General features: G+C 64.7%; 46 protein-coding genes (1 of these 46 running past the window's edge). 24 read left to right on the plus strand and 22 right to left on the minus strand.

Annotated features, from left to right (window positions below):
* Positions 1-203: 203 nt before the first annotated feature.
* Positions 204-758 carry a DUF4142 domain-containing protein gene (locus L5014_RS22205; RefSeq protein ID WP_238465895.1) on the minus strand — a complete coding sequence of 185 codons (555 nt, stop codon included), beginning with the start codon at positions 756-758 and terminating at the stop codon, positions 204-206.
* A 338-nt stretch (positions 759-1,096) separates the two neighbouring features.
* Here L5014_RS22205 and coxB point away from each other — a divergent pair, with 338 nt between their 5' ends.
* From coxB to L5014_RS22225, 4 genes are read left to right on the plus strand one after another with little or no spacing between them, the layout of a single operon-like run.
* Entirely contained in the window at positions 1,097-2,212 is a 1,116-nt protein-coding gene (coxB, locus tag L5014_RS22210; RefSeq protein ID WP_238465896.1) for a cytochrome c oxidase subunit II, read from the plus strand.
* Between the two features lie 10 nt (positions 2,213-2,222).
* Positions 2,223-4,856 (plus strand): cytochrome c oxidase subunit I, encoded by a 2,634-nt coding sequence (ctaD, locus tag L5014_RS22215; protein WP_238465897.1) that lies wholly within the window; start codon positions 2,223-2,225, stop codon positions 4,854-4,856.
* Entirely contained in the window at positions 4,853-5,275 is a 423-nt protein-coding gene (locus L5014_RS22220; RefSeq protein WP_238465898.1) for a cytochrome C oxidase subunit I, read from the plus strand. Before ctaD ends, L5014_RS22220 begins: the two co-directional genes overlap by 4 nt.
* A 15-nt stretch (positions 5,276-5,290) precedes the next feature.
* A complete protein-coding gene (locus L5014_RS22225) occupies positions 5,291-6,673 on the plus strand; it encodes a c-type cytochrome (RefSeq protein ID WP_420800115.1) in 1,383 nt (460 codons plus the stop codon).
* 690 nt (positions 6,674-7,363) lie between these two features.
* Here the strand turns inward: L5014_RS22225 and L5014_RS22230 are convergent.
* Complete coding sequence (locus tag L5014_RS22230) at positions 7,364-7,747, minus strand: hypothetical protein (protein WP_238465900.1); 384 nt, start codon at positions 7,745-7,747, stop codon at positions 7,364-7,366.
* A gap of 245 nt (positions 7,748-7,992) precedes the next feature.
* On the opposite strand from L5014_RS22230, the gene L5014_RS22235 reads away from it, so the two are divergent.
* Positions 7,993-8,712 (plus strand): MgtC/SapB family protein, encoded by a 720-nt coding sequence (locus L5014_RS22235; RefSeq protein WP_238465901.1) that lies wholly within the window; start codon positions 7,993-7,995, stop codon positions 8,710-8,712.
* A 191-nt stretch (positions 8,713-8,903) separates the two neighbouring features.
* On the opposite strand, the gene L5014_RS22240 is transcribed toward L5014_RS22235, so the two are convergent.
* Positions 8,904-10,700: a thiamine pyrophosphate-requiring protein gene (locus L5014_RS22240; RefSeq protein WP_238465902.1), complete on the minus strand. Its 1,797-nt coding sequence runs from the start codon at positions 10,698-10,700 to the stop codon at positions 8,904-8,906.
* A gap of 94 nt (positions 10,701-10,794) precedes the next feature.
* Positions 10,795-12,921: a catalase HPII gene (gene katE / locus L5014_RS22245; protein WP_238465903.1), complete on the minus strand. Its 2,127-nt coding sequence runs from the start codon at positions 12,919-12,921 to the stop codon at positions 10,795-10,797.
* A 917-nt stretch (positions 12,922-13,838) separates the two neighbouring features.
* Between katE and L5014_RS22250 the strand changes: the two genes are divergently transcribed.
* Together L5014_RS22250 and L5014_RS22255 are read left to right on the plus strand one after the other, a co-directional pair.
* Entirely contained in the window at positions 13,839-14,039 is a 201-nt protein-coding gene (locus L5014_RS22250; protein ID WP_238465904.1) for a hypothetical protein, read from the plus strand.
* 96 nt (positions 14,040-14,135) lie between these two features.
* On the plus strand, positions 14,136-15,125 hold the full coding sequence (locus L5014_RS22255; RefSeq protein WP_238465905.1) for a chemotaxis protein CheB: 990 nt from the start codon (positions 14,136-14,138) through the stop codon (positions 15,123-15,125).
* A 27-nt stretch (positions 15,126-15,152) separates the two neighbouring features.
* Here the strand turns inward: L5014_RS22255 and L5014_RS22260 are convergent, their stop codons facing one another.
* The 3 genes from L5014_RS22260 to ligD (L5014_RS22275) form a co-directional block, all read right to left on the minus strand.
* Complete coding sequence (locus L5014_RS22260; protein ID WP_238465906.1) at positions 15,153-15,416, minus strand: hypothetical protein; 264 nt, start codon at positions 15,414-15,416, stop codon at positions 15,153-15,155.
* A 327-nt stretch (positions 15,417-15,743) separates the two neighbouring features.
* Positions 15,744-16,553: a CHAD domain-containing protein gene (locus L5014_RS22265; RefSeq protein ID WP_238465907.1), complete on the minus strand. Its 810-nt coding sequence runs from the start codon at positions 16,551-16,553 to the stop codon at positions 15,744-15,746.
* 590 nt (positions 16,554-17,143) lie between these two features.
* The gene (gene ligD / locus L5014_RS22275) at positions 17,144-18,217 is read right to left on the minus strand and encodes a non-homologous end-joining DNA ligase (protein ID WP_420800113.1); all 1,074 of its coding nucleotides are present in this window, start codon (positions 18,215-18,217) and stop codon (positions 17,144-17,146) included.
* A 50-nt stretch (positions 18,218-18,267) separates the two neighbouring features.
* Here ligD (L5014_RS22275) and L5014_RS22280 point away from each other — a divergent pair, with 50 nt between their 5' ends.
* Positions 18,268-19,269 (plus strand): hypothetical protein, encoded by a 1,002-nt coding sequence (locus tag L5014_RS22280; protein ID WP_238465908.1) that lies wholly within the window; start codon positions 18,268-18,270, stop codon positions 19,267-19,269.
* Between the two features lies 1 nt (position 19,270).
* A complete protein-coding gene (locus tag L5014_RS22285) occupies positions 19,271-19,582 on the plus strand; it encodes a hypothetical protein (protein WP_238465909.1) in 312 nt (103 codons plus the stop codon).
* Here L5014_RS22285 and ligD (L5014_RS22290) read toward each other — a convergent pair.
* From ligD (L5014_RS22290) to L5014_RS22305, 4 genes are all read right to left on the minus strand, one after another.
* Positions 19,545-21,164 carry a non-homologous end-joining DNA ligase gene (ligD, locus tag L5014_RS22290; protein ID WP_238465910.1) on the minus strand — a complete coding sequence of 540 codons (1,620 nt, stop codon included), beginning with the start codon at positions 21,162-21,164 and terminating at the stop codon, positions 19,545-19,547. The two genes, L5014_RS22285 and ligD (L5014_RS22290), sit on opposite strands and share 38 nt — an antisense overlap.
* Positions 21,165-21,322: 158 nt before the next feature.
* A complete protein-coding gene (locus tag L5014_RS22295; protein ID WP_238465911.1) occupies positions 21,323-21,901 on the minus strand; it encodes a hypothetical protein in 579 nt (192 codons plus the stop codon).
* Positions 21,902-21,954: 53 nt separating this feature from the next.
* The gene (locus L5014_RS22300) at positions 21,955-22,230 is read right to left on the minus strand and encodes a DUF1488 family protein (RefSeq protein WP_238465912.1); all 276 of its coding nucleotides are present in this window, start codon (positions 22,228-22,230) and stop codon (positions 21,955-21,957) included.
* Between the two features lie 75 nt (positions 22,231-22,305).
* Positions 22,306-22,854 carry a type 1 glutamine amidotransferase domain-containing protein gene (locus L5014_RS22305; RefSeq protein ID WP_238465913.1) on the minus strand — a complete coding sequence of 183 codons (549 nt, stop codon included), beginning with the start codon at positions 22,852-22,854 and terminating at the stop codon, positions 22,306-22,308.
* 350 nt (positions 22,855-23,204) lie between these two features.
* Between L5014_RS22305 and tkt the strand changes: the two genes are divergently transcribed.
* Positions 23,205-25,238 (plus strand): transketolase, encoded by a 2,034-nt coding sequence (gene tkt / locus L5014_RS22310; RefSeq protein ID WP_238465996.1) that lies wholly within the window; start codon positions 23,205-23,207, stop codon positions 25,236-25,238.
* Positions 25,239-25,257: 19 nt separating this feature from the next.
* Here the strand turns inward: tkt and L5014_RS22315 are convergent, their stop codons facing one another.
* Positions 25,258-25,842, minus strand: a complete 585-nt coding sequence (locus L5014_RS22315; RefSeq protein ID WP_238465997.1) for a helix-turn-helix domain-containing protein — start codon at positions 25,840-25,842, stop codon at positions 25,258-25,260.
* Positions 25,843-25,903: 61 nt separating this feature from the next.
* Positions 25,904-27,826 (minus strand): PAS domain-containing protein, encoded by a 1,923-nt coding sequence (locus tag L5014_RS22320; protein ID WP_238465914.1) that lies wholly within the window; start codon positions 27,824-27,826, stop codon positions 25,904-25,906.
* Positions 27,827-27,951: 125 nt separating this feature from the next.
* Between L5014_RS22320 and L5014_RS22325 the strand changes: the two genes are divergently transcribed.
* A complete protein-coding gene (locus tag L5014_RS22325; RefSeq protein ID WP_238465915.1) occupies positions 27,952-29,736 on the plus strand; it encodes a histidine kinase in 1,785 nt (594 codons plus the stop codon).
* A 163-nt stretch (positions 29,737-29,899) separates the two neighbouring features.
* Here L5014_RS22325 and narL (L5014_RS22330) read toward each other — a convergent pair whose 3' ends face one another.
* The 5 genes from narL (L5014_RS22330) to L5014_RS22350 form a co-directional block, all read right to left on the minus strand.
* Positions 29,900-30,559 carry a two-component system response regulator NarL gene (narL, locus tag L5014_RS22330; RefSeq protein WP_238465916.1) on the minus strand — a complete coding sequence of 220 codons (660 nt, stop codon included), beginning with the start codon at positions 30,557-30,559 and terminating at the stop codon, positions 29,900-29,902.
* Positions 30,560-31,295: 736 nt separating this feature from the next.
* Positions 31,296-31,898, minus strand: a complete 603-nt coding sequence (locus tag L5014_RS22335; protein WP_238465917.1) for a dimethylamine monooxygenase subunit DmmA family protein — start codon at positions 31,896-31,898, stop codon at positions 31,296-31,298.
* 35 nt (positions 31,899-31,933) lie between these two features.
* The gene (locus tag L5014_RS22340) at positions 31,934-33,610 is read right to left on the minus strand and encodes an APC family permease (RefSeq protein WP_238465918.1); all 1,677 of its coding nucleotides are present in this window, start codon (positions 33,608-33,610) and stop codon (positions 31,934-31,936) included.
* A gap of 148 nt (positions 33,611-33,758) precedes the next feature.
* Positions 33,759-34,883, minus strand: a complete 1,125-nt coding sequence (locus tag L5014_RS22345; protein ID WP_238465919.1) for a heme-dependent oxidative N-demethylase family protein — start codon at positions 34,881-34,883, stop codon at positions 33,759-33,761.
* Between the two features lie 23 nt (positions 34,884-34,906).
* Positions 34,907-35,872 (minus strand): PDR/VanB family oxidoreductase, encoded by a 966-nt coding sequence (locus tag L5014_RS22350; RefSeq protein WP_238465920.1) that lies wholly within the window; start codon positions 35,870-35,872, stop codon positions 34,907-34,909.
* A 393-nt stretch (positions 35,873-36,265) separates the two neighbouring features.
* On the opposite strand from L5014_RS22350, the gene L5014_RS22355 reads away from it, so the two are divergent.
* From L5014_RS22355 to narL (L5014_RS22385), 7 genes are all read left to right on the plus strand, one after another.
* Positions 36,266-37,378, plus strand: a complete 1,113-nt coding sequence (locus L5014_RS22355; protein ID WP_238465921.1) for an aminomethyl transferase family protein — start codon at positions 36,266-36,268, stop codon at positions 37,376-37,378.
* A 51-nt stretch (positions 37,379-37,429) separates the two neighbouring features.
* Complete coding sequence (locus L5014_RS22360) at positions 37,430-39,622, plus strand: oxidoreductase (RefSeq protein ID WP_238465922.1); 2,193 nt, start codon at positions 37,430-37,432, stop codon at positions 39,620-39,622.
* Positions 39,623-39,789: 167 nt separating this feature from the next.
* Positions 39,790-42,027 (plus strand): heterodisulfide reductase-related iron-sulfur binding cluster, encoded by a 2,238-nt coding sequence (locus L5014_RS22365; RefSeq protein ID WP_238465923.1) that lies wholly within the window; start codon positions 39,790-39,792, stop codon positions 42,025-42,027.
* Between the two features lie 110 nt (positions 42,028-42,137).
* A complete protein-coding gene (locus L5014_RS22370) occupies positions 42,138-43,895 on the plus strand; it encodes a hypothetical protein (protein WP_238465924.1) in 1,758 nt (585 codons plus the stop codon).
* Positions 43,892-44,692: an electron transfer flavoprotein subunit beta/FixA family protein gene (locus L5014_RS22375; RefSeq protein ID WP_238465925.1), complete on the plus strand. Its 801-nt coding sequence runs from the start codon at positions 43,892-43,894 to the stop codon at positions 44,690-44,692. The genes L5014_RS22370 and L5014_RS22375 overlap by 4 nt, the downstream gene beginning before the upstream one ends.
* On the plus strand, positions 44,689-45,648 hold the full coding sequence (locus L5014_RS22380) for an electron transfer flavoprotein subunit alpha/FixB family protein (protein WP_238465926.1): 960 nt from the start codon (positions 44,689-44,691) through the stop codon (positions 45,646-45,648). Before L5014_RS22375 ends, L5014_RS22380 begins: the two co-directional genes overlap by 4 nt.
* Before the next feature lie 247 nt (positions 45,649-45,895).
* Complete coding sequence (gene narL, locus L5014_RS22385; RefSeq protein WP_238465927.1) at positions 45,896-46,540, plus strand: two-component system response regulator NarL; 645 nt, start codon at positions 45,896-45,898, stop codon at positions 46,538-46,540.
* A gap of 636 nt (positions 46,541-47,176) precedes the next feature.
* Here the strand turns inward: narL (L5014_RS22385) and L5014_RS22390 are convergent.
* Positions 47,177-47,386, minus strand: coding sequence for a hypothetical protein (locus L5014_RS22390; RefSeq protein ID WP_238465928.1), 210 nt, complete (start codon positions 47,384-47,386; stop codon positions 47,177-47,179).
* A gap of 33 nt (positions 47,387-47,419) precedes the next feature.
* On the opposite strand from L5014_RS22390, the gene L5014_RS22395 reads away from it, so the two are divergent.
* Positions 47,420-49,501 carry a sigma-54-dependent Fis family transcriptional regulator gene (locus tag L5014_RS22395; RefSeq protein WP_238465929.1) on the plus strand — a complete coding sequence of 694 codons (2,082 nt, stop codon included), beginning with the start codon at positions 47,420-47,422 and terminating at the stop codon, positions 49,499-49,501.
* A 631-nt stretch (positions 49,502-50,132) separates the two neighbouring features.
* Here the strand turns inward: L5014_RS22395 and L5014_RS22400 are convergent.
* Genes L5014_RS22400 through L5014_RS22410 form a run of 3 tightly spaced genes read right to left on the minus strand, consistent with a single transcriptional unit; the run spans position 50,133 to position 52,695 of the window.
* Entirely contained in the window at positions 50,133-50,708 is a 576-nt protein-coding gene (locus L5014_RS22400; protein ID WP_238465930.1) for an HAD-IA family hydrolase, read from the minus strand.
* 45 nt (positions 50,709-50,753) lie between these two features.
* Positions 50,754-51,626, minus strand: a complete 873-nt coding sequence (locus tag L5014_RS22405) for a phosphoribulokinase (RefSeq protein ID WP_238465931.1) — start codon at positions 51,624-51,626, stop codon at positions 50,754-50,756.
* Between the two features lie 10 nt (positions 51,627-51,636).
* Entirely contained in the window at positions 51,637-52,695 is a 1,059-nt protein-coding gene (locus tag L5014_RS22410; RefSeq protein ID WP_238465932.1) for an FIG domain-containing protein, read from the minus strand.
* A gap of 330 nt (positions 52,696-53,025) precedes the next feature.
* Here L5014_RS22410 and L5014_RS22415 point away from each other — a divergent pair, with 330 nt between their 5' ends.
* From L5014_RS22415 to mch, 5 genes are all read left to right on the plus strand, one after another.
* The gene (locus tag L5014_RS22415) at positions 53,026-53,991 is read left to right on the plus strand and encodes a LysR substrate-binding domain-containing protein (RefSeq protein WP_238465933.1); all 966 of its coding nucleotides are present in this window, start codon (positions 53,026-53,028) and stop codon (positions 53,989-53,991) included.
* A 187-nt stretch (positions 53,992-54,178) separates the two neighbouring features.
* Positions 54,179-55,228: a beta-ribofuranosylaminobenzene 5'-phosphate synthase family protein gene (locus L5014_RS22420; protein ID WP_238465934.1), complete on the plus strand. Its 1,050-nt coding sequence runs from the start codon at positions 54,179-54,181 to the stop codon at positions 55,226-55,228.
* Between the two features lie 37 nt (positions 55,229-55,265).
* Complete coding sequence (locus L5014_RS22425; protein WP_238465935.1) at positions 55,266-56,195, plus strand: NAD(P)-dependent methylenetetrahydromethanopterin dehydrogenase; 930 nt, start codon at positions 55,266-55,268, stop codon at positions 56,193-56,195.
* 94 nt (positions 56,196-56,289) lie between these two features.
* Positions 56,290-57,498 (plus strand): ATP-grasp domain-containing protein, encoded by a 1,209-nt coding sequence (locus L5014_RS22430; protein WP_238465936.1) that lies wholly within the window; start codon positions 56,290-56,292, stop codon positions 57,496-57,498.
* Positions 57,473-57,671: the beginning of a methenyltetrahydromethanopterin cyclohydrolase gene (gene mch, locus L5014_RS22435; RefSeq protein WP_238465937.1), read on the plus strand. 839 nt of this gene lie beyond the right edge of the window; the window shows 199 of its 1,038 coding nt (coding positions 1-199); the start codon lies at positions 57,473-57,475; the stop codon falls past the right edge of the window. The genes L5014_RS22430 and mch overlap by 26 nt, the downstream gene beginning before the upstream one ends.

The raw sequence follows: 57,671 nt of genomic DNA on the forward strand, positions 1-57,671 counted from the left end.
CCGCTCCGATCACGGGCAAGAGGTGGACGGCGTCACACTAGCGGTTTGAGCGGCTTTCTTTTGCCTACTTTTCTTTGCCGCTGCAAAGAAAAGTAGGTGCCGCCCCGCACAGGGGCAACGCTAATAGACCACCGCGAATACAAGGAAACGCGAAAAAGCAAAAACGAAAAATCAAAAGCAAAAAAGAAAACCCCTCTCGCCCCCTACCGCGCCGCAGCCATATCCTCCCCTACCTTCTGCGCCAGCGCCTGCGCCATCCTGTAATGCTGCTCGATCGTCGGCAGCGCCTTTTGCGCCGCCTTCTTCAGATTATCGTTCTGCCCATCGGCAGCTTCCTTATGAAAAGCCTGTAACGCGTCCTTATGGCCTTGCAGTCCCATCTTCTGCACATAAGCCTTATCGAACGCCGCTCCCTTGAGCGAACGAAGCGAATTGAGCACCGCCTCATCGGAATTCTTCACGGGCACCGCGACGCCCTGCGGCGCGGCGATTTTCAACTGCGCCGAGAGCTTCGTGTGATCGAGCGCCATATGGCGCGCGAAGGCATGCACGTCCTTGTTCTCCGTGTTGTGCATGGCGAGCTTCGCCGCATCGATTTCCGTCGACGACGACATCGACGCCGTCTGGACAAACGCCCGGTCCGTGGCCGGCAAGGGGTTGGCCGCCGTGGTCGATGCGGCTTCGGTCTGCTGCGCCTGTGCGCACAATGGCGTGCCGCACGCCAGGACGCAGGCGATGGCTGCAAGGGCGAATTTCATGGGCTGGCTCCTGTTAGGTCCTGTCAGGTAATCGCACGCCAACCCATGTGCAACCGGCGTGCCGTCCCATACCTTTCCACAGCCTTTCGCCCGCCCGCGCCGGGCACGCGCTCTGCTTGGCAAGCAAAGCCATTTTTCGCACCGCTGAGGAGAACGTCGATGTCTCTCGCACAGCCGGCACCGCCAGGGACACTGCCAGGCGCCGCCTCGGGCCGGCCAGCGGCTTCACGCGCATGCCTGATATCGGGGCAGTCATCAGGACAGCCATCGCGGCAGCCACCAGGACAGCCATCGGGGAAGCCATCGGGACAGCCATCAGGGCAGTCATCGGGGCAGCCATGAGCGCTGCCGGGCGGCTTGGTGGCGCACCGCTGCGCGCATGGGCTGCCAAGGCCTGCGTGCCCGGCTGCGCAATGGCGGCAAGCACCTGCCGCGCGGACACGCCGCTCGCGTATTTCCTGCACAGCGCCGGCCCGGCTTCCGCGCCCGTGCGGCTGCTGGGCTGGGGCCTGGCGGCGCTGTGCGTGGTCGTCTGCGTGGTGATCGCCGTGCTGCTCGTGATGGCGCTGCGCGCCACGCGCTCAGCCTGGGACGCAACCCAGCTCACAGACCAGGCCCGGGAACAAGCCCGGAACCCGGCCCCGGACCATGAAGCGCGAGCCCACGATGGAGCCGAACAGCAGGCCGAGCGAACCGCAAACCGCTTCGTGCTCATCGGCACCGCCATTTCAACGGTGCTCCTGCTCGGTGCGCTCGTGGGTATGCTGCGCGTGCTCGCCATGATCGCGGATCCGCCGCGCGCGAGCGCGCTCACCGTGCACGTCACGGCCTACGACTGGTGGTGGAAGGCGACCTATGCGACGCCCTCCGGCGCGACGTTCGCCACTGCCAACGAGATCCACATTCCCACCGGCGCACCGGTGCAGATCGACCTCGAAAGCGCCGACGTCGTGCACGCGTTCTGGGTGCCCGCGCTCGCCGGGAAAACCCAGGCGATCCCGGGTCAGGTCAACCGGCAATGGATCGAGGCCGATCAACCCGGCGTCTGGCGCGGCCAATGCACGCAATTCTGCGGGCCGCAGCATGCGCATATGGCACTGGAAGTGGTGGCGCAACCGCCCGATGCGTTCGAGCGCTGGGCGAGCGCCCAGGCGCGGCCCGCCGCAGCGCCAGGCAATCCCGCTACCCAGCGCGGCGCCAAGGCATTCGCGGAACGCTGTGCGGCCTGCCACGCCGTGCGCGGCACCGATGCCAACGGTGCACAGGGTCCCGACCTCACGCATCTCGCGTCGCGTCGGTTGATCGCGGCGGGCGCGCTCGCCAACACGTCCGCGAACCGGCTCGACTGGGTCGCCCACGCGCAGCAAATCAAACCCGGCTCGCTGATGCCGTCCATCGCCCTCACGCCCGCCGAGGCCAGCGACCTCGCGGCGTGGCTCGACACGCTCCAGTGATTCAAGCGCCATGAACAATAATTCGGCATCCTCTACTTCCAGCCGCGCCACGGTGCCATCGCGCCCGCGCGCAGCGCGCTTCTCGCGCGTGCCCGAGACCGGCACCGCGCCGCTCGACGAGCCAACCGAGCGCTGCCTCGAAGCCCTCTGGGAAACGCGCCCTGGCTGGCGCGGCTGGCTTTCCACGGTCGATCACAAAACCATTGGCATGCGCTACCTGGTTACGGCGTTCGTGTTCCTGCTACTGGGCGGCGTGGAGGCGCTCGCCATGCGCGCGCAGCTCGCGCAGCCCAATGAAACGCTGCTCACGCCGCAGCAATACGACCAGCTCTTCACGATGCATGGCGTGACGATGATCTTTCTCTACGCACTGCCCGTGCTGAGCGGCTTTTCCAACTATCTCTGGCCGCTCGTGCTCGGCTCGCGCGACATGGCGTTCCCGCGCCTGAACGCGTTCTCGTACTGGGTCTTTCTGGGCGCGGGCATTCTGCTCTATGTGAGCTTTCCGCGCGGCCAGGGCGCCAACGCGGGCTGGTTCAACTACGTGCCGCTTTCCTCGTCCGCCTATGACCCCGGGCCGAACATCGACGTCTACGCGCTCGGCATGGTCCTGCTCGGCATCTCGACGAGCGTGGGCGCCGCCAATTTCGTCATCACGTTCCTGCGCATGCGCGCGACCGGTATGTCCATCGCGCGGCTGCCGATCCTCGTCTGGGGCACCATGACGGCCTCGGGCGCCAACCTGCTCGCGGTGCCCTCGGTGAGCATCGCGTTCTTCATGCTCTGGCTCGACCGCAACGTGGGCACGCACTTCTTCGATACCAGCGCGGACGGCCGCCCGCTGCTCTGGCAGCATCTGTTCTGGATCTTCGCGCACCCGTGGGTCTACGTGGTCGTGCTGCCCGCGATGGGCATCGTCTCCGAAGCACTGCCAACTTTCTGCCGCCGGCCCATCGCCGCCTACGCCGCCGTCGCGCTTTCGACGTTGGCGACCATGCTCGTGGGCTTCGAGGTCTGGCTGCACCACATGTTCGCGACCGGTCTGCCGCCGCTCGCGCTCGCCTTTTTCGGCGCGGCGAGCATGGTCATCTCGGTGCCGAGCGCGATTGCCGTGTTCGCGTGGATCGCCACCATCTGGACCGGCAAACCCGTCTTCAAGACACCGTTCCTCTACTTCGCGGGCTTCGTGCTGATGTTCACCGTGGGCGGCGTCTCGGGCGTGATGACGGCCGCCGTGCCGCTCGACTGGCAGCTCACCGATACCTATTTCGTGGTCGCGCATCTGCACTACGTGCTGCTCGGCATCAACGTGTTTCCCGTGTTGGGCGGCCTCGTCTACTGGTTCCCGAAGTTCACGGGACGGCTGATGAACGAGCGCTTCGGCCAATGGACCTTCTGGGTGCTGTTCGTGGGCTTCAATCTGGGCTTCTTTCCGATGCACATCTCGGGGCTGCTCGGCATGCCGCGCCGCGTGTATACCTATCCCGAAGGCATGGGCTGGGACACCGCCAACCTCGTGACGACCATCGGTGCGTTCGTGTTCGCGATCGGCATCGCCATGTTCCTTGGCAACCTGCTCGTGAGCCTCAGGCGCGGCGAGCGCGCGGGGCCGAATCCCTGGCGCGCGGCGGGACTCGAATGGTCGACCTCTTCGCCGCCGCCGCCCTATAACTTCGCTATCCTGCCGAGTGTGCGCTCGCGCGATCCGCTCTGGGCACCCGACGCGCACGTAAAGCGCCCCGGCTACCTGCTGCATCGCGGGCGCGAGGCGCTCGGCATCACGCCGCTTGGCGGCGAGCCCGACGTCATCCTCAAGATGCCCGACGATGCGTATTCGCCCTTCGTGCTGGGCGTGGCCGCGACGTTCGTGTTTGTCGGACTGCTGCTGCACTCCGTGGTGCTCACGGCGCTTGCCGCGCTCGCCTGCGGCGCGGCGCTGCTCGCGTGGCTGTGGCCGCGCAAGGAACTCGGCCAGCGCGAGCCGTTCGCACTCCAGCCCGCGCCGCCCGAAGTCGACGCCGATGTCGATCCGGAAGCGCCCGGCAGCGACGACGAAAGCCTCGCGCTGCCCGTGGGCAGCGCCGGCGAGCACGCGGGCGGCTGGTGGGGCGTGCTCACGCTCGTGGTCACGGAAGCGGCCCTGTTCGGCTATCTGATCTTCTCGTACCTGTACCTCGCCTCGCAGAGCGCGCAGCCGTGGCCGCCCGAAGGTCTGCCCAAGCTCGGCGTGAGCGGCGTGAACACGGTCATTCTGCTGACGAGCAGCGTATTCGTCTGGCTCGCCGGCGCCTGCGTGCGGCGCGCACGCACGCGGCCGGCGTTCTGGTCGATGGTCGTGGCCATCGCGCTCGGCATCGCGTTCGTGGGCGTCCAGTTCTCGGAGTGGCATGAACGGCCCTACGGGATCGCATCGAATCTCTATGGTTCGCTCTACTTCACAATTACCGGCTTTCACATGGCGCACGTGATGGTCGGCGTGGTCATGCTGATCTGGCTCGCCATCTGGATCGCACGCGGCTACTTCGATGGCCGCCGCGACGCCGCGCTCAACATCGGCGGACTTTACTGGCACTTCGTCGACGTTGTATGGCTTTTCATCTTCAGCGTGCTTTATCTCTCGCCCTACTGGATACGGAGTCAATGATGGAACCCGCCGCAGCATCCGTGCGCGTCTCGCCCACGCGCATTCAGCACGCCGCCGCCTGGTATGGACTGCTTGGCGTGCCGCTCGTCTGGATGGCGCATGTACTCCTGTGCATGAGCCTCGTGGCGACCGCCTGCGTGGGCGGCGTCACGCAGCACAATGCCCTGCCGTGGAGCATCGTGCACTGGCTGCTCGCGCTTGCCTCCGTCGCCGCGTTCGTGCTCGCGGTGGCCGGCGTGATCGCGGCGCGGCGCGCGTTACGCGACTCGCTGGCGCTGCGCGCACCGCAGCGCGACACCTTCGGCTTCGTTGCCTGGTGCGGCGAGGCCGTCTCCATCGCGTTCACCGTCGGTCTCGTGTTCACGATCTCGGTGCTCGTGGCGTTGCCGCTGCAGCGCCTGTGCGAGTCGTTACGATGAATTGCGATGAGTGCGATGAGAGACGGCGATGAAGACCGCAACGCGTCCTGCGCAAGTCCTGCAAGTCCTGCGATGAAAGCGCCCCGCTCGCTCCCCGCGCTGCATGCCGCGCTGCTTGCCGCGCTCTTGTGCGCCGCCGCGCTTTGCACCGCCTGTCACCCAGGCAGCGAAGCGAACGACGCCCCGCGGCCGCCGCCCGACCCTGCCCAGATCCAACGCGGCAAGCAGCTCGCCACGGCCGGCGACTGCGCCTCGTGCCACGACTCCGCGCAACACGAGCCGTTCGCGGGCGGCGAAGCCGTGAATTCGCCGTTCGGTCCGATCTACGCGAGCAACATCACGCCCGACCCCGTGCATGGCATCGGGCGCTATACGCCCCAGCAATTCGCGGCGGCGCTGCAACGCGGCGTCGCGCCCGACGGCAAACGGCTTTATCCCGCGATGCCTTATCCCTCGTTCGCGGCGCTCGCCCCCCGCGACGTGGATGCGCTCTATCAGTACTTCATGTACGGCGTGACGCCGGTCCCGAACGAGGTGAAGCCGACGCGTCTGCCCTTTCCCTTCAACCAGCGCTGGGTGCTGCTGTTCTGGCGCATGGCGTTCTCGCGTCATAGTCGCTACGAGACCGAACCCGCCCGCTCGGCGCAGTGGAACCGGGGCGCGTGGCTCGTGCAGGGCCTCGGCCATTGCGGCGCCTGCCACACACCGCGCGGCCCCGCCTACAACGAAATGGGCTACGACGAGCATAGCCCGCTCTACCTCACGGGCGGCGTGATCGACAACTGGTATGCACCGAACCTCACCGGCGACCCGGGCAGCGGCCTCGGGCAGTGGAGCGTCGACGACATCGCGGCCTTCCTGCGCAACGGCCATAACGCGCGCGCCTATGCGTTCGGCGCGATGTCGCCCGTGGTGGGCGCGAGCACGCAACACCTGAGCGACGACGACCTGAACGCCATCGCGATCTATCTGAAGTCGCTGCCCGCGCGCGCGCGCAACGGCACCTACGACGATACGCCCGAGGCGCGCGCCTCGACCCGGCAAGCCTTGCAAGGTGGCACGCCGGAGCGGCCTGGCGCGGGAGTCTATCTCGCGTATTGCGCGAAATGTCATGGCGCAGATGGACGCGGCAAGCCCGACGAGGCGCCGCCGCTCGCGGGCAGCGCGCTCACGCTATCGGAAGACCCGACTAGCGCGCTGCGCCTTGTGATCGAAGGCAGCGCGAGCCCGAAGACTGCTGGCGGCGGCGAGCCGCGCAAGATGCCAGGCTTTCGGACCAGGCTCACGGATAGTGAGATCGCTGAGGTTCTTAGTTTCGTGAGGGGTGCGTGGGGCAATAATGCCGCGCCGGTCGCTCCGGCCGATGCAACGCGATTGCGGGAGGCTATTCAGCGGTAAGGGTTGCTTGGGTGGGTGTTTTCTGGTCTTCTTTGTCGCGGTTCCTTTGGTGGTCGCGGTTCCTTTTTCGGTCGCGTTTCCTTGTGTTCGTGTCGGTCTATTAGCGTTGCCCCTGTGCGGGGCGGCACCTACTTTTCTTTGCAGCCGCAAAGAAAAGTAGGCAAAAGAAAGCGGCTCAAACCGCTAGTGTGACGCAGTACACCACTCGCCTTTAATCGGAGCGGTTCCGGAGCGTCTGTCACCACGCGTCGTACAACGAAGTGACTAAGGACTCATTCCTCCGGCGGCGCTGCGCGCGCCGTGGGGCATAACCCAAAACCAGGGGGGTGCATGTGCATTCGCATTCGCCTACCCAGGCAGTACTCATGGTTTCCCATGCAGACCCGACCGCTGCGCGCGTAGCGAGCAGCGGGATGAATGAGTCCTTTGTCACTGAGTTTGAAGGTGCGGGGCGACGGATGCTCCGGAACCACTTCGATAACCGGCAAGAGGTGGACGGCGTAACACTAGCGGTGTGAGCGGCTTTCTTTTGCCTACTTTTCTTTGCCGCTGCAAAGAAAAGTAGGTGCCGCCCCGCACAGGGGCAACGCTAATAGACCACCGCGAATACAAGGAAACGCGACAAAGCAGAAACAATGCAGCAAATCGCACCTGGGACGCGCGCCTGCCTCTTCCGCGCGAAAGCGGAATTTACTGCGACTCGCCGCCGTTGCTTCCGCTACCGCCTGGCATAGTCGTTGCGCCGCTCGCGCCGTTCATCGGCCGCTTCATATGCTTCTTCGACTGTGTCCGATGCGCGGGGGTCTTTTGAGCACCGGTGACGGAGGGATCCTGCTCGACGCCCTGCGTGGGCGCCGGGTAAACACCGGTCGCCTGACCGCCTGCGGAGCCGCCGGCGCCACCACTCATACCCGCACCGCCCCCCATACCCGCACCACCGCCAGCACCAGCGCCAGCACTGCCGCCCGCTCCCGCGCCGGCGTTGCCGCCCGCCGCAGCCTGCGCGGACGCGGCGCCCGAGACAGCCAGCATGGCACTCAAAATGGCGGGAACGATCAAGTGACGTTTATTCATGATTGGTGCTCCTTATCATCGTGTTGAAAAACACGCGGACCGCCATCGGGGGCGGCGCGCACGCACTGCCTTTGGCGCACGTCGTATTCCTCCGCGCGTATCACGCCCTCGCCCCACCCGGCCTCCGGCCGGCCCCGCAGATGGCACATGCCTTGCGCAACGCCCTTCATGCGCCGCTCCCGCGCCACCGCGCAGCCGCGCGACGCGCGCGCCGCCGGCGGCTTCGCCATACCGGAGACCCGCAGATGAATCCGATGCCGCTCGTGCTCTCCTGGCCCGACTGCGCCGGCCGGCTTGCCGTCGCCATCGTCGCGGGCACGCTGATCGGACTGAATCGCGGCGAGTCCGGCAATGCCGCCGGGCTGCGCACGACCTTGCTCGTCTGCATTGCGGCCTGTCTCGCGATGCTTCAGGTGAACGTGCTCTTGCTTCAGCACGGCAAGGCGCAGGACTCCTTCGTCACGCTCGACCTGATGCGGCTGCCGCTCGGCATTCTCTCCGGTGTCGGTTTCATCGGCGCGGGCTCGATTCTGCGCAAGGATGGCCTCGTGCAAGGCGTCACCACTGCGGCGACGATGTGGTACGTCACGGTAATCGGACTTTGTGCGGGCGGCGGTCAGTACGCGCTCGCTGTGGCAGGCACGGTGCTCGGCATGATCGTGCTGCAGACGCTCGAGCATGTCGAACACCGCCTGCGGCGCGGTCGCCGTGCACGCGTCACGGTGGGCCACGATGTCGGCGACGACGCGCGTCAACTGCTCGAAGAAGCGCTGCACGGCCGCCGCTGTCTCGTGGTTCCTCTGGGCGTCACGCATCAGGCCGGCGAAGGCGTGCCGCACGGACGCCTCGATGCGTCGTTCGAAGTGCGCTGGCAGGCAAGCCCCTATGACGATGCCGTTGAAATCGCGCTCTCGGGACTCGTCGCGCGTTTGCATAACGAGGCGTCGTGGTCCATCGAGCGCTGAACGCGCGGCGGCATTCGTATCATGAAGCAATTACGCGTAAGGCTTGAAATGGGGCGCATGACGCCCTGCCCATATGTGCCCTCCCTGTAGTGCATGTAGTGCGTGTAGTGCGCGAGCGCCTGGCCGGCCCCTGTGCACGGACGCGCGTGCAATCAATCGGCGCGGTCAGTGCTCGCAGTTAGTGCTCGCGGTTAATGCTTCTTCCCCGGCAAGACCGTCGCCACCACCTGGCGCGCGGTATTCGCGATCACGCTGCCTTCGTCCGGGTCGCCCTCCATCAGCGCGCGCGCGAAGTGGCGCGCCTGCTCCATCGTCACGTGCGGCGGCAAGGGCGGCACCTCGGGGTCGGTCTTCACTTCGATCACCACGGGCCGCTTCGTAGCCAGCGCCTGCTCCCACGCCGCGCCAAGCTGTTCGGGATCGTCGACATAGATGCCCGTGAGCCCCAGCAACTCCGCAAAGCGGTGATAAGGCACATTCGGAATATCCTGCGAGGCCTCGAATTTAGGATCCCCCATCATTACGCGTTGCTCCCAGGTAACCTGATTCAGGTCCTCGTTGTTGAACACCGCGCAGATCCAGCGCGGGTCGGCCCAGTCGCGCCAGTACTTCGACACGGTGATGAGCTCCGCCATGTTGTTCATCTGCATCGCGCCGTCGCCCACGAGGGCGATCACGGGCCGCTCCGGATACGCGAGCTTGGCCGCGATCGCATAAGGCACCGCCGCGCCCATCGACGCAAGCCCGCCCGAAAGCGAGCACATCATGCCGCGCCGGATCTTGAGGTCGCGCGCATACCAGTTTGCGCATGAGCCGGAATCGCTCGTGACGATCGCACCATCGGGCAGGCGCGGCGAGAGTTCGGTCACCACGCGCTGCGGATTGACCTTGCCGTTCGTCTTCGCATGCGCGCGCTCGTCGAGCACGCGTTGCCAGCGCCCGCCCGCATGCACGATACGATCGCGCCAGCTATGCGCATCCTTCTGTTCGAGGAGCGGCAGCAGCGCGCGCAAAGTGGCCGCGCTGTCGCCCACGAGACACAACTCCATCGGATATCGCACGCTCAGCATGCCAGGGTCGATGTCGATCTGCACGGCGCGCGCGTCGCCTTCCTTCGGCAGGAACTCCGAATACGGAAAGCCCGAGCCGATCATCAGGAGCGTGTCGCATGCGGACATCATCTCGTCGGTGGGCTTGGTGCCGAGCAAGCCGATCGACCCCGTGACCCAAGGCAGGTCGTCGGGCAGCACGGCCTTGCCGAGCAGCGCCTTGGCCACGCCCGCGTGCAGCCGCTCGGCCACGGCGATCACCTCGTCGGTGGCGTTGAGCGCGCCGGCGCCCACGAGTATCGCCACGCGGCGCCCCGCGTTGAGCACGTCGGCTGCGCGCTTGAGGTCCGCTTCGCGCGGCACGACCTCGGGCGCTGCGTAGCCCACGCCCGAGTGCGCGGTGCCATGCTTGCGCGCGGGCGGCTCGTACTCGAGCTCCTGCAAGTCGTTCGGCAGCACGATGGCCGTGACGGTGCGGCGCGAAAGCGCGATGCGCACCGCGCGGTCGATCACGTGGCGCACCTGTGCCGGCACGACCGCCTGCTGCACGTAAGCGCCGGCCACGTCCTTGAACATCGAGACCAGATCGAGCTCCTGCTGGTAGTGCGCGCCCAGCGCCGCGCGCGCCTGCTGGCCCACGATGGCGAGCACCGGCATGTGATCGAGCCGCGCATCGTAGAGGCCAGTGAGCAGATGCGACGCACCCGGCCCGGACGTGGCGATGCACACGCCCAACTCGCCCGTGAATTTCGCATGCGCGCTCGCCATGAAGGCCGCCATTTCCTCGTGGCGCGCCTGCACGAAACCGATCTTGTCGCCGGCGCGCCGAAGCGCACCGAATACGCCGTTGATACCGTCGCCCGGATAGCCGAAGATGCGCCGCACGCCCCACTCGTGCAGCCGTTCGACGATGAAGTCGCTGACCGTGGTCGTCGCCATTTCTCCTTCTCCCGATAGAAGTTCGCACGATCGCTCTCACGCAAGCGTCGCGCCTGGCACGCTGGCGCGCGCTCAACACGAAGCGCGCGTGCGCTCAAGCCGACACCGACTCCGCTTGCGCCGCGCGCGACCAGATGCGGTGCTGCCCCGCCGCGTCGATGAACGCCCTGAGCACGTTCGCCACGTCGGCGACGTCGCCGTGCGCCACGCCGTCTGCCGGGTCGGGCAGTTGCGCCGCGCTCAAGAGCAGGCGTCCCGTGTCCACGGCGCCAAGCGCTTTCAGATGCTTGAACGCTTCGCTCACGAAGTGGCGTGCGTCGCCCGACTTCGCGAGCGTCTGCGCGGCCTGCTCGCCGCCGGGCACGAACACCGCGTCGAACATCACCGAGGGCATGCCCGCAATAGTCGCGTCGGGCACGAGGCCATCGATGGCTTCAAACGTCGGCGCCACGAGCAAAGCCTTCGCACCGGCCTTTTCAAATTCGTCGCGCAGTTGGCGGATCATCGCGCCATCGCCGCCCGGCGCGCTCAGCAGCGCGATCTTGCGCGTCGCGATGCCGGGCTTCACGCGGTTGAGCAGGCTGAGCGCCGGCGAAGCAGGTGGCTGCGCGTTACCCGCCTTACCCGCACTGCCAGCGTTGCCCGCCTTGCTGCCGGGCTTCGGCGCGGGCATCCCCAGCGCTTTGGCGACACGCGCGGCAAGATCGGCGTCGATGTTCGCGAGAATCTCATTGACGACGCGCTCGCGTATCTCCGGCTTCGTGACCTTGCCGAGTTCGAACGAATACGCGCTCACGATATGCGCCTGCTCGGGCTCGGACATGCTCCGATAGAACATCGTCGCCTGCGAGAAGTGATCGGCGAACGAATCGCTGCGCACGCGGATCTTCGCGCCCTCCATACGTTCCTGATAGCTCTCGAAGCCGCCAGCCTCGGGCTTCGTCTCCTTCGGCCAGCCCTCGCTCACCGAATTGGGCTCGTAAGACGCCTGGCCAACGGCAATCGTTTGCCGGTGCATGGCATCACGCTGATTGTTGTGGAAGGGGCAAAGCGGCCGGTTGATCGGAATCTCGTGGAAATTGGGGCCGCCGAGCCGACTGATCTGCGTATCGGTATAGGAGAACAAACGCCCCTGCAAGAGCGGGTCGTTCGTGAAGTCGATGCCCGGCACGATGTGGCCCGGATGAAACGCCACCTGTTCGGTCTGCGCAAAGAAGTTGTCGGGATTGCGGTTGAGCGTCATCTTGCCGATGAGTTTCACGGGCACCTGTTCCTCGGGAACGAGCTTCGTGGGATCGAGCAGATCGAAGCCGAATTTATGCTCGTCGGCCTCTTCGATGACTTGCACGCCCAGTTCGAACTCTGGAAAGTCGCCGCGCTCGATGGCCTCCCACAAATCGCGCCGGTGAAAATCGGGGTCCTTGCCGGCGATCTTTTGCGCCTCGTCCCAGACGAACGAATACGACCCGAGCACGGGGCGCCAGTGCCATTTGATAAAGCGTGCCTTGCCGTGGGCATTAATGAGCCTGAACGTGTGCACGCCGAAGCCCTCCATCATGCGCAGGCTCCTCGGAATCGCGCGGTCCGACATCGCCCAGATGACGGTGTGCGCACTCTCGGGCACGAGCGAGACGAAATCCCAGAACGTGTCGTGCGCAGTGCCGCCAGTGGGCATTTCATCGGGCGCCTCGGGCTTCACCGCGTGAACGAAGTCGGGAAACTTGATGGCATCCTGAATAAAGAAAACCGGCACATTATTGCCCACCAGATCGAAATTGCCTTCTTCCGTGTAGAACTTGGTGGCGAAACCGCGAATATCGCGCACGGTGTCCGCCGAACCTCGCGGCCCTTGCACCGTTGAAAAGCGCACGTAGACTGGCGTGGTTTTGGCTGGATCCTGGAGAAAAGCCGCGCGCGTGAGTTCGGCCTGCGATTCGTAAACCTGAAAAACGCCATGCGCCGCCGATCCGCGCGCGTGGACGATGCGCTCGGGGATGCGCTCGTGATCGAAGTGCGTGATCTTCTCGCGCATGATGAAGTCTTCGAGCAGCGAGGGGCCGCGTGGGCCTGCGCGCAGGGTGTTCTGGTTGTCGGAGATCTTTACGCCCTGGTTCGTGCGCAGTGCCTCGCCTTGCGGGTGCGAGCGGAATGTATCGAGTTGCTGTGATTTTGGGTCGGCTGGCGCGGGCTGTGGGTTGTGGGGTGGTTTGCGGTGTGGCATGCGTGCTCCTTGTGGGTGCGTGAGCATGCTCGTTACGCAAGCGATGTACCTCTTTTTTTTGGTGAGGGTTTGGAGGCGGTTGTTGTCGCGTTTCCTTGTGTTCGTGGTGGTCTATTAGTGTTGCCCCTGTGCGGGGCGGCACCTACTTTTCTTTGCAGCCGCAAAGAAAAGTAGGCAAAAGAAAGCGGCTCAAACCGCTAGTGTGACGCCGTCCACCTCTTGCCGTTAATCGGAGCGGTTCCGGAGCGTCTGTCGCCACGCGCCGTACAACAGAGTGACTAAGGACTCATTCCTCCGGCGGCGCTGCGCGCGCCGTGGGGCATAACCCAAAACCAGGGGGGTGCATGTGCATTCGCATTCGCCTACCCAGGCAGTACTCATGGTTTCCCATGCAGACCCGACCGCTGCGCGCGTAGCGAGCGGCGGGATGAATGAGCCCTTTGTCACTAACATTGAAGGTGCGAGATGACGGATGCTCCGGAACCACTTCGATTAACGGCAAGAGGTGGACGGCGTCATACTAGCGGTTTGAGCGGCTTTCTTTTGCCTACTTTTCTTTGCCGCTGCAAAGAAAAGTAGGTGCCGCCCCGCACAGGGGCAACACTAATAGACCACCGCGAATACAAGGAAACGCGAAAAAAAACAAGTCCGAAACCGGCACATTACGGACAGGCCCCGACCATATACTTTTTAACCTTTCCAGCCGTATCCTTCATATATTCCTCTCCCGGCCAGAGTCGCCACTTAGCGATCCACAAGGTACGGCGAGCCGGCAGCAGTCGGCAACATCAACCACCAAATATCGCACGTCCCACGCAAGCCCGATCGCGGGGGAGAGGCATTCGCCTTTCAGGCAAATCAGTACCTAATTCATAAAGCGGTAAAAACCGCGTGTCATGCATGATCAGGAGACAAAAATGCTGAGCCCTCACGAAATCGCGGCGCTCATGCTGGTGAAGGCGTCGCCCGACCAGATCGACCCCAATCGCGAAGAACTCGACACACTGCTCAAGCAACAACTCGTCTCGCTCGAGCCGCTTGCATCGGGCGCGCATCGTCCGCGTGTCACGAATGTGGGCGAATCCCTGCTGCAAGCCATGATGTGCAGACGAATGTAAAAGGAAAAGGCGCGCGTAGCAGACGCAGTAGTAGCACGCATGGCGAGCGCGCTCATAACAGGCGCGCCGCTTGCGGATCTCGTCGAAGGAGGGTTTATGAATCGACGAGACATTCTGGTAATTGGCGGCTCCCGAGGCGCGTTCAACGTGCTGAGGCTACTCGCCATGACGTTGCCTGTGGAACTGCCAGCCGCCGTGTGCATCGTGCTGCACGTTGGCAGGCACGATAGCGTCTTGCCTACGCTAATGTCGCGCTGGGGTCGCCTGCCCGCGAGCCATCCCGCCAACGGCGAGATGTTTGCGAAGGGCAGAATCTATATCGCGCCACCGGACCGCCATCTGCTGCTCTCGCCGCAATGCCGGCTGCTGCTCGACGATGGCGCCGCCGAAAACTTCACGCGCCCCGCCGTCGACCCGCTGTTCCGCTCGGCGGCGCATCACTATGGCGCGCGCGTGGTGGGCGTCGTCCTCAGTGGCGATCTCGACGATGGCGCGGCCGGACTCGCGGCCATTCGCGCCCACGGCGGCTACGGCATCGTGCAGGAGCCCGCCGACTGCGAAACCGCTTCGATGCCGCGCGCGGCCCTCGCGGCTGCGGGCGCTGACGCCATTGTCGGCGCCGAACAGCTCACGCAACAGATCATTGCCGCACTCGACGGCGCCCCTCGCAAGGAGCCGATCCCCATGAACACGCCAATACTCGATCTCGAGGCCCGCGTCGCACAGCGCGCGGTGGTGCAGCCCGAGGAACTGGATCAGATCGGCGAACGCTCGCCACTCACCTGCCCCGACTGCGGCGGTACTTTGTGGCGCATTCGCGATGACCATCCGCTGCGATACCGCTGCCATACCGGGCACGCGTTCAGTGCGCTCTCGCTCGCCGAAGGCCACGAAAAAGTCGAGGAAAACGCCATCTGGACGGCGATTCGCGCGCTCAACGAACGCATCATCTTCGCGCGCGAGCGGCAACTGTGGGCGCAACGCGTCGGCGACAAGAAGCAAATGGACATCGAGCAGGCGCGCATCGACGAAGGCACCACGCTGGCGCAAACGCTAGGCGAGCTATTGAAAAGCGCGGCCCCCTGACGAGCGGTGAGCGCGATCTAACGCCAGTCAGCCAAACAGCACGTGCTTGCTGCTGCGCGCCGAGTTGCCCGTGCGGCCTGCAAGCACGGCGTCGAGCTTGCGCAATTGTTCTTCGCGACGCAGCCGGAGCCGGGCCACGTCCTCCCGTAAAATGACGCGCGCTTCATTTAGCCAGGGTTCCATGGGATCTTCGGCGCTGCGTTCCATCTCCGTAAGGCGGTTGGTGCGGATCTTGATTTCCGCGTCGATGTTCAGGACTGTCACTAGCATATCTCCGGCCAGCTGATTCATCTTATGTGCTCCCAATCATCTTATTTAGGTCGTTATCCCTGCCTTTCGGACACATTCGCGGGCGGGCGATGCACCGTTTAACGGCAGTGGGAGCGCCAGTATAAATAGCTGTTTTAACGCATGGATCGTCCGTAAAACATGGGTATCGGACACCTTCGGCGAGCCTAAAAATCAGATAAATAGCCTGCGCCCGCACCGAAAGGCCTTCAAGGGATCATTTTGAAATGTTTGGAATGCGTACTGGATTCGGCACCCATTTATTACACGTTCGCGAAACTTTTTTGTCGGATGAAAAAAGATGCTCGCGCACCATTCTCACCACGAAACTCAGCCGAGCACTTTTGAGGCAGCACGTTGGCGGCGCCTGCTTTCCTTGCCAAGTTTCTTGAGCGCGGCCTGCGCAGCCGCATCGTCAGCGAAGACATCGCGATGGTCTTTCAGAAGCCGTTGCGTGGCTACGGAATCATTCAGATTACCAAAACGCTTCTGAATCTTCTTCAATGCTTTCAGCCGCTTTCGGTAACCATGCGCGGCCATGGGCGCAAAAAACTCCAACAGGTACCGCAGCTTCTTCGCGCCCTTGCGCACGTCATGCCAGGCGGCGTATTCGCCTCGGCTCGCCTTGCGTGCGTAACGAATGCGCTTGTCGAGCGTGTCGCGCGCCGCGCGCAAACGTTTGCGCGCGAAGCGCCTGACCGGCGTGCGTGCGCGCGCGGTGTTCAGGCCGGCCCTCACGCTGTTCAGCATGTCCGGCAGCGTATGTTTGAGATCGGCGGCCGACAGCACGACGCCCACGCGCTTGCGCGCTTCCCGGCGCATGGCATCGAGCCGCACGCTGGGCAGCTCGATGCCTTCGGCCTGGAGTTGTATCGCGGCGATGTCCCAGTCGCGCGCTTCGCCAGCCGCGGCGGCCACACGCCTGAGAAACGCCCGCTCACGCTCGACGGCGTCGCGATCGAGCAGCGGTCGCCACGCCCACAACAGCGTGCGCAGGCGCCGCAACGCCACGCGCAACTGATGGAGATTCTCCGCAGCGTCATCGCCGTGCGCGTCAAAATGGATTGCCTCGTCGATGAGCGGTTTCGCGAGGCAGGAAAATTGCGCCCGGGCGTCGCCCTGTCGGTCTGCTTTATTCATCGCCATGACTCGTTGGCTTCGCGCTTCATGCGTTCACCGATTCCCGGCACGCCGCGGAGAATGCTACTGAGCGGTATGAGCACGTTACGGCGACGTGTTCGGTGTCGCAGATCCCGTGTTCCCTCTGTTCATATTGCTGCCGCCGCTTTGGTCCGGATAGGTCGATGGCGCGGGGTTCGGTGTCGCCCCCGTGCCGCTTCCCATACCGCCGCCGGTGCCGGTCACGCCGGGCGAGCCATAGCCGCTGTCGTTTGCCTGGCCAGCCATGCCGGTCCTGCCATGGGGTACGACGCCTGCCGCCCCACCAGCATTCCCGCCGCCAGCCCCTGTTCCGTTACTGCTCGGGCCGCCACCCGTTGCGCCGGCTCCTGCGCCGGCTCCTGAACCTGCGCCTCCAGCAGCATAGGCCGCTCCGGACAATAACAACGCGATCACACATGTCGCAGTCTTCATCGTCGAATAACCCATTAGTCGTACTCCTTAAAAATCAGTCGTACCCTTGGATACCGGATTGGAAATGCGACGTCCCATTGCCACCGGACCGCCGCGCCTGCAATAAGGGCGCGCAAACCCCATGCCGTGCGAATTCATCAATGAGCGTCTCGCCCGCGCGCAGCGGACGCGACTTCGACCGGCGGCGATTGATGCTCGCGCACGATCGTTTCGGGCGCCTTGTCGCGACGCAGCCCGACAAACGACGCCTGGCGCACCACACCTGCGCTGGTCCACGTCTTGAAGCGCACTTCGGCGACCAGTTCGGGACGCACCCAATGCACCGCCGCGCGCCGCTCCGCAGCAGGCAGCGCGGCGAACGGCGTAGCTTTGCGCGAGCGCGCCTGCAATTCGCGCGCAAGCGATGTGAGCAGCCTGGCGTCGAAACCGGTGCCGACGCGTCCTGCGTAACGCAACGCGCCGTCTTCATAGACGCCGATGAGAAGCGCGCCGAATCCCACGCGGCTGCCGGATGGTTCCGTATAGCCGCCGATCACGAACTCCTGGCGGCGCGCGCAACGCAGCTTGAGCCACGCGGCGCTGCGCGTGGACGTGTAGGCGCTATCACGCTGTTTCGCGATGAGCCCTTCGAGATTGGCCTCGCATGCGGCTTGCAGGAGCGCCTGCGGATCGCCCTCGAAAGCCTCGGAAAAGCGCAGTGCTGTTTGCGACTTGTCTTGCAGCAACGCGGCCAGCTTCGCGCGGCGTGCTTCGAGCGGCACTTTGCGCAGATCCATGCCGTCCAGCCAGGGGATGTCGAAAAGCCAGAATGTGATGGCCTCCGCGCGGCCCACATCGAATGCGTTCTGCAAAGCCTGAAAATCGGGCACGCCCTGGTCGTCGAGCACCGCCGCCTCGCCATCGAGCCACGCCGATTGAAGATCGAGCGCGCGCAGCGCTTCGACCTGTTTCGGAAACTTCGCGGTCCAGTCGAGACCACCGCGCGTGAAGATCCGCACGTTCGCCTTGTGCTGCGCGCGCTGGTCGACGCGCGCGAGAACGCGATAGCCGTCGAATTTCACTTCATAGATCCAGTCATCACCCTTCGGCGGTGTGTCGGCGGGCGTCGCAAGCTCGGGCGCGAGCGCCGCCGGCAGCGCGGAGCGCACCGCGCCGTCCAGCGGGCTCGCAGCTTCGCGGTGCGCGCGTGCCTTGCCGGTCGTGCGCAACATAATCGAATCCCCCCACGAATTTGGCGTTCTCCGATCGATACGCAATCGAGGTGCCCAACCGCCTCGCGTCCGCACGGGTGGCAAACGATCGAGAAAATCACATCGGAAACGGTAGCGAAGCAAGTAAATTCTTGCTTTTCGCTCTGCTCACGCTGAAAGCGCATCTTTGGTTCTATGCTTTTATGCTGAATACCTATCGCGGCATGTCGCCGTATTTGGAGCAGATCAGCGTGTCCTCCCCAAACCCGATGTCGATCGCCCAAGACAAGATCGCGTTCGACTCTGCGCGCATCGCATTCGATAAGGCGAACCATGATCTGCAGCGCTTAAAGAATGATCCGGAAACCTCTCTTGCCAGGCTCTCGAAAGCGCAGCGCGATTACGACTTGTCGCGAGTGCAATGGCTGCGCTGTCAATGGCAATTGCGCGCCAATGCGGCCCATGCGCTAAAAACTCCCCCACGTACCGGCCCAATCGCCATCGTCGGACAGAACCAGGCTGTTCGGGAATCGCTTGCCGTTCTGCTCGGCGTAAAAGGGTACGGGCGGCCAAAGGCGCTAGGCTTCGACTGTTGGCAACGAGTTTGGCTCGACACGTCCCTGAAACTGGTGTTGCTCGACGTTCCCGAACATTCGGTTACCACGTCGTTATGGTTCGTGGACGGTTTTGAAGACGCCGTCGAGAAGCCGCATATCATCGCGCTGGTGAAATCCAGGCACGCCGGCAGCTTTGCGGGCAAGATCGATGCCGTGGTTGCCAAGCCGTTTGCGCTCGACGAACTGCTTCAGGCAATAGACGCAATAGATGAGAAGACCAACGCTGGCGAGAGCATCGCGATTAACCGGGCGATCAACGGTGCGATCAACGGTGCAATCAACAGTGCGATTAGCAGCGCGATTCACGGCGTGATTCACGGCGTGATTCACGACGTGATTCACGGCGCGATTACCCGTGCGAACAACGGCGCGATTAGCGGTGAGCAAGTTGCAGCGTTCCCGTCCATCGCGGTGCATCGCCATCGAGGTACACGGTCCCGTCCGGCGGCTGGTTGAAATGGTTATCGCGCGTCGCCTGGCCAATCGCGTCTCGCACCACATCGGCGTGATTGATATAGTGCTTCGCGAACGCGACGTAGCGAGGAACGTCGAACGCAATCCTCACCGACTTTATCCCATCGACTCGGGAAATCACGACAACGGGCAGCGCAAGCGTTCCGACGAACATGGCGCGATGCTCCGCCACGCCATCTTCGAGCCCAATCGGGAAGAAGGTGAATTCGACGGAATCGAGGCTCAATGTGTCCACGATACGTCCTCCACGAAGGTCTTCAAGTCGTTTGCAATCGTCGCCGCATCGCTTCGCTGATGCGCTGCCTCGTGCGGCCGTATCCTTCCCAGGGATCGCCTTCCATTGCATCCAGTCGTTCGTGCAGGTTCGCGATATTCCATTGAGCGCTTGACGTCGTGGCGTCGAGTTCGTCCCAGCTAACCGGCACCGAAACGGGAAGCCCGGGCCGCGCCCTCGGCGCATACGCGGCTATCGAGCTCGCGCCTCTGGCGTTGCGCAGATAGTCGAGAAAGATGCGTCCCTTGCGATTGGGCGCTCCCATCTTCGCGCTGAAGCGCTCGGGCATCCGCGCGGCCATGTAGTCCGTCACCGCATGGGCGAACTCCAGCGTCTCGTCCCACAGCGCGTGTCGCGCGAGCGGCACGACCACATGCAGCCCCTTGCCGCCGGTCGTTTTGCACCATGCGCGCAAACCCAGCTCATCGAGCAGGTCGCGCGTCATACGCGCCGCCTCCACTACGCGACGCCATTCGAGCGCAGGGTCCGGGTCGAGATCGAATACGATCCGGTCGGGCTTCTCGATGCTCGTCGCCTGCGCATTCCACGTATGCAGATCGATCGCATCCATCTGCGCCGCGTCCACGAGGGCCGCGACGGATTCGAAGGTCAGCAGCGCGGCATGTCCAGGATCGAGGTCGTCATGCCTCACGGCATGGGGAATCTGCGGCGGCTTCGCGTGCCGCTGAAAGAACTGCTCGCCCGCTACGCCCTTGGGCGCGCGGACAAGCGACACCGGCCGCTTGCCCAGATGCGGCAACAGCATGGGCGCGATCGCCTCGAAGTAGCGCACGAGATCGATCTTGCGCGCGCCGCTTTGCTCGTCGATCACGCGATCGGGATGGGTGATGCGGGTGCCGGCCACCTCGGCTGATGCGGCCGATGCGGTTTTGTCGCCGGCCTGTTTTCTGGTTTTATCGCCGGCCTTGTTGCCGGCTTTATCGCCGGTTTTTTCGCGCGTGGCGTGTCTCGTGCGACTCACGGGTGCATCAGCGGAGGCAGACGTGTCGTGCTTTTCGCCATGCTCCGCGCCTCGCTGGCGCGTGCCCTGCGCCGCATCGCGCGTCGATTCATCGTCGCGCTGCTTGATCAGAAGCCAGCGATCCTGCTTCGCGTCGTCCATGGGGCTGCGCACGAGCGCCCAGCCGCCGTGGAGCCGGCCGCCGTCGAGCGTGAATTTCAGCTTACCCTGCGCGTACCCTTTGCGCGCCGCACGCAGTCCGCCTTCGGGGCGCCAGGTGCCGCGGTCCCAGATTTCGACGGTTCCCGCACCGTAGTTGCCTTCGGGAATGCGCCCTTCGAAGTTGCCATACGCGAGCGGATGATCTTCCACATGCACCGCGAGCCGCTTGACGGACGGATCGAGGCTCGGCTCCTTGGGCACGGCCCAGGACTTGAGCGCGCCGTCGAGTTCGAGGCGAAAGTCGTAGTGCAGCCGCCGCGCGTCGTGACGCTGGATCACATAAGAAGCGGCCTCGTCACTGCCGGGGTCACTGCCAGGGTCGCCGCGCCCGCGCGCCTTGCGCGGCGCTGCTTGTGCGCGCGGCTCCGGCGTGCTTTCGAAGCGGCGCTTCGATTCGTAGACCGCTAGTTTGCGTTTCATCGGTATCCTCCTTCCGATGCGGCATCGCGCAACCGTGGTGCCTGCCGCCGCAGGCTTGCACGCCGTAGTTCATGACGTAGCAGGCGTACACGTAAGCCATGAAATGGGGCACGCACGGGGGCACGCGTGGCCCGCATCCGACGCTGCACGAAACCCAATCAGATTCGCAGCGGTTCGACGGTGCGCGTCGGATCGAAGTCGGCCCATTGCCCATGTTGCCAGCGCCCGTTGGCGCGCTCGATCTCCACGCCGCCCGCCTCCGCCAGCACGTGCGCCGCTTCCTGCTGCGTCTCGGGGCTCACATGGACCGCCACGAGCACGCCTGATTCGCGTGCCTTCGGCGTGCCGTCCGGATCATGTCCAATGTCGGGCGCGCGCCCCTTGCCGCCGCCGCGCGTCTGCCAGAGCGCGCCCAGCAGCGTGCCGACATAGGCGCCCACGCCAGCGCTCACCGCCAGCACGAGAAGCGAGCGCAGAACGAGCAGCGAAAACACGGTCGCAAACACGAGGCCCACGACCGCCCCCACCGCCGCGCCCGCCCCCGCGCCAAGCGACGCCCAGCGCGACTGCGGATCGGCATAGCGGTCGCCGCCCACGGGAAAGCGGGCGTGCTGGCCACCCGGGTTCACGAAGAAAAGCGACAGGTCTTCATCCGTGAAGCCATGGTTGTGGAGCCTGTCGATAGCCGTTTCGGCGTTATCGAACGTCGTGAAACGGCTCGCAACGATCAGAGACATGACAAACCTCCCTCAACTTCCTCGAACGCTTCAATCACATCGCCCACCCGTTCTCAGGCCCCTTGCACGCGAAAGTAGCCGCTGTGCAGCACCACGGCCCCGTCCGTCTGCTCGATCGCCTGCGTGCAAACCGCGTGGATGCGCGCAAGCCCGCGCGCGAACGCTTCGCGTAGCGATCCTTCGAGCGCCGAGGCCGCGCCGAAATGATCTTCCAGCGCCTCGGCGGTGATGCAACAGTCGAGCGGCTTGCCGTCCACGACGGCTACGAAGTGCATCTGCAGATTCGTACCATCGAACTCCGGTGGGTCGCTCTGGTATCGAATATCCATTTCGATATCCTTATCGATGACTCACAATAACCCGTGGTAATCCGTGGCAACCGGTATAACCTGCTCACGCCCGCGCTACGCCGCCGTGGACGAGAGGCAGGCGATCAGTTCCGCGTTGAACGCCGGCAGGTCGTCGGGCTTGCGGCTCGTGACGAGATGCCCGTCGCGCACCACGCGCGAGTCCACCCAGGTGCCGCCCGCGTTGCGAATATCGTCCTGCAGCGACGGCCAGCTCGTCATGGTGCGCCCGCTCACGATCCCGGCCGACACTGGCAGCCAGCCGCCATGACAGATCGCCCCAATGGGCTTGTGCGCGGCATCGGCGGAGCGCACGAACTCGCGCGCCTCGGGAATCATCCGGATCGCGTCACCGTTGATCACGCCGCCCGGCAGCACGACGCCATCGTAGTCATCGGCCTTCGCTTGCGCGAACGTGCGATCCACTTTCACGCGGTTGCCTTTGTCCACGTGGCGAAAGCCCTGGATCTCGCCGCCTTTCTGCGAAATCACCTCGACGTCGGCGCCAGCCTCGGTAAGCGCGCGCAACGGACCGGTCAATTCGGATTCCTCAAATCCATCCACAGCGAGAATTGCTACCTTGCAGCGCTTCAATTCACTAGCCATTACTGTTCTCCATGAGTGGGTCCACATCGCTCCATTTCATCCACGCCTGCGACTGCCAGCGCGAGCCTGCTATTAGCGTGAACAGGCCCTACCTGCTCACCTGCGCAACCCTTGTGCCTCCGTCCCCACGGCAAGGCACCGCATTTGCGCAATGCTCGTCTGCTGGCCCGCCGGCCCATCTGAGCCGGAACCCGGACCGTGTGCTCTTGTGTGCTCTTGTTGCTCTTGCCAGGGAGACTTTCATGCCCCAATCGACCCGCCGCGATACTGTCGATGCTGCCGATACTGCCGACACCTCCACCGGCCCCGATCTCGACCGTCTCGCCATCGACACGATCCGCACCCTCTCGATGGATGCCGTGCAGAAAGCCAATTCGGGCCACCCCGGCACGCCCATGGCGCTCGCGCCCATCGCGTTCCAGCTCTGGCAACACCATTTACGCTACGACCCCGATGCGCCGCTGTGGCCCAACCGCGATCGCTTCGTGCTTTCGGTCGGGCACGCGTCGATGCTGCTCTACTCGTTGCTGCATCTCGCAGGCGTCAAGGCCATCGACGCGCAGGGCCAATTGACGGGCGAGCCCGCCGTCTCGCTCGCCGACATCGAGCACTTTCGCCAGCTCGACAGCGTGACGCCGGGTCATCCCGAGTTTCGTCTGACGACAGGTGTGGAAACCACCACGGGGCCGCTGGGCCAAGGCCTCGGCAACAGCGTGGGCATGGCGATAGCCGAACGCTGGCTCGAGGCGCATTTCAACAAGCCCGACGCGCCGCTGTTCGACTATCGCGTCTACGCGTTATGCGGCGATGGCGATCTCATGGAAGGCGTCTCGCACGAGGCGGCGTCCCTCGCGGGCCACCTGGCGCTTGCGAATCTGATCTGGATCTACGACAGCAACCGGGTCACGATCGAAGGCCACACCGATCTCGCCTATAGCGACGACGTGGAATCGCGCTTTCGCGGCTACCGCTGGCACACGCTGCACGTGGACGACGCCAACGACACCGAGGCCTTCGAAGCGGCGCTCAACGAGGCCAAAGCCGTGACCGACAAGCCGACGCTCATCGTCGTGAACAGCATCATCGGCTGGGGTGCACCGCACAAGCAGGACACCGCGTCGGCGCACGGCGAAGCGTTGGGCGAGGACGAAGTGCGGCTCGCCAAGCGCTTTTACGGTTGGCCTGAAGATGCGCAATTCCTGGTGCCCGAGGGCGTGCGCGATCACATCGCGAACGGCATGGGCGCGCGCGGCAAGCAAGCCCACGAGGCGTGGCAAGAGCGCCTGAACGCCTATGCCGCGAGCGAGCCGGCGCTCGCCACGGAACTGCACCAGTTGCTGGACGGCCGTCTGCCCGACGCCTGGGATTCAGGCATCCCCACCTTCGATGCGGACGAGAAAGGCATGGCCACGCGCGAGTCGTCGGGCAAGGTGCTCAATGCCATTGCGCAGCGCGTGCCGTGGATGATCGGCGGGGCCGCGGACCTCGCGCCATCGACGAAGACCAACCTCAAGTTCGAAGGCGCGGGCAGCTTCGAACGCGACTCGTACAGCGGGCGCAATCTTCACTTCGGCGTGCGCGAGCACGCGATGGGCGCCGTCTCGAACGGCCTCGCGGTCTCGGGCCTGCGGCCCTTTGCTTCGACCTTCCTCATTTTCAGCGACTATATGAAGCCGCCGATCCGCCTCGCCGCGATCATGGAACTGCCGGTCGTGTACGTCTTCACGCACGACTCGATCTGTCTTGGCGAGGACGGTCCCACGCACCAGCCGGTCGAGCAGCTCGCCTCGTTGCGCGCCGTGCCGGGTCTCACGGTCTTGCGTCCCGCCGACGCCAATGAGGTCGCGCAAGCGTGGCGCGCCGCGCTGGACGAGCCGCGCGAGCCCGCCTGCATCGTGCTCACCCGCCAGCCGGTACGAACCTTCGACCGCAGCCGTTACGCGAGCGCCCAGGGCCTGCGCCGCGGCGCCTATGTGCTGGCCGACGCGCCGCCAGGCCAGCAACCCGACGTGCTGTTGCTCGCGACGGGCAGTGAAGTGGCGTTGTGCATCTCGGCTTACGAAACGCTAAAGACCGGGAATATTCACGCACGCGTGGTCTCGATGCCTTCGTGGGAGATTTTCGAGCGGCAGGATCAGGCGTACAAGGACGCGGTGCTGCCGCCGGAAGTACGCGCGCGCGTGGCCGTCGAGCAGGCGGCCACGCTGGGCTGGGACCGCTATGTGGGGCGGCTGGGCTCGCAGGTGGTGATGCATACGTTTGGCGCATCGGCACCGCTCGATGCGCTGCGCACGAAATTCGGCTTCACGCCCGAACATGTCGTGGACGAAGCTAAAAAGCAGATCGCGCGCTGTAAAGCGAAGGGGGCAAACCAGGGCGAGTGAAATGCGGAGCGATCGATGCTCAGAAGTCCGAACCGCCCGCGTGCCCGTACATGATGATCGTGATGAAACGAATCGGCAGCTTGATCAGGCGCTCCGGCCCATGCGGCACCGATCCGCGAAACGTGAAGGCGTCGCCTGGCTGCAGCAGGTAGCTGCGATTGCCGTGCCGGTACTCCATCTTGCCCTGCAGCATGTAGATGAATTCCGTGCCCGGATGCTCGAACGTCGGGAAGATCTCGGACTCGTCGTCCATCGTGATGAGGAACGGCTCGAACAGCTTGGCCGGCCCCTGGTCGTAGGCCAGCAGATGATAGGTATGCCCCTTGGTCGTGCCGCGCCGGACCACCTCCATGCCCTTGCCCGCCTTCACATGCTGCGCGGTGCCTTCCTGTCCTTCGAAATTGCGGAACAACGTGGACATCGAGATACCCAGCGCACGAGCGATGCTCACCATCGACTCGAGGCTCGTTGACACCTGGCCGTTCTCGATCTTCGACACCATGCTGCGCGAGAGCCCGCTCTGCTCCGAGAGCTCGGCAATCGTGAGCCCCTGATTCGTGCGGTTTTCGCGCACGACCTTGCCAATGAAATGTTCAATCGACATCGAGTGATCGGGCGCCTCCCCTGCGGCCGGTGGCGCTTCTCCCTCGGCCCGCTCAACCTGCTCAACCCGCTTCGTCATTTGCCTGTTCCTGTTGGTTTGGCGTGCCCGGCGTGCGGCCGTTACCCGTGGCTTCGCCCGCCGCGAGCGCGGTGTCGATCATGTCGAGCGCGTTCGGGAATTCGCTCTGCGCGAGCGCCCAGCCCACCTGCGCCGTAACACGGAATTCGTGCCCCTCGACACGCAGTGGCCGGCCCACCATCGCGCGCAAACTTTCGGCGAGAATCTCCACCGCCGCCGTGCTGTTCTCCGGCGCGAGCGCCGCCACCTGCCCCGCGCACTCGCACCAGTCGAGCGCCGGCGCCGAGAAGTCGGTGAGCATGATCGCAAAATCCTGCTTGTCGAGCAATGTCGCGCCATTGAGGTCGCTCTGGATCGCCTGCAAGCGCCGGCCCAGTTGCACCAGCACGCGATCCGCATACTCCGGGCCGAAACGTCCGGTCACCTCGTCGAAGTCGATCACATGAACGGCGAACACCGCGCACGGCTGCGCATTGCGGCGCGCGCACGCCAGGGCAAAACTCAGCCGGTCCATGAACATGGCCGAATTGGTGAGGCCCGTCGAACGGTCGAACACCAGGCGGCGGCGCGCGCTCTCTTCGGCAAGCTGGCGCCGCGTCACTTCGATGATGAAGCCTTCGAGACCCAGCAACTCGTTGCGCGCCGAGAAAATACCGCGCCCCTGGTCCCATACCCACTTGGTCTGCCCCGAGCGGTCGACGATACGGTAGGTGACCTCATAAGGCTCGCCCACCGCCACGCGCGCCTGAATTTCATTCCAGACGAACTCACGGTCCTCGGGATGAATGAGCGAAACGAACTTCATGAGCGATTCGTCGAGCAACTCGTTGGCTTCATAGCCGGTCAACTCGAAGCAGCCCTCGCTCACGAACTCCATCGACCAGAGACGATTGTTCTGTCCGCGATAGATCATCGCGCGCACGTTCGCGAGCAACATGCGCAGGCTGCGGCGGCTCGCGTGCAGCGCTTCCTCGTTGCGCCGGCTGTTCGACACGTCGAGCGCGAGACCCACCGCGCCGATCAGGTGTCCTTCCTGATCCGCCACCGCCTGGCAGCGCAGTTCGACATGAAACATGGTTTCATCGGCGCGGATCATGCGCACGACCGTGATGAGCTCACTGATATGGCCGTCGAGCAGCGTCGTGAGCCGCGCGGTCAGCGTCGCGCGGTCTTCGGGATGCACGAAGCCGGCAAGCGGCGGAACATCGCCGCCGCCGCCGACGATACGCAGCATGCTGCGCCATGCGGGATTCACGAAGATGACGTTCTGCTCGCGGTCGATGCGAAAGAGCGCCTGCGGCAACTGCGCGACCACGTCCTGGCAGTGCTGCTGGATCTGCGCTTCGCTGCGCTGCGCCTCGGCGCTCGCGTAAGGTGCGGGAAATTGCAGGAGCGTGAGGCGCGAGCCCCGGCCGCGCAGCACGGTCACGGGATGGCGGCGGAACGTGCCATCGCCATACGCGAGGCGTAACGAGCCCGAGGTGCGCTCGTCATCGACGCCGGTTTGCGTGAGCAGCTTCGTCAACTCCAGCAGCGACTGCGGATGCACCAGATTGCCGAACGGCATGCCAACGATCTCGTCGACATGATGTTCCCAGCGCGCGTGCTTCAGAAAAGCGCCATTGACGAACACCAGAGCGTCGTTGTCGAGCAGCACCGCGGGCGTGGAGAGATTTTCCGCGAACGCAGTGAGCTCGGGCGCCGCGGAACTGCGCATGCCGCGCTTCACTGCCCGCTTCGCGCCAAACGTGAAGGCCAGCCCGAGCAGACCGCTTGCCAGCGCGAGCGCAAAGGCAATGGCGATATACAGCAGCACGTCGACGCCGTGACCCGGACCGAGTCTCGGCAGCACCAGCCCCACGACAAGCACCAGCAGCGTGGTGGAAAACAGATACACTGTCATCATGCATTGGCCTCGCGAATCCGCAATCCGGACGCCGCAGTTGCGTTGCAATTGCGTTGCAGTTGCGTTCCAGTTACGTTGCAAAAAAAGCAGCGCCCATCAGTTCCTTCTTCGCTACTTGTCTCCAGATGAATGCCGCCGACCGCGCCTGGTTGCGCCGTTATCCGCTCTACGCGAAAACCTGCATCGTCCTCGCGTGCCTCGTCGCGCTCATCGCGCTGCTGTTCGTCTGCACGCGCGTCCAGCTCGACAACAAGGCTCTGTACGAACAGGCCGCCGTTTCGCTCGGCGATGCCGCCAGGCTGCGCCGCATCGCCACGAGCATCGCGACCCGTGCACCCGATGCCGCGCTCAAGCTCGACGCACACGCCATGTCGCTCGTACACAACGATACTTTGTTGACGCACTGGCGGCAACGGGGCGCGCCCACGCCGCTCATCGCCACGCAACTACAAACGCTCGAAGGCGAGCACGCGGCCCCGGACATGCTCGATGCGCTGCGAATCGAAATCGATCGCGAGGGCGATGCGCTGGAAGCCGTCATCACGCTGCTCGAAGCCTGCACCGCCGCGCTGCTGTTCGCGGGCATCTTCGCGCTTGCGTGGGGCGCGCGGCGCGCGCTCGTGTTGCGCCCGGCGCTGCCCCTGCACATGCTCAACCAGGTCGGTCACGAAGTGCCTGCGGGACGCGACGAGATCGATCGTCTGATAACGGTGCTCAACGGGCTCGTTGCGCGGCTGCGTAGCGAGCAGGATGAATCGGCCCGGCTCAAGCGTATCGTCGAAGACCATATTGCCTTCGCGGACCAGTCGCTCGACCTGCTGCATTATATCTGCGCCCAGCTCGCCGAAAACGCCCCCACGGGGGGAACGCTGGAAGCGCTACTGCAACGGCTCGTCGGCCTCCTGCGCGTGCAGCGCATCGCGCTCGTGCTCTCCGAGCCTTCGGCACAACTGCTTGGCGTCGATACGATCGTGGCCCCCGCCGACCTCGCACCGCACATCGTGAGCGAGCGCGTCGTGAACGAGCTGATGTCGCTCTCTGGCGTGCGATCGCTGCCGCAGAGCCAGTCGGACGAACTCCTGACGATCCTCGCCGCGCCGGTACGCGTGCCCTCGGGCACATATGGCGTGCTGATCTGCGAAAGCGACACCGACACGCGCAGCGAGCAGCGCCATCTGCATCTGCTGGAGACCATCGCGAGCGTGCTCGCGCAGGCCATCTCCAACCTGAGCCGGGACGTGCGCGACCGGCGCATGACACTGCTGGAAGAGCGCAACGCCATCGCGCGCGAACTCCACGACTCGCTCGCGCAATCGCTCTCGTACATGAAAATCCAGCTCGCGCGGCTGCAGGCCGTGCTGCCCGAGGAGCTATCGCATAGCGACGTCGGCCAGATCGCGCGGGCGATCCGCGAAGGGATCGACAGCGCGTATCGGCAGTTGCGCGAGTTGCTCACCACATTCCGGACCTCTGTGCATGCGCGCGGACTCGCGGCGACGCTTGAGGAAGTCGCTGAAGAGCTGTCCTCGCGCAGCGAAGTGCAGATCTCGGTCGACAACCGCATCCGCCGCGTGCGCCTCACGGTCAACGAGGAACTGCATATTGGGCAGATCGTGCGCGAAGCGCTCACCAACGTCGTGCGCCACGCGCGCGCATCGAGTGCGCTTGTGACGCTGTCGTCGAACGAGCGCGAAGTCACCGTGACTATCGAGGACGATGGCCGCGGCATCGTTACGGAGTCGGGTGGCGAGCACCATTACGGGCTCTCGATCATGCGCGAGCGCTCGCGCAGCCTTGGCGGGCGGTTGGAGATCCGCTCGAACGAGCCGGGCTCGCGTATTGTGGTGACGTTCGTGCCCGCCTCGTTGGCGCAGCAAACGCGTATTGGGACGGGGAGTACCGTGAGATAGGTTTTTTTTTTCGCGTTTCCTTGTGGTCGTGTCGGTCTATTAGCGTTGCCCCTGTGCGGGGCAACGCTAATAGACCACCGCGAATACAAGGAAACGCGACAAACCCACGAACTACGAAACAAACAGCAGCGCCCCAACCCCTGAACAGAATTGTAAGCACAGCTTACCCCCCGGAAGCGAGCCGCCGCCCGACGTTCTCGCGATGCCAAACGACCGCCTCAAGCCTCGAATGCAAATCGAGCTTATGCAGCAAATGTTTGACGTGCACCTTGACCGTGCCGACACTGATATCGAGCTTGCGCGCAATCGCCTTGTTACAGAGCCCCTCAACGAGGTAGTCGAGCACCTCCTGCTCGCGCGCCGAAAGCAGCGTCTCGCTCGCGCGAAACGACTGGCTGCCCGAGAGCGCCTGGACCAGATTGCCGGTTGCGGCCTCGCTGAGCACGGCGGTGCCTTTCAACACCTTCTGCAGATTCGCGCACAGTTCCTCGGGCTCCATGTCCTTGAGCAGATAGCCGTGCGCCCCGGCGCGCAGCGCGGCCACCACGTCCCGTTCGTTATCGGAGACGGTCAGCATGACAAAGCGTGCCTTGACACCCTGGTCGCGCAGCAAGGCGATAGTCTCGATTCCGCTCATCTCCGGCATGTTCAGATCGACCAGCATCACGTCGGGCTCGAGCTCCAGCGCCATCGCCACGCCCTCGCGCCCCGAGCCCGCCTCGCCAATCACGCGAAAAGCCGGGTTCATCTCGATCAGTTGCGCTACGCCGCGCCGGAATAACGCGTGATCGTCGACGAGAAGAACCGTGGTGAGAGATTCCATGCCATTTCCTCCTGCATCACCGGCACAAGGCCGAAGGCTTTCAGTATGGCGTTTTGCGGCCGTGCGGCAATCTGCAAGAGGGGATTCCACTTTGGAGGTAGGTGGGATGCTGCGCTGGGCTTATGGATTTCTGGGCGCTGGCTTTTTCGCGTTTCCTTGTTTTCGTGTCGGTCTGCTAGCGTTGCCCCTGTGCGGGGCGGCACCTACTTTTCTTTGCAGCGGCAAAGAAAAGTAGGCAAAAGAAAGCCGCTCACACCGCGAGTGTTACGCAGTGGACCACTTGCCCATTATCGGAGCGGTTCCGGAGCGTCTGCCATCACGCGCCGTATAACGGAGTGACTAAGGACTCATACCTCCGGCGGCGCTGCGCGCGCCGTGGGGCATAACCCAAAACCATCAGGATGCCTGCGCATCGATGCTGCGCAAGCGTATTCGAGTGCCAAGGCAGAACCCTTGTTTCCCCTGCATACCCGACCGCTGCGCGCGTAGCGAGCAGCGGGATGAATGACTCCTTTGTCACTGAGTTTGAAGGTGCGAGGTGACGGATGCCCCGGAACCACTTCCATCACAGGCAAGAGGTGGACGGCGTCACACTAGCGGTTTGAGCCGCTTTCTTTTGCCTACTTTTCTTTGCGGCTGCAAAGAAAAGTAGGTGCCGCCCCGCACAGGGGCAACACTAATAGACCGACACGAATACAAGGAAACGCGAAAAAAACAACAAGCCCCAAAAATACCATCACAAATAAGCATGCTCAATAACAGGAAGCTCCCCAGGCACTTCAGCATCGGCCTGCACCCCCATGAACGCCGCCAGCCTCCGCGAAAAGTGATCGCGCACCAACAGCTTCCGCCCGCAACCACCACACGGCGTCACGTTAGTAGTAACACCTTCGTTCATCGCACGGCAGTGAATACAATACACACGTCGCTGCAGGCTACCGCTATGCTCCACCCTCACCGCCTCGGGCGCGACACCCGCCTGCTCCGCGATCTGCCGCACCGACCCAATAAAAGGCTCAGTACCCAGCGCATAGATCCGAATCCCCACACGCGCGCAGCGCAGCGCCTCACCCAGCGCGCCAAGCAACTCGCGCTCTCCATCGAAGCGCCGCGCCACCGCATGAGGCACCGCGCAAACGCTGCCGGCACCCGCATGCGCCAGGTCCTCATCAACAGACCAGACTTCGAGCGGCGCCGCGCCCAGCGTGCTCAAGGCCTTCAGCACGCGAGCGCGATCCGCTTCGGTGGCCCCCGAACTCAGGAGCCAGTGCTGCGTGCCCTGCGGATCGGCTTCGAGCGCCGCGTACACCGGGCGGCTCGTGATCGGCGAAGTCATCATCGAAAGCTCCCTCCGTTCGTATGAGTATGAGTAGATCAGTAGACCGCAAGCGCATGGGTGATCCAGATCACCGCGATGCCGGCCACAACGGTCACGTATGGCAGTATCCCCGCGCGCTTGGCGATCTTGCCGTTGCCGAGCAGTTCCATGTCCTCTTTCATCGTGTCCGGGAAATGCCCTTTGTCGGTCACGTAGTGGCGGAACATGAACACCGGCAGGATCAGCGCGGCAAACACCAGGCCCGATACCAGCGTGCCCGCGCCCCACGTGTCCGCACCCATGCCCAGCAGCGCGAGATTGACGAACGAGAACAGCGTGCCCAGCACGATCAGCCAGTTGGGCGCGCGGAACGGCCGTACCCAGTCCTTGCGGTCGAGCCGGTGAATCCACGCGGAATTCAGGTTCAGGAAGTTGAAGATGATGTAGCCAACGTTGGCAATCGCGAGCACGAACACATAGTCCGACATCAGCAGCAGGATCAGGTTGAAGCACAGGTCGGTCCACATGGCGCGCGTGGGTGCGCCGTGCTCGTTCACGTGCGAGAGGTACTTCGGCAGCCAGCCATCCACCGAGGCCTGGTACAGCGTGCGCGAGGAGCCTGCCATCGACGTCATGATCGCGAGCACGAGTGCGAGCACCAGCATCACCACGAGCACGCGTTCGACCAGCAAGCCGCCGTGGATCATCGGCGCCATGGCCTTGGCCACGCCCATGCCGCTGTAGATGTCCGGCGAGAGGATGCCGCTGTAGACGGCGGGCGTCACCACATGGCCGGCGGCGTCCTTCACGTCGGGCGTCACCAGATGGCCGAGGCCGAGCACGCCCTGGAACGAGAGCGGCACCACGGTGAAGACGAAAATACACAGGAGACCCGAATACAGGATGGCCTTGAAGGTGTCGCGCTTCGGATCGCGGAATTCACGCGTGTAGCAGACGGCGGTCTCGAACCCGTAGGTCGACCACGCGGCCACGAAGAGCCCGCCCGCCATCAGCGTGATGCCCGCGCGGTCCCATGTGCCGTCGATGATCTGCCCCGCGCTGTCCTTCGCCAGCGGCACGAGCGGAAACAGGTTATGCAGCGCCACGTCGCCGGTGAAGAGCGGCACCATGCCGACGAGAATCAGCGGAACCAGCGCCGCAATGCCCAGGATGGTCTGGATGCGCGCCGCGTTCATGATGCCGCGGTGCTGGATCGCGAATGTGACGAGCAGGATCGCCGCGCCCAGTATGAAGGTCGCGTTGATGCGCAGGCTCAGGCCGGAGCGCAGCCAGTCGAGACTCACGAGCGTGATCTGCCAGGTGTTGATGGCGGAGTCCGCGGGAAAGAGAATCGAGAGCACATAGCCCGCCGCGAGCCCCGAGCCGATCGCAAGCACGGGCGACCACGCAAACCAGTTGCACCAGACCGAAAGCGGCGCGAACAGCTTCGAATACCGTACCCACGCGATGGCGCCGTAGACCGACGCACCGCCCGATTTGTGCGGAAAGAGCCCGGCAATTTCCGCATACGAAAACGACTGGATAAAGCCAAGGCCGATCGAAATGATCCAGACAGCCCACGAGAGCTTGCCCACGGTGGCCGCGATCGAGCCGATCGAGAACAGCACCAGCGCGGGCACTCCGCTAGCCACCCAGAACGCGCCGGTCCAACTGATCTTGCGTTGTAACGAACCCTCTGGTTCGACAACGAGGTCTTCGGAAATCGTATTCATATGTCTCTTCCTTTCTCTGATGAGGGACCGCTGGGCGGCGGCCGGAATACGGTATGTGGAGATGCGACCGCCGCCACGCCGCGCATCGCAAACCGGCGCCGCTTGAAGCTCGGCGCCGGACCCGGCACGCGGCACGACCACGAAGGACTCAGGAGCCGGCGAAACTCGGCCGGGCGTGGGATTCGTCAAGGGGCGGGCTAAGCGGTGGGCTCAGGCGCTCGACCTCGGACTGGGTGCCGAGCGTGGTCGGCGCGCCATCGTCGAACTGCGCGAGCCATTGCCGCGCCGTGTCGCGATAGCGCACCAGCCCCTTGTATTCGGCCAGTTCCTGCGGCAGCGTGGTCAACACGCGATGCAGGCGCTTGCCCCATTTGGGCACGCGTGCGAGTTCGTCGAGGCTGATCAGGTAACAGCGCACGCAAAACAGGATCGCATTGCTGCGCGGCAGCCTGAACAGCGTCTGAAGTTCAACGCGCAAATGCAGTTTTCCGCCGACATTCTCGGGCGTGATGCTCGCCCGGTCCGGGCCCCACTCGGGGTAATGCTCGGGCGAGGTGTCCAGACGCGGATTGACGGTCATCGTCCAGTTCAGGCGGCGCACCGGCGCACCTGATTGCAGGCGCAACAAGAATTTCAGCGCACGCTCGAATATTCCGGCCTGATGCGCGAGCGGCACGGGACCGTGCCACTCCATGAAGCTCATGCCGAGGTCGAAATCGAGCGACCAGTCCGCCTGGGTCGTCACCATGCCGCCGTCCATGAACAGGTTGTCTTCGCGATGATCGAGCAGGACAAAATCGCCCTGCGCCTGGCGCGTGATGTACTCGAGCGGCGCACACGGCAGCGTATCGGCGTCACCGAACACGAACGATTGCGTGAGCCCGAGCGGACGGTTCGTCCACGTCCACCGCGTACCGTTTTCACCATCGCGCTCGAGCTGGAAATGCTCGGGGTAATCGCGCGCAAGGCTTTCCATGACGAGTTCGAGCGTGTCCCACTGAGCGGTGTCCATGTGGTCCAGCACCTGGCAGCGCAATGGGTCGTTTTCGAGCGTGAGCGCGCGGTCGCGGCATTCGGCAACGTAGTGCTCGTCGATGTCGAACGCAGCACGAAACACCGTGCCGGGCGCGCCGCTCGTATGCGGCTCGATATTCACCGAATACATGTAGCGGTCTTCCGGGAACGGAAACGGAAAACGCAGGATCGCGGCTTCGCTATTGCGATACGTGTAGACGTCGCGAAATGACTCGTCGGGCTTGAAGGCGATGGACATGGCGTTGGGCTCCCTCGTTTTCGTCAGATGTTCAGCACGAGACGCGCGCTGCGCGCACGCGACACGCAAGGCAGCACGTTGCAGTTGGTTGCGCGCTCCTCGGCGCTCTGGAAGAAGTCGCGATGCTCGGGCTCGCCTTCCAGCACTTCGAGCGAGCAGGTGCCGCACGCACCGCCCCGGCACATGTACGGTGCGTCGATGCCCGCCGCTTCCAGTGCTTCAAGCAGGCTCTGGTCGGCGCCGACCGCCACCTCGCAGCCGCTTTTCGCGAGCACCGCGACGAACGGCTCGCCGTGCGACGCACCGCCAAAGCTCTCCTGGTGAAAGTGGCTTTCGGGCCAGCCGCGTGCGCGCGCAGCCTGGGCGAGCCCTTCCATCAACCCCACTGGCCCGCACGTATAGAGATGCGTGCCGGGCGGCTGCGCAGCGAGCATGGCGCCAAAGCGCGTTTCGCCGTCCTGCACATCGGTGTAGATGGCGACACCGCCCACGATGCGCTCGGCGATCAGCGCCTCGAGCGCTTCAGCGTCCTCCGGGCGGCAGCACAGATGCATCTCCACGCGCGCACCGCTTGCGGCCAGTTCCGGCAGCATCGAAAGAAACGGCGTGATGCCGATCCCGCCCGCAACGATCACATGCTTCGTCGCGCGCCGCGCCAGCGGAAAGAAGTTCGACGGCATCGATATTTCAAGCTCGCTGCCCTCCTTCACCTGCGCATGCATGAACGCCGAGCCGCCGCGCGAGGCGGGCACGCGCCGCACCATGATCTGATACGCGTCGCGCGCGCCAGCCGCCTTCGTCAGCGAATAGGCGTTGCGCCAGGTGCGCGCCTCGCCTCGCATGGTCACGACGACATGGCTGCCGGCCGAATACGCCGGCAGCGAGCCGCCTTGCGCCGGTACGAGCGTGAAGCGCCGGATATCGGCCGTAATGCTCTCCACACGTTCGACGCGTACTGGTATCGCCTTGGGTCCGTTGAGTCCGTTCATGCCCGTTGATCCCTCATCGTGGCTGCGAATCTGTACGAACAGAATCGGTGAGCCAAAAAGGGAGAGCAATGATTCATTGGGGGTAGCCCCCGCGCTACGCCCAGGGGGGTGCATGCGGGCGTGCGCCATGCAGCCGAATGTCCGTCTGGCGGGCCTCGCGCGCCCATCTGGATATATGCGCGCTTACACGTCAGCGCATGTTGCGGCGCATTTGAAAGCTTCGCGCGGCGGACCGAAGTAGTGCGCCTACCCACTCGGAGGTAGCGCCACGGGGCGATTGTGACGCCGATTTTAACGAAGGAGACTGATTGCCATCCAGCGGCCCTCGTCAAGGCCTACCGGCCCAGATTCGTCGGCCTTTATTCACGCAAGGTTCAACCTCGGGAAAACGCTATGACAAGGCAATCCATTCTGAACATTCGCCATCGCGAACTGGGCTCGAAGCTGGACGGCGATATGTGGAACGACATGCCGCTGCCCTGGTACTACAACAGCGACCCGAACGACGAAGTGGTCGCCGTGCGCTCGACAGCGGGCCTCTACGATATCAGCGCGCTAAACATCCTGCGCGTGAGCGGCCCCGATGCCGGCGCCGTGATCGACAGCATCTGCGCCATCGACGTCACGAAGATGAAGCCCGGCACCGCGCGTCTCGCGGCGGAAGTCGACGAGCGCGGCGTCGTGTGCGACGACCTCATGGTGATCTACGACGCGCCGAATCAATACCGCATCTCGCACGGCGGCGGCACGACCCAGGCGCATCTGCGCCGCGCCGCGCAGGGCCGCAATGTCGAATGGCATCAGGACTTCGACGTGCACATGCTCTCGCTGCAAGGCCCGCGCGCCGCAGCCATCCTGCAACCCCATATCGGCATCGATCTCGCGAAGCTGCCGTATTTCGCGCACGTCGAAACCCGGCTGTTCGACCGCAAGATCATCATCTCGCGCGGCGGCTATTCCGGCGAGCAGGGCTTCGAAGTCTCGTGCAGCGCGAGCGACGCCATCGCGCTATGGGACGCCATTCTCGAAGCGGGCAAGCCGCTTGGTCTCGTGCCCGCCTCGTGGACCTCGCTCGAACTCGCCCGCATCGAAGCCGCCCTGCTCTTCTACCCCTTCGACATGCCCGAGGGCGATGTCACGCCGTGGGAGCTGAACCTCGACTGGATGATCGACGTCGAGAAGCCCGGCGACTATGTCGGCAAGGCGGCGCTGCTCAACGCGCGCGGCAAGGAGCGTTTCAAGCAGGCCGGCGTGCTCGTGAAGCACGACGGCGCGGTGAGCGCGGGCGCGAAGATCTTTATCGGCAAGGAGCAGGTCGGTGTGGTCACGAGCGCGACGTTCAGCCGGTATCTGATGCAGTCGCTCGCGATGGTGCACCTGAAGCCCTCGCATACGGCGCTCGGCACCAAGGTGGAGATTCACGACGCTGCGGGCACCTTCAGCGGCACCGTCACCCGCACGCCCTTCTATGACCCGCAACGCGTGCGCACGCGCGTCGCGGCCTGAACACCCACGTAACCCCACAAGCACACCAAACACATCAGGAGATACGTCCCCATGTCCCGCGATCCCCGCTATGACGTGCTGTTCGAGCCCATCCAGATCGGCCCGAAGACGTTGCGCAACCGCTTCTATCAAGTCCCGCACTGCATTGGCGCGGGCAGCAATCTGCCCGGTTTCCAGGCCGCGCACCGCTCGATGAAGGCCGAAGGCGGCTGGGCGGCGATGAACACCGAATATTGCTCGATCCATCCGGAGTCGGACGACACGCACCGTCTCTCGGCACGTATCTGGGATGAAGGCGACGTGCGCAATCTGCGCGCGATGACCGAGGAAGTCCACAAGTACGGCGCGCTCGCGGGCATTGAAATGTGGTACGGCGGCGCGCACGCGCCCTGCATGGAAAGCCGCGCCACGCCGCGCGGCCCGAGCCAGTACGCTTCGGAGTTCGAAACGCTCACGTACTGCAAGGAGATGGATCTCGACGATATCCGCGACGTGCAGCAATACTATGTCGAGGCGGCGCTGCGCGCACGCGACGCGGGCTTCGATATCGTCTATGTGTACGGCGCGCACTCGTATCTGCCGCTGCAATTCCTCTCGCCCTACTACAACAAGCGCACCGACGGCTACGGCGGCTCGCTCGAAAACCGCGCGCGCTTCTGGCTCGAAACGCTGGAGAAAGTGCGCCGCGCCGTGGGCAGCGACTGCGCCATCGCCACACGCTTTGCCGTGGACTCGCTCTATGGCGCGGGCGGCGTCGAAGTCGAAAAGGACGGCATGAAGTTCGTCGAAATGGCCGACTCGCTGGTCGACCTCTGGGACGTGGACGTGGGCGACATCGCCGAATGGGGCGAGGACGCAGGCCCCTCGCGCTTCTATCTGCAAGGCCACCAGGTCCCGTGGACCAAGTTCATCAAGCAGGTTTCGAAAAAGCCGGTGCTGGGCGTGGGCCGCTTCACCGACCCGGAGAAGATGACCGAGATCGTCACGAAGGGCTATGCGGACATCATCGGCGCGGCGCGTCCGTCGATCGCCGACCCGTTCCTGCCGAAGAAGATCGAGGAAGGCCGCGTCGACGACGTGCGCGTGTGCATCGGCTGTAACGTCTGCATCTCGCGCTGGGAAATCGGCGGCCCGCCGATGATCTGCACGCAGAACGCCACGGCTGGCGAAGAGTATCGGCGCGGCTGGCACCCGGAAAAGTTCGAGGAGTGCAAGTCGGAGGACTCGGTGCTCGTGGTGGGCGCGGGCCCGTCGGGCTCGGAGTGCGCGCGCGTGCTGATGCAGCGCGGCTACACGGTCCACCTCGTGGATAGCGCCGAGAAGATCGGCGGCCATCTGAACAGCGTGGTCACGCTGCCGGGCCTCGGTGAATGGGGCTATCACCGCGACTATCGCGAGACGCAGATCACCAAGCTGCTGAAGAAGAACAAGCAGAGCCAGCTCGCGCTCGGCGTGAAGCCGCTCACCGCCGACGACGTGCTCGACTACGGCGCGGAAAAGGTTGTGATCGCAACGGGTGCGCATTGGGTCGGCGACGGCACCAACTGCCTCACGCACGATCCGATTCCCGGCGCCGATGCTTCGCAGCCCGATCAATTGACGCCCGAGCAGGTGATGGGCGGCAAGAAGCCCATCGGCAAGCGGGTCGTGATCCTCAACGCGGATACCTACTTCATGGCGCCGAGCCTCGCAGAAAAGCTCGCGGCGGCGGGCCATGAAGTCACGATCGTGAGCGGCGTGCATCTCGCGAACTACATGCACTTCACGCTCGAGTATCCGAACATGATGCGCCGGCTCCATGAGCTGCACGTGACCGAACTGGGCGACCACTTCGCGAGCCGCATCGAGAAAGGCCGCATCGAGATCTACAACATCTGGGGCGACGGCTCGAAGCGCACCTACCGGGGCGCGGGCCAACTGCCGCGCGATGCGAACAAGACGCACCGCTGGCTCGAGTTCGACTCGCTCGTGCTCGTCACGGGCCGCCGCTCGAACGACACGCTGTACCGCGAGATCAAGGCGAAGCAGGATCAGTGGGAGAGCAAGGGCGTCAAGGGCGTGTACCTGATCGGCGATGCCGAAGCCCCGCGCCTGATTGCCGATGCGACCTTCACGGGCCACCGCGTCGCGCGCGAGATCGAGGAAGCGAACCCGCAGTTTCCGCTGCCGTACAAGCGGGAAGTGGCGGTCTGGGGCACGCCGCACCTGCCCGAAGGCACCTACCAGATCCACTACAAGAAGTAAGGCAGCGGAGTCCCGGCTTGGGCCGGGATCCGCCCCGCCACCGTGACGCCCGCAACGGCGGGCACACGGTGCACAAGTCCTGCTCAGGCGCGCTCGACGGCCTGGCACGGGCGCGCTTTGCCTGAAAAAAGCGCCTCCCTTTTTCCCCTTCAATCAACGGACGAGCCATGCAGACCTCAGCGACTTTCGACCCCGCGACCGTCACGCGCATCCTGTTCGAGGGCTTCCCGTCGTTTGCGATCGCGCTGTTCTATCTCATCGGCCTCGCGGCGGTCGGCGTATTCGCGTGGGGGGTCTACGTCCAGATCCGCAAATACCGGCGCGGGCAGCGCTTGTCGAAATCGTTCGGCAAGATCGACCTGCAAGCGCGCTTCAAGGACATGGTGCGCGTGGTGCTGAGCCACCGCACCGTCGCGCGCCGCGACCCCGCAGCGGGCCGCGCGCACCGGATGATTTTCTACGGTTTCGCCGTGCTGTTTCTCGGCACCGCCACCGTCACCGTCGATTACGACATCACCGCGCGCTTTCTCGGCTTTCACTTCTGGAACGGCGACTTCTATCTGCTGTTCAAGCTCGTAATGAACGTGGCGGGTGTTTCGATGATCGCCGGGCTCATCTACATGATGGCGCGCCGCGGCTGGATCAAGCCGCCCAAGCTCGACTACAAGCGCCCCGACCGCCAGCCCGGCGACCCCGACTACGACCGTAGCGGCTACCGTCGCGAAGACTGGGCGTTCCTCTGGACGCTCGTGCTGATCGGCATCACCGGCTTCGTGCTGAGCGGGCTACGCCTCGTCTGGCTGCAAGAGCGCGCCGTGGTGTGGGACACGCGCTGGTGGTCGCCGGTGGCCGCGCTCATCGCGGAGATCTTCAAGGGCGTGGGCGTGAGCGCCTCGGCCGCCTACGTGATGCGCACCGGCCTCTGGTGGTTCCACGGCCTGCTCGCGCTCACCTTTATCGCGCTGATTCCGTACACGAAGGTCAAGCACATCTTCACGGCCTCGGGCTCGCTGATGATGCGCGATCCGCTCGCCGCGCAGCGCCTGCCGCGCATCGAGGCCGCCGAGGTTGTAGAAGGCGCCGAGGGTGCTGCGGGTGCTGGGGGTGCTAAAGGCGCTCAGCCCGGCAGCGAGCGCGTGGGCTACAAGACCATCACCGACTTCACCTGGAAGCACCTGCTCAATCTCGACGCCTGCACGAAGTGCGGCCGCTGCCACGAGGCCTGCCCCGCCAACGCCGTGGGCGCACCGCTCTCGCCGCGCGACGTGATCCTCTCGCTGCGCGAGTTCGCCAACGAGGCGCTGCAAAAAAACACCTTGCCCGACGAGGTGAAACTCGACGTGCATGGCAAGGGCATCGGCCAGGTGTTCATGGAAACCGTCTGGTCGTGCCGCACCTGCATGGCCTGCGTGGAGATCTGCCCGGTGGCGGTCGAGCACGTGCCCATCATCGTGCAGATGCGCCGCAAGCTCGTCGAAGAAGGCGAGATGGAACCGCAAGTGCAAAAGACGTTGCAGGCGATCCACAAGAACGGCAATTCGTTTAACGAATCGAAGCGCAAGCGCGCCGCATGGACCAAGCCGCTGCCCTTCCAGATCAAGGACGCACGCAAGGAGAGCGTCGATCTGCTGTGGTTCGTGGGCGACTATGCCTCGTTCGATCCGCGCAACCAGCGCGTGACCCAGGCCTTCGCCACGCTGCTGCATAACGCGGGAGTGGATTTCGGTCTGCTCTACGAGGGCGAGTCGAACGCGGGCAACGACGTGCGCCGCGTGGGCGAGGAAGGCCTCTACGAGCTGCTCGCCGAGAACAACATCGCGCTGCTCAGGCAGTCGAATTTCCGCCGCATCGTGACGACCGACCCGCACTCGTACAACACGATCCGCAACGAGTACCCCGACTTCGGCGGCAAGTTCGAGATCGAGCATTACACGAGCCTCGTTGCGCGCATGTTCAGCGAAGGCGCGCTGAAGCCGAAGCGCAAACTCGGCTACCGCGTGACCTTCCATGACCCGTGCCATCTCGGGCGCTTCAACAAGGGCTACGACGCGCCCCGCCAGATTCTCGCGGCGCTCGGCTGCGATCTCGTGGAGATGCCCCGCTCGCGCGACAACTCGTTTTGCTGCGGCGCCGGCGGCGGCCGGATCTGGATGAGCGATCCGGTCGGCAAGGAAAAGCCGTCGCAGAACCGCATGCACGAGGCTGCGCGTATCGAAGGACTGGAGGTGTTCGTGGTTTGCTGCCCCAAGGATCTGACGATGTTCGAGGACGCGCTGAAGACGAGCGGCTACGAAGGCAAGTTCGTCGTGCGCGAGCTGATCGAACTGATCGCCGAGAGCCTCGCGGAACCGGCCAGCGACGATGCGGAACCTGCTGGCGACGTGCGCGCCATCGCCGCTGCATGAACGCGGCATGAACGCCACTGCACGTTATTTGAACGCTAACTGAGCGCTAACTGAGCGCCAACTGAGTCATAACCGAGCCATAACCGAGCCCCGGACGAGGATTGCCCGAGATGACGCCCAGCTCCGCCAACCCGCAAGAGCGCGCGCACGCGATGCACGGCAGGCACGCGCAGCACGGCACGCGCGAGATGCAGCAAACGCACGAGCAGCACGCGCAACACGAGCATCACGAGCAGCAGCACGCGGTGCCCGTGATGCCCGTGATGCCCGAGCAGCGCGCGAGGCAGCGGCGAGCGCGCACGCCGACGATGCGCCGGCACTGGCGCGAGCTGGTCGAGCTTGCGCTGGCCGCCGACGACGTCTACGCGGCCGCCGCGCTCTACCCGCACGCAGACGACGCGGACCGCGCGCGCCTCGGCGCGCGGCTCTTCGTGGCGCGGCGCGACTGCCTCGCCCTCGCGGCCTGCACGTTCGCCCACGGCGCGGTGCTCGCCCAACTCGCGCGGCTCGCGGCGGCGAACCATGACGAGACGCTGAAAATGCGCCTCGCGAGAAACCCCGCCACGCCCGGCGACGCACTCGCGCTTTTCGTCGACGAGCACGAAGCGCCGGCCCAGCGCCTCGCCTGCCTGCTCGCGCGGCACGCGAAAGCGCCCCACGCGCTGCTTGCCGCGCTCGCCGCGCAAAGCGAGGACATCGAGGTGCTGCGCGCGCTCTGCGAGAACGTCGGCGTGCCCTCGGAACTGCTCACGCTCGTCGAGCAGCGCGGCATCGCCGTGTTGCAGCGCCTGCTCGCGATCCATCTCGCGACCGATCCGCAAACGCTGCTGCAACTCTGGAAAAGCACGCACACGAGCGCGGTGCGCGCCCAGGTGCTGCGCCATCCGTGCTGCCCCGATTTGCTGCTGCACACACTGCCATCATCGCCGGCCGAGCGGCGCAGCCTCGCGCTCCAGACTCGCACGCCCACCGCGATCCTCGCGCAGCTTGCCCGCGACGAAGACCCCGGCGTGCGCCGCGCCGCCGCGCTCAATGCGAACACGGCCGCTGGCGCGCTGATCGGCCTGTGCTTCGATGCGCAAGCCATCGTGCGGCGCGTGGTGGCCACGCGCCGCGACCTGCCGCTGAAGGTTGTGGAGTGGCTGATCGGCAACGACGATCCGTGGGTGCGCCGCACGCTCGCGCGCAATCCGGCCTGCCCCGCCGAGTGGCTCGAGCGGCTCGTGAACGACAGCGAACCGGAAGTGCGCCGCGCGGTGGCGCGCCACCCGGACTGCCCCGCGCGCCTCGTCGCGCAGCTTGCCGCCGACCCGGTGGCGTGGGTCCGCGCGGGCGTCGCGCTGCGCGAGGATCTGCCGGGCGCGCTGCTGCGGCGCCTGGCCGCCGACGAAGACGTCGACGTGCTCTCCGGCATCGCACGCCATCGCGCGACCCCGCAGGCGCAACTCGCACGGCTCGCCGCCCACCCGGTGGCCGACGTGCGCCGCGGCGTGATCCTGAATCGCGAGGCCTCGCGGCGCGTGCTGCTGCAACTGCGCCACGAGTCCTACCCGCTGCACCGCGTGCTGGTGTTCGAACATCCGAACCTCACGGACGCCGACCGCTGGCGCATGCGGTTCGACCCCGACCGTGAAGTCCGCGCGCGCCTGTTCGGTCATTTCGGACGCGCGCTCGGCCCGCTCGCCTCCACGACTGCCGATGCGCCGCAGCCCGCCGCCGTTTCTCCCCATCCGCTGGATGACGATGCAACGCAACACGAGCAACGCAAGCAACACGAGCAATACGAGCCGCACGAGCAACACGAGCCGCACGAAAGCGACGTGCAACACGATTCGCCCTGTCCGACGAACACCATGGAGTCAAGATGAAAATACTAGTGACAATCAAGCAGGTCGCTTCGCTCGATGAAGACTTCGAGCTGAACGACGACGGCCGCGACGTCAGCGCCGATTTTCACGTCTTCGACCTGAACGAGTGGGACCACTACGCACTGGAAGAAGCGATGCGCCTGAAGGAAGGCGCGAACGGCGACATCGAAATCGTAGTGGCCACGGTCGGCCCCGAGGGCGCCGACGACGAACTGCGCAAGTGCCTCGCGAAAGGCGCGGACCGCGCGGTGCGCATCTGGAGCGACGCACTCGAAGACGCCGACCCGGTCGCCATCGCCCGGGTGCTGGCCGCGCTCGCGCGCAAGGAAGCACCGGACATGATCTTCGCGGGCGTACAGGCCTCCGATCACGCCTATGGCGTGACCGGCATGGCGCTCGCGGGCCTGATCGACTGGCCGCACGCAGCGGTTGTGGCGGGGCTCGATTACGCCCCCGGCGCGAAAACGGCCACCGCGCGCCGCGAGCTGGAAGGCGGCGCATACGCCACCGTCGAGGTGCAATGCCCCGCCGTGCTGACCATCCAGCTCGGCATCAACACGCCGCGCTACGCCTCGCTGCGCGGCATCAAGCAAGCCGCGCAACGGCCCATCGAAACGCTCACGCCGGACGAACTCGGCCTTGCCGCCAGTGAAACCGGCGCGGCGGGATCGCTCTCGCGCATCCGGCGCGTCTATGTGCCGGCCACGGGCCGCGCGCAAATGATCGAAGGCACGCCCGCCGAGCAGGCAGCGCGCCTGGCCGGTCTGATCAAGGAATTCAGGGGAGAAGCGAAATGAGCGGCATTCTGGTTCTGGTGGAACACCGTCAAGGGCAACTGCGCCCGGTCAGTCTCGAAGTGCTCGGCGCGGCCGTGCAGGCGAAGGAAGCGAGCGGCGAAACCGTCACCGTCGCGGTGCTGGGCGCGCAGCCCGACGCCTGGGTGGAAAGCCTCAAGCTCGCGGGCGTCGACGAAATCGTCACCGTGCAGACGAGCACCGACACCTTCGATCCGGAGATCTACGAAAACGTTGCCCGCGCAATCATCGAGGCGCGCAAACCCTCGCTCGTGCTGCTACCGCACACGATCGACACACTAGGCTATGCCGCCCCGCTCGCGGCCAAGGGCAACTACGGATTCACGACCGACGCATTCGGGCTCGCGCGCGACGGCTCGGACTGGCTCGCGACGCGCTCGGGCTACGGGCAGAAGGTCAACATGGAGATCGAGTTTCCGGGCAAGGAGACGGCGCTCGTGACCCTGCGCCCCGGCGCCTTCAAAGCGCCCGACGCCGCTGGCAGCCCCACCGTGAACACCTTCGCGGCGCCGGCGCTCACACCGCGCAGCACACACCTGGCGTTCGAGGAACCGGCGGCGAGCGGCGACGTCGACATCCCGGGCGCGGAATTCATCCTCTCGGTGGGCCGTGGCATCGGCGAGGAAACGCACGTCGAGCAATTCCGCGAACTGGCGGAGACCGTGGGCGCCACGCTCGGCTGCTCGCGGCCGATCGCCGACTCGGGCTGGCTGCCCAAAGCACACCAGGTGGGCCAGTCCGGCAAGACCGCGGCGGCCTGCAAGATGTACATCGCGATGGGCATCTCGGGCTCGGTGCAGCACATGGCCGGCATGAAACACGTGGACAACATCATTGCCGTGAACACCGACCCCGAAGCCTCGATCTTCACGATCGCGCGCTACGGCATCGTGGGCGACATCTTCGACATTGCCGAGGAATTGCGCAGTCATTTTTAGGCTTGACAGAGTAATGCGGGGGTAGTGAGAAGAGATTTGGGCCGGTTCGCCATGACTGGCCCGTTTTTTTTCTTATCAGTGAATTTTGTCCATCGGGATTCCACGCGTAGACTTGAACCTCTAATCAAGAAAAGATCCGGTTGTTGTGCCCGCTGTGCATTGCAATGACGCAAGCAAGCGCGGCAAGACACCGAACACGCCGTTCCAGTAGAGACAGGTAGTCTGGTTAACGCGCCAAGGAAACGCCATGCCTCCCCATTCCGTTTTGCTTATCGACGACCATGCACTCTTTCGCAAAGGCGTCGCGCAGCTCATCCAGATGAATCCGCTGTTCTCGATCGCGGGCGAAGCCGCCTCGGGCCGCGAAGGCGTGGAGATGGCCGCGCGCCTGAAGCCTGAAGTCGTATTGATCGACCTGAACATGCCGGAAGTGAGCGGCATCGAGACCCTTCAATTGATGCGCGACGCTGGCGTGAACGCGCGCTTCATCATGCTGACCGTCTCGGATCATGAGCGCGACGTGGTCGCCGCGCTGCGCGCGGGCGCTCATGGCTATCTGCTCAAGGACATGGATCCCGAGGATCTTTGCATCACGCTGCAAAAAGCATTGGCGGGCGCGGCCGTGCTCAGCGACGCGGTCACGGGGAGTCTCGTGCAGGCCCTCTCGGGCGGCCAGCGCATGGCGCCCGCGCAATCGGATCTCACCGCGCGTGAAGTCGAGGTGCTCGATTACCTTGTTGAAGGGATGTGTAACAAGGTCATTGCGCGCAAGCTTGGTATCAGCGTGGGGACTGTGAAGGTTCATGTGAAGCATGTGCTGCGTAAGCTTGATCTGCATTCGAGGCTCGAGGCCGTGGTTTGGAGGCATGAGCAGGGGTCGAGAGAGCGCTAGAGCCTGCGGTGGGCTGATTTTGGTGGGGCGCTGGGGGCGGTGGCCTTGTCTTGTTTTCGTGTCGGTCTATTAGTGTTGCCCCTGTGCGGGGCGGCACCTACAGCCTTGGCCTTTCCTTGTATTCGTGTCGGTCTGCTAGCGTTGCCCCTGTGCGGGGCGGCACCTACTTTTCTTTGCAGCGGCAAAGAAAAGTAGGCAAAAGAAAGCCGCTCACACCGCTAGTGTGACGCAGTGGACCACTTGCCCATTATCGGAGCGGTTCCGGAGCGTCTGTCACCACGCGCCGTACAACGGAGTGACCAAGGGCTCATTCCTCCGGCGGCGCTACGCGCGCCGTGGGGCATAACCCCAAACCAGTGGAGCGCATGCGCATCGATAGGACGCGTGCATTTTCGCTCGTTCATAAGCACCCCCGGTTTCCCTGGCAGACCCGACCGCTGCGCGCGTAGCGAGCAGCGGGATGAATGAGCCCTTTGTCACTACGTTTAAAGGTGCGAGGTGACAGATGCCCCGGAACCACTTCGATCACGGGCAAGAGGTGGACGGCGTCACACTAGCGGTTTGAGCCGCTTTCTTTTGCCTACTTTTCTTTGCGGCTGCAAAGAAAAGTAGGTGCCGCCCCGCACAGGGGCAACGCTAATAGACCGACACGAAAGCAAGGAAACGCGACAAAGCCACCGCGAACACAAGGAAACGCGAAGGAAACACGAAAAAACAAACCTCTACCCACAAGGAGGTAGCCCCATAAGGCGAATTGTCACCAGAAATTTGACTGCAAATAATTGGCTCCATCAGGCTGGCAGCAGCGCCGCCATTCAACGGCGCTACGCCCATCGATGTGCTCATTATTGGCAATCGAAGACTCCGGAGACACGTGTCATGCAGTCAACCCAATATGCCGATGAATGTATTGAGCGGCCGGCCCGCGCGAGCGGCATAGACAGCGTATTGCGCCAGCGGCTCGGACACTACGAGCCGAGCGCGGCCATCGTGCGCTCGTGGACGCGCTGCCTGAACGACTACGGGCTCGACCCCGATGCCTGCCGCCCACCGCCCGTGCTCACGAGCATCGAACTCGCGCAGCGCCGCGAGCGCCTCGCCGATCTGATCGGCTGCGCAAAGCTCGAAATGACGACGCTCTATCAACAACTGGGCGATGCCGATCTCGCAGTCGTGCTCAGCGACGCGGACGGCGTGATCCTGCATCTCGTGTCCTCGGCAAGCTTCGCGGAGCAAGTGGAAGACTGGGGCTTTTGCGCGGGCGCGGTCTGGAGCGAGCGCGAAGCGGGCACCAACGGCATGGGCACCTGCCTTGCCGAAGGCGAAGCGCTCGCCGTGCGCCAGCACGAGCATTTCTTCTCGCGCTATGCCGCCCTCACCTGCTCGGCCGCGCCCGTATTCGACGAGCGCGGCGCGCTCGCGGGCGTGCTCGACGTGACGAGCCGCTCGCAGTTGCAGCAACAACATTCGCTCGTGCTGGTGGGCATGTCGCGGCAGATGATCGAGAACCGTCTGCTCGATGCGCGCCACACGCAGGCGCACATGGTGCACTTTCATAGCCGCCCGGAATTCGTGAATACGCTGCATGCCGGCAAACTGACAATCGACGAGAGCGGCCTCGTGCTCGGCGCGAACCGCAGCGCGCTGTTTCAACTCGGCTTTGGCACGCTGGCCGAAATCGCCGGCAAGCGCATCACCGATCTCTTCAACGCCACACTCGCCGATCTCGTCGCGCGCAGTGTGCAGAGCTCGTTTCACCCGGTTGCCGTGTATCGCGCTCATGCGCCGAATCGTTTCTTCGCGGTCGCGCAAGCACCGCTCAAGCAAACCGTGGCGAACATGGGCCGGACCATGGTGCAGCCTGCCGCCGCGCTAGATCCCCAAAAACCGCACGAGGGCGAAACGGCCACGCCACGCCGCGCGCCCGCGCGCAACCCCGGGCGTGCTTCGGGTGGCCCGCGCGTCGAATTTGGCGACGCGCATCTCGCGAGCCAGTTGCGCCTTGGCGAACGCGTGATCGATCGCGGCATCGCCGTGCTCGTGCGCGGCGAGACGGGCTCAGGCAAGGACGTGTTCGCCAATGCGCTGCACGCGGCCAGCGCGCGCCGCGACGGGCCGTTCGTCGCGATCAATTGCGCGTCGTTGCCCGAGCATCTGATCGAAAGCGAATTGTTTGGCTATCGCGCGGGCGCATTCACAGGCGCGCAGCGCGAGGGACGGCGCGGCAAGATCCTGCAGGCCAACGGCGGCACGCTCTTTCTCGACGAGATCGGCGACATGCCGCTCGCACTCCAGGCGCGGCTGCTGCGCGTGCTCGAAGAGCGCGAAGTGACACCGCTTGGCTCGGAGGCGGTCATCAAGGTCGATTTCCAGCTTATCAGCGCGAGCCATCGCGACCTTGCTGCGCTTGTTGCTAACGGACAGTTTCGCGAAGACCTCTACTACCGGCTCAACGGTGTGGCGGTGAGCGTGCCGCCGCTGCGCGAGCGCGAAGACAAGCTCGATTTGATTCTTCATCTGCTTGAGCAGGATAACGAAGTACCGCCGATGCTGGGCCGGGACGCCCGGCGGATTCTGCTTGCGAGTGCGTGGCCGGGCAACGTGCGCCAACTGCGCAATGTGCTGCGCACGGCTGCCGCGCTGTGCGACGGGCCGGAGCTTACTGCAGCGCATCTGCCTGCGGAGCTCGTTGGGGGGGCGGTGCTGCCCGCTGTGCAGAGGGGCGATGCAAGCGGGTATACGCCGCTTGCGATGGCATCGGATGGCGATGGGGACATCGATCAGCGTGACGATGGTGATGATGGCTGCGAGCCGCTCAATGCCATCCTGCAGGCGGAGCGCGATGCGCTTATGGGATTGCTGGATATGCATCGATGGAATGTTAGCGAAGTCGCTAATGCTTTGGGCGTTACGCGTAATACGTTGTATCGGAAAATGCGCAGGGTTCGGATCAAGCGATGATGTTATGCACGCTTTGGTGCTTTGGTGCCTTGTCTATTTGTCGCGTTTCCTTGCTTTCGTGTCGGTCTATTAGTGTTGCCCCTGTGCGGGGCGGCACCTACTTTTCTTTGCAGCGGCAAAGAAAAGTAGGCAAAAGAAAGCCGCTCAAACCGCTAGTGTGACGCCGTCCACCACTTGCCGTTAGTCGAAGTGGTTCCGGGGCATCCGTCATCTCGCACCTTCAATGTTAGTGACAAAGGGCTCATTCATCCCGCTGCTCGCTACGCGCGCAGCGGTCGGGTATGCAGGGGAAACCAAGGGTTCTGCCGTGGCACTCGAATACGCACGTGCTGCATCGATTCGTATGCATTCCTCTGGTTTTGGATTATGCCCCACGGCGCGCGTAGCGCCGCCGGAGGGATGAGTCCTTGGTCACTCCGTTGTACGGCGCGTGGTGACAGACGCTCCGGAACCGCTCCGATTACGGGCAAGTGGTGGACGGCGTCACACTAGCGGTTTGAGCGGCTTTCTTTTGCCTACTTTTCTTTGCCGCTGCAAAGAAAAGTAGGTGCCGCCCCGCACAGGGGCAACACTAATAGACCGACACGAATACAAGGAAACGCGAAACAGCAAAAAACAAGAAAAAAGAAATTCAGATATACAACCCAGCCCAATCATCATGCCGATAACCGGCCTGCACGACACGCCTGGTGCGTTTAGGCTGCTGGGGACTCCCAATCAACTCCAGCAACTCGCCAAGCGAATCGATCACCTGCAGACAAGGCGATTCCGCCTGATCACCACCCCCAGAACGAGCGGAGCCCCCAACATAATTCACCCGAACCAACTGCATCCCGGCGGCCTGCGCGGCGAGCGCATCATTCTCGGAATCCCCTACATAAAGCGCATGAGCAGGCTGCACCGCCAGCGCCTCACAGGCATGCAACAGCGGCGCCGGATGCGGCTTACGCTGCGCGACAGCGCCACCATCCACCACAATATCGAACCACATCGACAGCCCAAAGCGCTGCAGCACAGGTTCGACCGCATCCATCGCCTTGTCGGTCACCATTCCGAGCTTCAACCCCATGCGCCGCAATCCATCGAGCGCGATCTCGACATCGGGAAAAAGCTCCGCCAATTGGCCGCCGATGCGCTTGCCATGCAAGGTGCTGGCAAGATCGAACAGGACAGCGTCGATGGGCAGTTTGCGCGACATGACTTGCATGAAAGTATCTCCTGTTGTTAGGCGCGCCGTCAGGTCCTCGGGCCCTCAGGCCGCGCGTTGTTGCCGATCGATCATCTTGAGGATCATCGGCGTAAAGATCAGTTGCATCGCGAGCCCCATCTTGCCGCCCGGCACGACAATCACGTTGGGCCGGCTCATGAACGAGTCCTGCAGCATCGTCAGCAGATAGGGAAAATCGATCCCCTTCGGATTGGCGAAGCGGATCACCACAAAGCTCTCGTCGGCGCTCGGTATATCGCGCGCCGTAAATGGATTGGACGTATCCACGGTCGGCACCCGCTGAAAATTCACGTGCGTTCGGCTGAACTGCGGACAGATGTAATGCGCGTAGTCGGGCATGCGGCGCAGGATGGTGTCCATCACCGCTTCCTGCGAGTAGCCGCGCAACGTCTTGTCGCGATGCAGTTTCTGGATCCACTCGAGGTTGATGATGGGCACCACGCCCACGAGGAGATCCGCGTGCTGCGCCACGTCGATGCCGTGGCCGACGAAGCCGCCATGCAGCCCCTCGTAAAAGAGCAGGTCGGTGTCCGGCTCGACGTCGGTCCACGCGGTGAATTTGCCCGGCTCCACGTCGTATTCCAGCGCTTCGGCTTCGTCGTGGATATACTTGCGCACGCGGCCCCGGCCAGTTGCGCCGTACTGCCTGAACAGATCTTCGAGCCGGTCCAGCAAGTTCGCATCGGGACCGAAGTGGCTGAATTGCTGGCGCTGTTCTTCCGCCTCCTTCATCGCGATGTGCATGCCCTCGCGGTCGTGACGGTGGAACGCATCGCCCTCCACGATCTGCGCCTTCAGCTTCTCGCGCCTGAAAATGTGCTGAAAGCTGTTCATTACCGTGGTCGTGCCCGCGCCGCTCGAACCGGTGACCGCCACGATCGGATGTTTGATCGACATGGTCTCTCGCTCAGGCGCAGGCTTCGGGCCGGAACAGCGAACGCTCGTTAAAGAGCGGCGAATCGAACGGCCGGTCCACGCCACGCTCGTACTCGCCGTAATAGCGCTCGAGCCGCGCGACTTCGCGCGTCGTTCCCAGCACCATGCCCGTGCGCTCGTCGAGTGCGCCGGGCCGCAAATCGAGCACACGCTCGCGTCCCGTGCTGGCCGCGCCGCCCGCCTGCTCGATCAGCCACGCGAGCGGCTGTGCCATGTGCACCAGGTTCAGGCCGCTTGCGCCCTGCGCCTCGCGGGGCTCGCGCGGCACGATGCTCACGCCGCCGCGCACCAGGATGCGATGCAGGTCGGCAACCGCGCAGCCGCCAAAGCGCAGGCTGAAGTCGTGCTCGCGCTCGCCCACGCTGCCCGCCCGGCATTCGCGCACATAGCGCAGCACCGGCGGCTCCCAGGCGTGCTCGCGCGCGCCGTCGATCGCGAGTTCGACGCCCCCCTCCGGCACGCGCATCGCGTGGTGCGTGAGCACGAAGGTGCCGCTCGCGCGATCGAGCGTGAAGCCGTGGGTGCCGCGTCCGAGTGTCAAGACGAGCAGCGTCGAAGGGCCGTAGAGCGCATGGGCCGCCGCGCGCAGGGCATCGCCGCCGCGCCGCCATGCGGCCTCCCGCGCGTCCTTATCCGTCGATTCGCTCGCAGCCTCGCGCACCGAAAAAATGCTGCCCGCCACGCCGTTTTCCGCGATTTGCGCTGCCCCGTCGAGCGCTTCGAAGGCCAGCAGATAGCCTTTGCGAGCGGTTGCCGTCGTGGCCCATGTGCTGTTCGTTTGCGCCGCTGAATAGCCCGCTATACACGCGCTGCGCTCGCACAGCCCCATCATCAATTGGCGCGCGAGCGCCTGGGCGCCTGCGCCCGCGCTGCCATCGAGCATGACCCTCTCGATCATCGCTGCGATGGCGCGCACCGCAAGCGCGATCTCGCCGATTACGCTACGCAGGCGGTATGCACCGGCTTCGTCGTGTGCGCCGTCCAGTGCGCGTGCAAGGAAGTCGTCGAGCGTCATGTATCGGGATGGCATGGTCGCCTCATTGCAGGAGTTCAGAAAGCTTCGCACCGCGCGAAATGCGCGGCCCGCACGAATACCGGCAGCAAGAGCAAGATGCCTGCCAACCTCCGCGACCCGTTACTGCGGCTGGCCTCGCCAGCCGCGTCGACACCGCGCGTTTTCACCTGCGCTTTTCATCTGCGCTTTTCACCTGGACTTCGCCGGCGTTCGATTCGAACGCCCGCTTTGCACAACACGGCTCAACGATAAAGCGCTGATCGAATCAGCGAAATTCAGATATTCTTAGCCATCCTATAAGGGATCCCTTACCTGTTCGCGCGCCAGCGCTTCTTCGGGTTAGTCATGCTCAACTTCGTTCGCACGCTCACGCTGCGCCAGTTGCAGATCTTCGCCGCCGCCGCGGAGCACGTGAGCTTCGTGCGCGCGGCGCAAGAGCTTCATCTCACGCAGCCGGCTGTCTCCATGCAGATCAAGCAGCTCGAAGAAGCCGTCGGCCTGCCGCTTTTCGAGCGCATCGCGCGCCGCATCGTGCTGACCGAAGCCGGCACCACGCTCGCGCATCATGCGCAGCGAATCCTGGGCGAGGTGAAGGACGCCCAGGATGCGTTGCAGTCGCTCTTGCTTGCCGACAGCGGCGCGATCTCAGTTGGCCTCGTAAGCACCGCGCGCTATTTCGTGCCGCAACTGATTGCGCGCTACTGCGCCCAGTTTCCGAAGGTCGAAGTGCGCTTCACGATCGCCCCACGCGAGCCGCTGTTGCGCATGTTGCAGGACAACGCCATCGACGTCGCGGTGATGGGCCGCCCGCCGCGCGATCTCGACGCCATCGCCGAGCCGCTCGCGTATAACCCGCAGGTGATCGTCGCGGCGCGCGATCACGCGTTCGCGGCGGCGCGGCGCATCGACGTGCAGGAGCTGCGCCATGAGACCTTCCTCATGCGCGAGCCGGGCTCGGGCACGCGCACCGTCGTCGAGCAAATGTTCAAGCATCATCTTTTCTCTCCCGCGAAAATCGTCACGCTCGATAGCAACGAGACCATCAAACAAGCCGTGATGGCGGGCATGGGCATCAGCCTGCTTTCGCTGCACACGTTGCGGCTCGAATTGCGCACGCGCGAAATCGCGCTGCTCGACGTGAGCGGCACGCCCATCGACCGCGCGTGGCAGATCGTGCATCTGAACGCGCGCCAGCTCTCGCCCACCTGCCAGTCGTTCCGCCGCTTCGTACTGGAAAACACCGAGACATACCTCGCCCGCGAATACGGGGATCTGCCCACGCACCCGGTGCGCATCCGGCAAGACGAGTGACACACTGTCACCGATACGGCGCATGTGTGCGTTCGAGCAGAGCGACGCTTGCGCGCTAGCGCGCACTCGATACATCCGCTCCACGCAGGCGCTTGAGTCGATCTGCGCGCACACGCGGCCCGTATGGCATGACGCTTGCATGAGTCGGCGGACCAGGCCGTCCGCTCACCGATGCGAGGAAGCGCTCATGACGCAATACGCCACGACGCAATACCCCACGAAAGCCGCGAGTGCCGTCACCGTGAATGCACCCGGTCGACTGCATCTGGGCTTTCTCGATCCGGGCGCGTCACTCGGCCGGCGCTTCGGCAGCCTCGGGCTCGTGATCGACGGCATCAGCACGACGCTCGAAATGCGGCTCGCCCGCAGCCACAATCCTGGCGATAACAACGAAAGCGACAGCGATCATTACGCCGCCCCGCCCTATGCGAGCGAGGAGCTGCCGCGCCTGCGCGCGCATATCGAGGCGCTCAAGCGCCTGAGCGGCCGGCGCGAATCGCTCGATGTGCGCTTGCGCCACGTGCTGCCGGTTCATGCGGGCCTCGGCTCCGGCACGCAGCTCGCGCTGTGCGCCGGTCATGCGTTCGCGCGGCTGCATCGGCTCGAACTCGACGCTACGCAGCTTGCACTCGCACTCGCGCGCGGCGCGCGCTCGGGCGTTGGCGTGGCGGGCTTCGAGCAAGGCGGGCTGATTCTCGACGGCGGTCCGCGCTCGGCAACGGAGCTGCCGCCCGTGCTGTCGCGCCTGGCGTTTCCCGACGAATGGCGCGTGCTGCTCGTGCTCGACGACGCGCGCAGCGGCTTGTCCGGTCCCGCCGAACGCCAGGCGATGGCCGCGTTGCCGCCGTTTCCGCAGGAGCTGGCCGCGCATGCCTGCCACCTCGCGCTGATGCAGATCCTGCCGGCCGCCGCGGAGCACGATTTCGCGCCGTTCGCGCGCGGCGTGAGCGAGTTGCAGGAACGCATTGGCCGCTATTTCGCGCCTTCGCAAGGCGGTATCTACACGAGCGCGGCCGTCGCGCGCGTGCTCGACTGGATCGGCGCGCGGCATCGCGCCGGCATTGGACAAAGCTCGTGGGGGCCCACGGGCTTCGCGATCCTGGCCTCGCACGACGAGGCCGCCCACGCCGTGGCGGCGGCGCGCGAGGCCGGTGTGGTCGGTCCCACGCTGCGGCTCGAAATCGTCAAGGGGCGCAACGCGGGCGCAACCGTCATTCATGCGCCGGGCAATGCCTGACGCCCTCTTTCAACCTCTCTTGCACATCGGACAAACGATGGAACGCCCCTTCATTCTCCACATGTTCACGCCGACCCGGCAGATGAGCCCATTCGACGTGAACATGGCCGTCGATGCGGGATACCAGGTCGTCGTGCCCTACGCCGACGTCGGCATCGACAACATCGCGGCCCTCACGCAGGACGCCATCTTTTCGCGCGGCCCCAAAGGCGTGGCGCGCACGGGTCTGTTCATCGGCGGACGCGACGTCGTGCTGGCCGCCGACATGCTCAAGCGCGCGCGCGAAGCGATGGTGCCGCCGTTCGAGGTCTCCGTGTTCGCCGACCCGAGCGGCGCCTACACGACAGCGGCCGCGCTGGTCGCGAGCGTCGAATGGCATCTGCGGCGCACGCACGGTGAAGCGCTCGAAGGCAAGCGCGTGGTCGTGCTGGGCGGCACGGGACCCGTGGGCGTAATCGCGGGCGTGCTGGCCGCGCGCGCGGGCGCGCTCGTGTCGATCGCCAGCAGTCGAGGTCTCGAAGCCGCACAGGCCGCGAGCGGGCGCATCAACGCGCGCTTCGACGTGCAGACGCGCGGCGCCGATGCCCAGCTCACCGAAGCGCTCGACACCACGCTTGCGCGCGCCGAGCTGGTGTTCGCGACCGCAGCGGCGGGCGTGCAGGTGATGAACACGCGTCAAGTCGATCAGGCGTCCCAACTACTCGTGGCCGCCGATGTGAACGCGGTGCCGCCAGCCGGCATCGACGGCGTGGGCGTCGCCGACGACGGCAAGCCGTTCGGAATGCACCGTGCGCTCGGCATTGGCGCGCTGGCGATCGGCAACGTCAAATACCAGGTGCAGCGGCGCTTGTTCGAACGCATGCTCGCGAGCACCAGGCCGGTCTACCTCGGCTTCGAAGAGGCCTTCGCGCTCGCACGCGAGGTCGTGGCCGAAGGTGAGGCCAAGAGCGAAGTTCAGGCAGCGTGAGGCCCGTGTGATCCCGCGTGATCCCACCCGAAGCCGCGATGCGCCACGCGCAGCCCAACCATTACCGCGGCTACCGCTGCAAAGAGGCGCGTTCGTGACGCGGCCCGCCATTGTCGTGGCCGGGCTCTGCGCGCGGATGCTCGCGGAGTCGGCGCGTCGCGCGGGCTGGCGCGTCATTGCGCTCGACCTGTTCGGCGACAGCGATACGCGTGGCGCCGCGCAGCGCTGGCATCCGGTCGGCCAGGCCGCGACGCTCGCGCTCGATCCGGCGCGCACGCGCGCGGCGCTGGAGCGCGCGAGCTTCGAGCCCGGCGTGATGGGCTGGATCGCGGGCAGCGGCTTCGAGGCCTGCCCCGCGCTGCTGCGCACGCCCATTGCGGGGTTGCCGCTCATCGGCAATGCGGCGCCGGCCCATGACGCCATGCGTATGCCCAGCCGCTTTTTTTCCATGTTGAGCGAGCACGGCATTGCCTTTCCCGACACGCGGATGGAGCCCCCGCCCGACATGAGCGGGTGGTTACGCAAGGAGGCTTCGGGTACGGGCGGCTGGCATATTCGCCTTGCGGATTCAGCCAACGGATCAGCCCATGACGCGCGCGACGGCGTCTATTACCAGCGGTTTTGCGAAGGCCGACCGATGTCGGCGCTCTTTCTCGCCGATGGCCGCCACGCGACCGTGCTGGGCATCAACGAACAGCTCGTCTCGCGGCATGGGGAACATCCGTTCGCCTGGCGCGGCGCGATCGGCCCCGTGCAGGTGGGCGCCCCACTCGCGGATGCGGTGCGCCACGCCGTGCAGGCGATCGTCGCGGCTAGCGGGCTCGTGGGGCTCAACAGCCTCGATTTCCTGAGCGACGGCGAAGGTTGCGTCGTCCTCGAAGTCAACGCGCGCCCGTCGGCCACGATGGCGCTCTACGACTGCGATCCCCATGCCCCGCTGCTCGCGCGTCACGTGCGCGCTTGCCAGGGCGAGTCTCTTGAAACGCGCGAAGTAGAAGCAGTAGAAGCAGTAGAAGGCGCCATCGCGCACACGCCGCCCGTGCGCGGCCAACTCGTGGTGTTCGCGCAGGAAGATTACGCCATCACGCCCGCATTCGAAGATCAGGCGCGGCGGCTTGGCTGGTGCCACGACATTCCCGTGGCCGGCAGCGCGATTGCTGCCGGCACGCCGCTTTGCACTGTCTCGGCAGCCTGTGCGCCGGGCACATCCGTGGATGCGGTGCGCGCCACCCTCGCCGCCCGCGCCGCCGCCATCGAACCCTTGCTGAAGGTGTCCCATGAACGCTCATTCGCCCCTCGTTGAACACGTTGCGCATGCAACCGCATCCGCATCGCTCAGCGTCAACGCACTCGCACAGTCCTTGCTCGCCACGCTCCTCGAACGGCAGACCGAGCTGGGCATCACCGCGCGCCGCGACGCGCGCGGCGTGCTGATCGTCGATGCCGGCATCGACGCGCCCGGCAGCGTGGCCGCCG

The organism is Paraburkholderia tagetis (assembly GCF_022213065.1).
GTDB classification, from domain to species: Bacteria; Pseudomonadota; Gammaproteobacteria; order Burkholderiales; family Burkholderiaceae; genus Paraburkholderia; species Paraburkholderia tagetis.

What these genes read in the sequence shown, in the direction of transcription:
- L5014_RS22205 (WP_238465895.1), bottom strand. Translation starts at nt 758, where the DNA reads ATGAAATTCGCCCTTGCAGCCATCGCCTGCGTCCTGGCGTGCGGCACG.
- coxB (WP_238465896.1), top strand. Translation starts at nt 1,097, where the DNA reads ATGAGCGCTGCCGGGCGGCTTGGTGGCGCACCGCTGCGCGCATGGGCT.
- ctaD (WP_238465897.1), top strand. Translation starts at nt 2,223, where the DNA reads ATGAACAATAATTCGGCATCCTCTACTTCCAGCCGCGCCACGGTGCCA.
- L5014_RS22220 (WP_238465898.1), top strand. Translation starts at nt 4,853, where the DNA reads ATGATGGAACCCGCCGCAGCATCCGTGCGCGTCTCGCCCACGCGCATT.
- L5014_RS22225 (WP_420800115.1), top strand. Translation starts at nt 5,291, where the DNA reads ATGAGAGACGGCGATGAAGACCGCAACGCGTCCTGCGCAAGTCCTGCA.
- L5014_RS22230 (WP_238465900.1), bottom strand. Translation starts at nt 7,747, where the DNA reads ATGAATAAACGTCACTTGATCGTTCCCGCCATTTTGAGTGCCATGCTG.
- L5014_RS22235 (WP_238465901.1), top strand. Translation starts at nt 7,993, where the DNA reads ATGAATCCGATGCCGCTCGTGCTCTCCTGGCCCGACTGCGCCGGCCGG.
- L5014_RS22240 (WP_238465902.1), bottom strand. Translation starts at nt 10,700, where the DNA reads ATGGCGACGACCACGGTCAGCGACTTCATCGTCGAACGGCTGCACGAG.
- katE (WP_238465903.1), bottom strand. Translation starts at nt 12,921, where the DNA reads ATGCCACACCGCAAACCACCCCACAACCCACAGCCCGCGCCAGCCGAC.
- L5014_RS22250 (WP_238465904.1), top strand. Translation starts at nt 13,839, where the DNA reads ATGCTGAGCCCTCACGAAATCGCGGCGCTCATGCTGGTGAAGGCGTCG.
- L5014_RS22255 (WP_238465905.1), top strand. Translation starts at nt 14,136, where the DNA reads ATGAATCGACGAGACATTCTGGTAATTGGCGGCTCCCGAGGCGCGTTC.
- L5014_RS22260 (WP_238465906.1), bottom strand. Translation starts at nt 15,416, where the DNA reads ATGAATCAGCTGGCCGGAGATATGCTAGTGACAGTCCTGAACATCGAC.
- L5014_RS22265 (WP_238465907.1), bottom strand. Translation starts at nt 16,553, where the DNA reads ATGAATAAAGCAGACCGACAGGGCGACGCCCGGGCGCAATTTTCCTGC.
- ligD (WP_420800113.1), bottom strand. Translation starts at nt 18,217, where the DNA reads ATGTTGCGCACGACCGGCAAGGCACGCGCGCACCGCGAAGCTGCGAGC.
- L5014_RS22285 (WP_238465909.1), top strand. Translation starts at nt 19,271, where the DNA reads ATGGTTATCGCGCGTCGCCTGGCCAATCGCGTCTCGCACCACATCGGC.
- ligD (WP_238465910.1), bottom strand. Translation starts at nt 21,164, where the DNA reads ATGAAACGCAAACTAGCGGTCTACGAATCGAAGCGCCGCTTCGAAAGC.
- L5014_RS22295 (WP_238465911.1), bottom strand. Translation starts at nt 21,901, where the DNA reads ATGTCTCTGATCGTTGCGAGCCGTTTCACGACGTTCGATAACGCCGAA.
- L5014_RS22300 (WP_238465912.1), bottom strand. Translation starts at nt 22,230, where the DNA reads ATGGATATTCGATACCAGAGCGACCCACCGGAGTTCGATGGTACGAAT.
- L5014_RS22305 (WP_238465913.1), bottom strand. Translation starts at nt 22,854, where the DNA reads ATGGCTAGTGAATTGAAGCGCTGCAAGGTAGCAATTCTCGCTGTGGAT.
- tkt (WP_238465996.1), top strand. Translation starts at nt 23,205, where the DNA reads ATGGATGCCGTGCAGAAAGCCAATTCGGGCCACCCCGGCACGCCCATG.
- L5014_RS22315 (WP_238465997.1), bottom strand. Translation starts at nt 25,842, where the DNA reads ATGTCGATTGAACATTTCATTGGCAAGGTCGTGCGCGAAAACCGCACG.
- L5014_RS22320 (WP_238465914.1), bottom strand. Translation starts at nt 27,826, where the DNA reads ATGATGACAGTGTATCTGTTTTCCACCACGCTGCTGGTGCTTGTCGTG.
- L5014_RS22325 (WP_238465915.1), top strand. Translation starts at nt 27,952, where the DNA reads ATGAATGCCGCCGACCGCGCCTGGTTGCGCCGTTATCCGCTCTACGCG.
- narL (WP_238465916.1), bottom strand. Translation starts at nt 30,559, where the DNA reads ATGGAATCTCTCACCACGGTTCTTCTCGTCGACGATCACGCGTTATTC.
- L5014_RS22335 (WP_238465917.1), bottom strand. Translation starts at nt 31,898, where the DNA reads ATGATGACTTCGCCGATCACGAGCCGCCCGGTGTACGCGGCGCTCGAA.
- L5014_RS22340 (WP_238465918.1), bottom strand. Translation starts at nt 33,610, where the DNA reads ATGAATACGATTTCCGAAGACCTCGTTGTCGAACCAGAGGGTTCGTTA.
- L5014_RS22345 (WP_238465919.1), bottom strand. Translation starts at nt 34,883, where the DNA reads ATGTCCATCGCCTTCAAGCCCGACGAGTCATTTCGCGACGTCTACACG.
- L5014_RS22350 (WP_238465920.1), bottom strand. Translation starts at nt 35,872, where the DNA reads ATGAACGGACTCAACGGACCCAAGGCGATACCAGTACGCGTCGAACGT.
- L5014_RS22355 (WP_238465921.1), top strand. Translation starts at nt 36,266, where the DNA reads ATGACAAGGCAATCCATTCTGAACATTCGCCATCGCGAACTGGGCTCG.
- L5014_RS22360 (WP_238465922.1), top strand. Translation starts at nt 37,430, where the DNA reads ATGTCCCGCGATCCCCGCTATGACGTGCTGTTCGAGCCCATCCAGATC.
- L5014_RS22365 (WP_238465923.1), top strand. Translation starts at nt 39,790, where the DNA reads ATGCAGACCTCAGCGACTTTCGACCCCGCGACCGTCACGCGCATCCTG.
- L5014_RS22370 (WP_238465924.1), top strand. Translation starts at nt 42,138, where the DNA reads ATGACGCCCAGCTCCGCCAACCCGCAAGAGCGCGCGCACGCGATGCAC.
- L5014_RS22375 (WP_238465925.1), top strand. Translation starts at nt 43,892, where the DNA reads ATGAAAATACTAGTGACAATCAAGCAGGTCGCTTCGCTCGATGAAGAC.
- L5014_RS22380 (WP_238465926.1), top strand. Translation starts at nt 44,689, where the DNA reads ATGAGCGGCATTCTGGTTCTGGTGGAACACCGTCAAGGGCAACTGCGC.
- narL (WP_238465927.1), top strand. Translation starts at nt 45,896, where the DNA reads ATGCCTCCCCATTCCGTTTTGCTTATCGACGACCATGCACTCTTTCGC.
- L5014_RS22390 (WP_238465928.1), bottom strand. Translation starts at nt 47,386, where the DNA reads ATGAGCACATCGATGGGCGTAGCGCCGTTGAATGGCGGCGCTGCTGCC.
- L5014_RS22395 (WP_238465929.1), top strand. Translation starts at nt 47,420, where the DNA reads ATGCAGTCAACCCAATATGCCGATGAATGTATTGAGCGGCCGGCCCGC.
- L5014_RS22400 (WP_238465930.1), bottom strand. Translation starts at nt 50,708, where the DNA reads ATGCAAGTCATGTCGCGCAAACTGCCCATCGACGCTGTCCTGTTCGAT.
- L5014_RS22405 (WP_238465931.1), bottom strand. Translation starts at nt 51,626, where the DNA reads ATGTCGATCAAACATCCGATCGTGGCGGTCACCGGTTCGAGCGGCGCG.
- L5014_RS22410 (WP_238465932.1), bottom strand. Translation starts at nt 52,695, where the DNA reads ATGCCATCCCGATACATGACGCTCGACGACTTCCTTGCACGCGCACTG.
- L5014_RS22415 (WP_238465933.1), top strand. Translation starts at nt 53,026, where the DNA reads ATGCTCAACTTCGTTCGCACGCTCACGCTGCGCCAGTTGCAGATCTTC.
- L5014_RS22420 (WP_238465934.1), top strand. Translation starts at nt 54,179, where the DNA reads ATGACGCAATACGCCACGACGCAATACCCCACGAAAGCCGCGAGTGCC.
- L5014_RS22425 (WP_238465935.1), top strand. Translation starts at nt 55,266, where the DNA reads ATGGAACGCCCCTTCATTCTCCACATGTTCACGCCGACCCGGCAGATG.